Here is a 40,656-nt window from a genome sequence, read left to right as displayed (position 1 = left end):
CCGTTTCCCCCGTGACCCCCGTTTCCGAGGGAACTCCCGTGTCTCAGGGAGCCCCCTCGGTCCATGGAGCCCCCGTACTCCATGGAGTCTGCGAGCGCTGTGCGGCCCCCATGGCCGCCGCACCTCCCGCGGTCGTCACCGAATCCCCCGTGGGCCTCCCGGTGTGCCGCGGCACGGCGTACCACCGACACATCGGGCGGCTGATCGCTGGGGTCCCGTACAGCACAGACCAGCCGGGCCGACCAGCGCATCAGATGCAGCCGGACCGGTGGGTCGCCCTCGTCCCCCGACGCCGCCCCGTGATCGGCGCCGGGGGTGAGGCCGTGCCGCATGGCGTTGGTCACCAGTTCGGAGACCACCAGCGCCACGTCGTCGAACTCTTCGGTCAGGCCCCAGTGCCTGAGCGTCCTGCGGGTGAAGTCCCGGGCGCTGGAGACCGCTTCGTAGCGCGGCGGCAGTGCGCAGGAAGCGGAGCCGGAGACCGATGCGGCATCCGGCGTGGGGAGCCCCTGCCATAAGGGCTCCAGCACCGTCGATCCTTCGGTCCCCAACAAGGGCCCTCCTGGCGTCAGCGGCAGTTGATGATCCTGCGCGGATCTCCTGTCGGCCGTGCTACCCCGCCTGGTGCGGGCGCCACAACGCAACCCGCGCAGCCAACTTCCGTGCCAGCGGGTCCACTTGTGCCATCCCCATGGTTCCCAATGCCCACAGCAGATGCAAGGGCAGATGCACGTGCACGAGAGACTTTCGATCGTGTGTAATCGGGCGGGCACGCAACGGAGCGCGGGGATGGCACACTTCCCTTCAAGCAGGGGTGGAGGGCTGATCGACATGGCAGCAGAATCGGCACAGAGCGGCACCGGAGGGATGAAGGGGGCGAACAGCTCCAGCGGCTCGATGGTCCGGCGCATCCTGCTCGGATCCCAGCTCAGAAGGTTGCGCGAGGCCCGCGGAGTCACCCGGGAGGCCGCCGGCTACTCGATCCGGGCCTCCGAGTCCAAGATCAGCCGGATGGAGCTCGGCCGGGTCAGTTTCAAGGCCCGGGACGTGGAGGATCTGCTGACGCTCTACGGCGTCACCGACGACGCCGAGCGCGAGCCTCTACTGGGACTGGCCCGGGACTCCAGCGTCGCCGGATGGTGGCACAACTACAGCGATGTGCTGCCCGGCTGGTTCCAGACGTACGTCGGGCTGGAGGGCGCCGCCTCACACATCAGTACGTACGAGGTGCAGTTCGTGCACGGCCTCCTGCAGACCGGCGAGTACGCACACGCCGTCGTCACCGCCGGGCACCGCACCCCGCTCGCCGACGAGGAGATCGAACGCCGCGTCGCACTCCGCCTGGAGCGGCAGAAGCTGCTGCTCGGTGAGAGCGCCCCCGACCTGCTCTGCGTGCTCGACGAGGCCGCGCTGCGCCGCCCCTACGGCAGCAAGGCCATCATGGACGCCCAGCTCGGCCACCTCGCCGAGGTCTCCGAACAGCCCAATGTGCACCTGCACATCGTCCCCTTCGAGCTGGGCGGCCACCCTGCCGAGGCCGGCGCCTTCACCCTGCTGCGCTTCCCCGAGTCCGACCTCAACGACATCGTCTACCTCGAACAGCTCACCAGCGCCCTGTATCTGGACAAGCGGGACGAGGTGGCCCAGTACGACCAGGTGCTCCGGCGGCTGGTGGATATCAGCCTTTCTCCCCGGGACACGCGGGATCACCTTCACCGAATCCGCCAACTCCTTTGACCCGCCGGTACGATGACCAAGAAGCAGCGTCTCCTTCAACCCCCAGAAGGAATGGCATGTCCTACTTCACGGATCTGGCACTCCAGTGCATAGACGGCGAGTGGCGTCCCGGCACCGGCTCCTGGGACATCATCGACTTCAACCCCTACGACGGGGAGAAGCTCGCCTCCATCACCGTCGCCACCCGCGACGAGGTCGACGAGGCGTATCGCGCCGCCGAACGTGCGCAGCGTGAGTGGGCTGCCACCAATCCGTACACCCGCAGACGCGTCTTCGAGCAGGCGATCCGCGTCATCGAGGAGAGCGAGCAGCGGATCACCGAGGCCATCGTCGCCGAGCTGGGCGGCACCCGGCACAAGGCGGCCTTCGAGATCCACATGGTCAAGGAGTTCTTCCGGGAGGCCCTTCAGCTCTCGCTGAACCCGCTCGGCGAGATCCTGCCCTCCTCGGTGCCCGGCAAGGAGAACCGCGTCTACCGGGACCCGGTGGGGGTGGTGGGGATCATCTCCCCGTTCAACTACCCCTTCCTGCTTGCCGTGAAGTCCGCCGCGCCCGCGCTCGCGCTGGGCAACGCCGTGGTGCTCAAGCCGCACCAGTCGACGCCGGTGTGCGGGGGCACCCTGGTCGCCAAGGTGCTGGAGGAGGCCGGACTGCCGCCGGGGCTGGTGAACGTCGTCATCACCGACAGCGCGGAGATCGGCGACACGTTGATCGAGCACCCGGTGCCCAAGGTCATCTCCTTCACGGGCTCCGACCGCGTCGGCCGCCATGTCGCCACCGTCGCCGGCCGCAACTTCAAGCGCGTCATCCTGCAACTCGGCTCCAACAGCGGCCTGATCGTGCTGGACGACGCCGATGTGGACTACGCGGTGGATGCCGCGGTCTACAGCCGCTTCGTCAACCAGGGCCAGCTGTGCATGGCGGCCAACCGGATCATCGTGGACCGCCGGCTGGAGCCGGAGTTCACCGAGAAGTTCGTGGCGCGGGTCAGCAGGCTTGTGGTGGGCGATCCGGCGGACCCGGAGACCCACATCGGCCCTCTCATCAACTCCCGCCAGGCGGAGCGCGTCACCGCCATCGTCGAACAGGCCCTCGCCGAGGGCGCCACGGCGCTGCTGCACGGCGCGGTGGACGGCAACCTCGTCTCGCCCAGCGTGCTGACGGGCCTGCCCAAGGACTCCCCGCTGCTGCACGAGGAGATCTTCGGCCCGGTGGCACTGATCATTCCGGTGGACGGCGAGGAAGAGGCCGTGCGGGTCGCCAACGACACCCCCTACGGGCTCGCGGGCGCGGTGCACAGCGGTGACATCGAGCGCGGCGTCGCGGTCGCCCGCCGGATCGAGGCCGGCATGGTCCATGTGAACGACTCGACCGTGGCGGACGAACCCATCGTCCCCTACGGCGGCGAAAAGGACTCCGGCCTCGGCCGCCTCAACGGTCCCCAAGTGGTCGAAGCCTTCACCACCACCCGCTGGATCTCCATCCAACGAGACCGCAGCGAATTCCCGTTCTGACCCCAGTTCCCCGCGCCCCGTGAGGCAGCGCCCCGAAGGGGCGCGGGGAACTGCGCGAGTAACCACAACGAACCGGCACCCGGCTACCGGCCGCAAACCGCAACGGCGCGCAGCCGCCCATCGAGGACAGAACCTGACCGCAGGCCCTCATACCTTGAAGTCATCAGCCGGGGAGAAAAGAGCCCCGGACGACCCGAGAGGTGGCGGTCAGAAATGCCGGTAGTCGTCAAGGCGGAGCAGCACGGTGACGAGCGCGGAGCCCTCCTGGCCTACCTGGAAGCCCAGCGCGGCGGAATCCGCCGCGCCCTCCACGGCCTCACCGAGGAACAGGCCCGCAGCACCCCCGCGGCCAGCGAGCTGTCGCTGTCCGGCCTGCTCAAGCACGTCACCCAGGGGGAGGAGGGCTGGCTCCGCAAGTTCAAGGGCGAGGACGACCGGCTGTTCGAAGAGCAGGCCAAGGAGTGGGAGGGCTCCTTCACCCCCACCCCGGAGGAGACGATCGACGTCCTCATCGCCAGGAACGAGCACGTCGCCGCAGAGATCGAGACGGCCGTACGCGCCCTGCCCTCGCTCGACGAGACGTTCCTCTCGCCCAAGTACCCGTGGGACGAGGGCGGCGAGCGCTCCTGGCGCTGGGGCCTGCTGCACCTGGTGGAGGAGCTGGCCCGGCACGCAGGGCACGCCGACATCATCCGGGAGACGATCGACGGCAAGGGCGCCTTCGACCTCGTCTTCGAGACCGGCGCGATGCCCGAGCCCGACTGGTCCGCGTTCGGCGACGCGGGTCGGAGTGACGCCGGCCAGGGCGACCCCGGCCAGGGCTGACCCCACACAACTGCTCCCCCTGCCCCGGACCCGCATAGGGTGTGACTTGACAAGAGCAACCGCGGTGTGACGGGGCAGGGAGCAGGGAAGCGATGTCGGCGATCCGGCTGCTGGTGCTGGGAGACGTGCGGCTGCGCGGGCGGGCGCACGGCTACCAGGTCCGCAACGACCTGGAGTTCTGGGGCGCGCACCAGTGGTCGGCCGCGAAGCCGGGGTCGATCTATCACGCCCTCAAACAGCTGGCCAAGCAGGGAATGCTGCTGGCCCACGACATCGCGCCCAGCACGGTGGGCGGTCCGCCGCGTACCGAGTACGAGATCACCGAGGCCGGTGAGGCGGAGTTCTTCCGGCTGCTGCGCCATGCGCTGACCGCCACCCAGGAGAAGCAGGAACTGCTGACCTCCGCCGTCGGCTTCCTGGTCGACCTGCCCCGTGACGAGGCCATCGCGCTGCTCAAGGAGCGGGTGGCCGCGCTGGAGTCCTGGCGTGACGAGGTCACCCGGAACTGGACGCCCGAGGGCGGGACCCCGGACGAGTGGGGGTACATCGGCGAGATCATGAAGCTGTGGGTGCACACCGCCGACAGCGACGCCGCCTGGGCCCGCGCCCTGATCTCCCGGCTGGAGGGCGGCGCCTTCGTGATGGCGGGCGAGGGCGAGCGCGATCTGAGCGTCCTCACCGACCGGCAGCCCCGCTGAAACCGGGCAGCTCTCTCCGCTGATCAAGTTTGACTGCCTCACCCGGAAATTGCGGCTTGCACCTCACGTGACGTGAGGGAGCACCGTGGATGCCCGTAAGCGACCGCAGAACAAGGAGGCGGAAGTGAGCCACTCCGTCGGGCAGGTCGCCGGTTTCGCCGGTGTCACGGTGCGCACGCTGCACCACTACGACGAGATCGGGCTGCTCGTTCCCGGGGAGCGCACGGCAGCAGGGCACCGGCGCTACACCGATGCCGACCTGGACCGGCTGCAGCAGATCCTCTTCTACCGGGAACTGGGCTTCCCGCTCGAGGAGATCGCCGTCCTGCTGGACGACCCCGCGGCCGACCCGGTCGGCCAGCTGCGCCGGCAGCACCATCTGCTGACGGCGCGGATCGACCGGCTCACGGAGATGGCCGCCGCCGTCGAACGCGCCATGGAGGCACGCAAAATGGGCATCAACCTCACACCTGAGGAGAAGTTCGAAGTGTTCGGGGACTTCGACCCCGACATCCACGCCGAGGAGGCCGAACGCCGCTGGGGCGACACCGCGGAGTACCGCGAGGCCCAGCGCCGGGCCGCCTCGTACACCAAGGAGGACTGGAAGGCGCTGATGCGCGAGATGGACGAGATCCACCGCGCCATCGCCGACAGGATGGCGGCGGGCGACCCGCCCGACGCGCCCGCGGTGACCGAGCTCGCCGAGCGGCACCGGCTGTTCATCTCCCGCAGCAGCTACGAGTGCGGCCATGAGATGCACACCCGGCTGGGCGAGATGTACGTCCAGGACGAGCGCTTCACCGCCACCTACGAGGCGATCAGGCCGGGCCTGGCCCAGTACATGCGGGACGCGATCGCGGCCAACGCCGCGGGCGCAGCGGACTCCGCCTGACGACAGCTTCTCTTTGAAGGCCCCCTGTACAGCTCCGGTACAGGGGGCCTTTGGGGGAAGGTTTTCTCTGCGTGCTCCACTGTGAGGTAGCACGCTTCCGTTCCGTGGAATCGTCCTCGTTGGACACAGCGTTGCTCGTGTGACACTGCTGGAGAACGAGGGAAGGAGCGGACGAAGAGTGGTCGGGCAATCCAAGGGGAACGGCGACGCCGCGGAGCAGAGTGGTGAGCCGGAGGACGCCAAGCCGGTGTCCGACGAGTCGCACAGCGCCTTCACGGCGCCCTTGGGCGTGCCGCTTCCCCCCGTTCCGGAGGAGGAGCACCCGACCTCCGAGTTCACCATTCCGGAAGGGCTCGTTCCGCCGGCGCCGCCCGAGCCGGGCAGTGCCTTCACCCCGCCCGAGGGCATCCCCGTCGTCGGCCCGCTGGCCAAGCCGGGCTCACCCTGGCAGGACCGGATGCGCTCGCTGGTCCGGATGCCCCTGGCCGAGCGCCCCGTTCCCGAGCGCCCTGTACGCGGCGACGAGGGTGCCGAGAGCGGGCCGCCCGTACCCCGCGTCCTCGACCTGACGCTCCGTATCGGCGAGCTGCTGCTGGCCGGCGGGGAGGGCGCCGAGGACGTGGAGGCCGCCATGTTCGGCGTCGCCCACGCCTACGGGCTCGACCGCACCGAGCCGGAGGTCACCTTCACCCTGCTGTCCATCACCCACCAGCCCTCGCTGGTCGACGACCCGGTGACGCTCAGCAGGACCGTCCGCAGGCGCGGCACCGACTACACCCGGCTGTCCGCCGTCTTCGCCCTCGTCGCCGACATCACCCAGGGCGAGGTGTCGCTGGAGGAGGCCTACCGGCGGCTCGCGGAGATCCGCCGAAACCGGCACCCGTACTCCAAGTGGGCACTGACCATCGCCAGCGGCGCGCTGTCCGGGGCCGCTTCGCTGCTGGTGGGCGGTGACGCGCTGGTGTTCTTCCTCGCCGCGCTCGGCGCGATGCTCGGCGACCGGCTCGCCTGGCTGTGCGCCGGACGCGGGCTGCCGGAGTTCTACCAGTTCGCCGCCGCCGCGATGCCGCCCGCCGCGATAGGGGTCGGCGTCGCGCTGCTGTCCCAGCACACCGACACCCGTATCCAGGCGTCCGCCGTCATCACCGGTGGACTCTTCGCGCTGATCCCGGGACGGGCCCTGGTCGCCGCCGTGCACGACGGACTCACCGGGTTCTACATCACCGCCGCCGCGCGACTGCTGGAGGTCATCTACCTCATCGTCGGCATCGTCTGCGGGGTGCTGCTGGTGCTGTACGTGGGCGACAGGCTGAACGCCCAGCTGACGCCCGACATCGTCAGCCACGTCGAACGCCCGGTCACTCAGCTGCTGGCCGGCATGCTGCTGGCGCTGGCCTTCTGCGTACTGCTCCAGCAGGAACGGCACACGGTGCTGCCTGCCACCCTCAACGGGGGCGTGGCCTGGCTGATCTTCGGCGCGCTGACCAAGGCGAACATGACGCCGGTGCCCGCCACCGTGGTGGCCGCCGGGCTGGTCGGCCTCTTCGGCCAGTTGCTCTCCCGCTATCAGTTCGCCTCGTCGCTGCCCTACATCACGGCGGCGATCGGACCGCTGCTGCCGGGTAGCAACACCTACTTCGGGCTGCTGAACATCGCCCAGGGCGATGTGAACAAGGGCTTCGAGCACCTGGCAACGGCCGGTGCGCTGGCGCTGGCCATCGCGATCGGGGTCAACCTCGGCGGCGAACTGGCCCGCCTGTTCATCAAGACCCCGGGCCAGGAGACCCCGCTACCGGGCCGCCGCGCCGCCAAGCGGACCCGCGGGTTCTAGCCGGCCGGCTCATGCTGACGGAGGGGCCGAGACTCTCAGCCCCTCCGGCGGGTGGACGGTCTCAGTGACCGCCCTCGGCGGCGAGCCGCTTGATGGACGCCTCGACCTCGGCCTCGGCCTCGGCACGGCCCACCCAGTTGGCACCCTCGACCGACTTGCCGGGCTCCAGGTCCTTGTAGACCTCGAAGAAGTGCTGGATCTCCAGCCGGTCGAACTCGCTGACGTGGTGGATGTCGCGCAGGTGCTCCATCCGCGGGTCGGAAGCGGGCACGCACAGCAGCTTGTCGTCGCCGCCGGCCTCATCCGTCATCCGGAACATCCCGATGGCGCGGCACTTGATGATGCACCCGGGGAAGGTGGGCTCCTCCAGCAGCACGAGCGCGTCGAGCGGGTCGCCGTCCTCGCCCAGGGTGCCGTCGACGAAGCCGTAGTCCGCCGGGTACACGGTCGAGGTGAACAGGTGCCGGTCCAGGCGGATACGGCCCGTCTCGTGGTCCACCTCGTACTTGTTCCGCGAGCCCTTCGGGATCTCGATGGTGACGTCGAACTCCAAGGGAGGCTCCTCCGTATAGATCAATGATGAGATCAGCACTCATCAGCACTCGTGTGCCCTGGGGGCCGTCCCCCAGAAGAACTCCAGTCTGGTGATTAAGTGTCCCCCACGCACATGTGTGCTCGCGAAAGGGGCTGGTCGAGGTGCATGACACCGGAGCGAAGGTGCGTGACACCGCGAACCGGGCATACCGCTTCGCCGCCCGGGTGGCCCGCAGCGCGGCGGCCCACACCCGCAGCGCGGCGGCACGCGCCCGCACGGCAGTGGCACACCCCCGCACGGCAGCGGCACGCGCCCGTACGGCAGCCCTGCGCACGACCGCTCGGGCCCGCGGCGCGGCACGTGGGGCCCGGCGTCGTTGGCGGGCGGCCTCGCCGCAGCAGCGGCAGACGGTACGGCTCACCGCCGCCTCCTCCGCACTGGGACTCGTGGTCGCGCTGGTGACGGTGGCCTCGGCGGGGCCGTGGGACTCGGGTCAGCGTACGGCCGAGCGGGTCCGGGCAGCCCGCCAGGAGCACGGAAGTGGCAGGGACCACACGCCGGGCCGCCCGGACGGCTACCCCATGGCCCCACAGGTGCTCGCCGCGGCCGGACCCGTACCGAACCAGGGGCAGGGCGGCCCGCAGAGCGGCTCCGGCAACCGCGGCACCCGCCCCGAGGTGCCGCCGCCCACCGCCTCGGCCCTCGCCGACACGCTCGAACCCCTGATCGAGGACGGCTCGCTCGGCGCCGTACGGCACGCCTCCGTGGTGGACGCCGTCACCGGGCGGCAGCTCTTCTCGCGGGACGCCAAGGCCGTCTCGGCGCCCGCCTCCACGGTCAAGCTGGCCACCGCCGTAGCCGCGCTGACCGCACGCGGCGAGACGTACCGGATCGCCACCCGCGCCGTCGGCGAGGGCGACCGCGTCACACTCGTCGGCGGCGGCGACCCCACCCTCACCGAGCGGGACCTGACCGCCATGGCGGCCCGCACCGCCCGCGCCCTCGACAAGCGCGGCGTCCACAAGATCCGCCTCGGCTACGACACCTCCCGCTACACCGGCACCGACCAGCACGTCATCGGCCCCAACGAGAACCTGGCCCGGGTCACCCCGCTGATGGTCGAGGAGGGCCGCACTGGGGGCACCCCCGGGGCCGGAGGCTCTGGGGGAAACAGCGACCACGGGCCCGCACCCCGCGTCGCCGACCCCGCGCTGGAGGCGGCCAAGGCGTTCGCCCGGGAACTCGGCGAGAAGGGCGTCAGCGTCGAGGGCGCCCCCAAGGAGCGCAAGGCGGCCAAGGGAGCCGCGGAACTCGCCATCCACCACTCGGCCACGCTCGGCGCGCTGGTCGAGCGGATGCTCACCAACAGCGACAACGACATCGCCGAGGCCCTCGCCCGGCAGACCGCACTCGCCGGGGAAAAGTCCGCCGGCTTCAAGAGCGCGGGCCGCGCCGTCCACCGCACCCTGAAAAAGCTCGGCCTGCCCCTCAAGGGCGCCCGCTTCGCGGACGGCAGCGGCCTCGACCGCGCGGACCGGGTCTCGCCCGCGCTGCTCACCCGGCTGCTCACTCTTGCGGCCGATCCGGACCGGCCCACTCTGCGCCCGGTCCTCACCGGGCTGCCCGTCGCCGGATTCACCGGCACCCTCGATTCCCGCTACGGCGGGGAGCGCGGCGAGCCCGGCGCAGGTCTCGTCCGCGCCAAAACGGGCACCCTGACGGGGGTGAACACACTGGCCGGCACCGTGGTGGACGCGGACGGCCGGATGCTGGCCTTCGCCTTCATGACGACGGGGGCCTCCGGCCGTGAGGTGGCCCAGCAATCCCTGGACCGCCTCGCCTCGGCCCTGGCCAACTGCGGCTGCCGCGAGGGCTGACGCCGCTCTGGAGAGGGGGTGCCCCTGCCCCGCCGCCGCGGTCTCCTCCCACCGCGCCCCCGCTGCACGTACGGTGAAAGAATGACGAGCCTCGGTGGAGTGCAGATGGTCGACTGGAATCTCGCGGTCGCGACCGCGACCCGGCTCGGGCGGCCGGGGCCGGATGTCAGCAGGGACGAAGCGCGCGACATCGTCGCGGAGCTGCGGCGGTACGCCAAGGCGTCCGAGGAGCACGTACGCGACTTCACCCGGCTGACCCCCGCCAGTTCCGAGGCGGCGGACACGCCCGTGCTGGTGGTGGACCGGCCCGGCTGGGTACGGGCCAACGTCGCCGGCTTCCGCGAACTGCTCTCACCGCTGCTGACCAAGGTCGAGGAGCGCCGCGCAGGGCTGCCCGGCGGTGCCGTACTCGGCGCGGTCGGCGGCAAGGTCACCGGCGTCGAGGTCGGGATGCTGCTGTCGTTCCTCTCCTCGCGGGTGCTGGGCCAGTACGAGACGTTCGCGCCGGCCGGCCGGGACCTGCCGGGCGGCCCCGACGGCGGCGGGCGGCTGCTGCTGGTGGCCCCGAACATCGTGCACGTGGAGCGCGAGCTGGAGGTCGACCCGCACGACTTCCGGCTGTGGGTGTGCCTGCACGAGGAGACGCACCGCACCCAGTTCACCGCCGTGCCCTGGCTCCGCGACCACCTGCGGATGGAGATCCAGTCCTTCCTGGAGCAGACCGACATCGACCCCTCCACGCTGCTGGAGCGGCTGCGCGAGGCCGTCCAGTCGCTGTCCGGCAACAAGCCTGGCGAGGGCGGCGAGGGTGCCGAGGAGCAGCTGGAGGGCGAGGAGGAGCGGCCCAGCCTGGTCGAGCTGGTGCAGACCCCGGCCCAGCGCGAGGTGCTGGGCAGGCTGACGGCCGTCATGTCGCTGCTGGAGGGACACGCCGACTATGTGATGGACGGCGTGGGCCCGCAGGTCGTCCCGACGGTCACGGAGATCCGCGAGAAGTTCCAGAAGCGCCGCGCCACCGGAGCGGGGCGGCTCGACATGGCGCTGCGCAAGCTGCTCGGCCTGGACGCGAAGCTGCGGCAGTACCGGGACGGTGAACGGTTCGTGCGCACCGTGGTGGACGAGGTGGGCATGGAGGGGTTCAACCGTGTGTGGACATCCCCGAACACCCTTCCGACCAAGGCGGAGATCGCCACGCCCGCCGAGTGGATCGCGAGGGTGCATCGGAAGGCGGATTGAGGCGAGTGGAAGCCTCCCCAATCACCCTTCCGAGGGACCGTGCGGGGCTGGCACGCGTGCGATGCTCGGGGAACGCAGTCCGTCTCTGTCACCATCTACATACACAGCGTGACAGTAATCGACTTCGACACCCCCGGATCCGCGGAGCCTCCGCCCGCGATCGTCGCAGTCCCTGACGAGGAAGTGAATCGGACATGGGTCCCCATCCCGCGGTTGCCGCAATACGCCTGGCGGTCCGCCGCACACTCCACGACGTGCTCAGCGCGCACGACATCAGCGCACCGGACGTCAGCACACGCGGCGTCGGCGCACAGGGCGGCAGCACGCACGGCGTGCGCAGCGCACAGCTGACAGCAGCCCCCCGCCCGGCAGGCCCCCAGCCGGCCGCACCCCGATCCGCAGCATCCCCATCCGCAGCGCCCCGGCCCACAGCATCCCGACTCGCAGCGCCCCAGCCCGCGGCCCCGCTCCCCGCCGAGCCGCCGCCACCGCTCGTCCTGGTGGCCTGCTCAGGCGGCGCCGACTCCATGGCGCTCGCCTCCGCGCTCGCCTTCGAAGCCCCCCGCCTCGGCCTGCGCGCCGGCGGAGTCACGGTCGACCACGGCCTCCAGCCCGGCTCCGCCGAGCGGGCCCAGGACGTCGCCGACCGCCTCACCGACCTCGGGCTGGCGCCCGTCGAGTCCGTCGCCATCCAGGTGGGACGGACCAACACAGGGCCCGAAGCGGCAGCACGCGAGGCCCGCTACGCCGCGCTGGACGCGATCGCCGAGCGGCACGGCGCCGCCGCCGTGCTGCTCGGCCACACCCGCGACGATCAGGCGGAAACGGTGCTGCTCGGCCTCGCCCGCGGCTCCGGCACCCGCTCGCTGTCCGGGATGGCGGCCGTCTCCGGGCCCGGCGGCCGCTACCGCCGCCCGTTCCTGGCCATCGACCGGCAGACCACCCGCAAGGCGTGCATGGTCCAGTCGCTCCCCGTCTGGGACGACCCGCACAACACCGACCCCGCCTACACCCGCTCCCGGGTCCGCCACGAGGCCCTGCCCGCGCTGGAGAAGGCGCTCGGCAAGGGCGTCATCGAGGCGCTGGCCCGTACCGCACAGCTGTCCAGGGACGACGCGGACGCGCTCGACGCCTGGACCGACGAAGCCGAACGCGCGGTGGTGCGCACCCCCGGCACCGCGCCGCCGGACGAGGCCGGGGTGCCGGACCAGGCGGACGGAACCGGACAGCCCGGCCGCGCCACCGGCCGCCCCGACGGTGCGAGAGGCGCCGAAGGGAACGCCGACGGGAAGGTGGAACTGGACGTTGTCCGGCTGTACGCGCTGCCGCCCGCGGTGCGGCGCCGGGTGCTGCGCCGGGCCGCGATCGAGGCCGGCTCCCCGGCCGGTTCGCTCTTCGCCCGGCACATCGAGGAGATGGACCGCCTCATCACCGCCTGGCGGGGCCAGCGGGCCCTCAACCTGCCCGGGCGTGTGGAGGTCGCCCGGCAGGGTGGCAGACTGGTCATCCGGCACGGCTCACCGAACGCACCGGACTGACCGGCGCCCCGGCACCGTCCGGGGCAGGCCGGAGCAGCCCGGAGTGGCCATACGACGGCCCTGCCGACCGGACCGCGACGAGCGAGAGCAGCACGGGTGGACGAGAAAGACATGGGCGCCGACCTTCAGTCGGTGCTGGTCAGCAAGGAAGAAATCGACGCGAAGCTGGCCGAGCTGGCCGCGAAGATCGACGCGGAGTACGCGGGCAAGGATCTGCTGCTGGTCGGGGTGCTCAAGGGAGCCGTCATGGTGATGGCCGATCTGGCACGGGCCCTGTCCACTCCGGCGACGATGGACTGGATGGCGGTGTCCTCCTACGGCGCCGGAACGCAGTCCTCCGGCGTCGTACGCATCCTCAAGGACCTGGACACCGACATCAAGGGCAAGCACGTCCTGATCGTCGAGGACATCATCGACTCGGGTCTGACGCTGTCCTGGCTGCTGTCCAACCTGGGCTCCCGCGAGCCGGCCTCGCTCAACGTGTGCACGCTGCTGCGCAAGCCGGACGCCGCCAAGGTGGCGATCGACGTGAAGTGGGTCGGCTTCGACATCCCCAACGAATTCGTCGTCGGCTACGGACTCGACTACGCCGAGGGGTACCGGAACCTGCCGTTCGTCGGCACGCTGGCTCCGCACGTGTACGGCGGCTGAATCCCCGGGCGGCCGAATGCCCGGGCGGCCGCCGGGGCGCCCGGATCCGCGCGCGTACGTCCGTGCGGGCCGGGAACACAGGGCCGGTGCCCCTCGTTGCAGCTTTGAAGGACGGTTGTGGTTGACCGTCCTCGGCGGCGCCGGGTGACAATGCTGGGGTACCGTCCGAAGGTCAGGCTTTTCAACTCACTGTGGCAGGAGGGACGGGGCCCACGCGCTCCGTATGGATGGACGTGAAGCGATACTTCCGCGGGCCGGTCATGTGGATCGTGCTGGCCGTCCTTGCCGTGGTCGTGTTGATGCAGGTCGTCGGCTCGTCCGGCGGCTTCAAGACGGTGGACACCGGCCAGGTCGTACAGGCGATCCGACAGAACAAGGTGAAGTCCGCTGAGCTCACCACGGGCGACGAACAGATCGTCAAGCTCGAGCTCAAGGACGGCGCCAAGGTCGAGGACAGCGACAAGATCAAGGCGAGCTACATCGACAACCAGGGTGTCGATATCGCCAAGGAGCTCCAGAGCAAGTACGACCAAAAGGAGATCCCCAAGGGGTACACGGTCGCGCCGCAGAAGCAGAACCCGTTCGTCGGGATGCTGATCTCTCTGCTGCCGTTCGTGCTGATCATCGTCATCTTCCTGTTCCTGATGAACCAGATGCAGGGCGGCGGCTCCCGGGTGATGAACTTCGGGAAGTCCAAGGCCAAGCTCATCACCAAGGACACCCCGAAGACGACCTTCTCCGACGTGGCCGGCTCCGACGAGGCCGTCGAGGAACTGCAGGAGATCAAGGAGTTCCTCCAGGAGCCCGCGAAGTTCCAGGCCGTCGGCGCCAAGATCCCCAAGGGTGTGCTGCTCTACGGCCCGCCCGGCACCGGTAAGACGCTGCTCGCCCGAGCCGTCGCCGGTGAGGCGGGGGTGCCCTTCTACTCGATCTCCGGCTCCGACTTCGTGGAGATGTTCGTCGGCGTCGGCGCCTCCCGGGTGCGCGACCTGTTCGAACAGGCGAAGGCGAACGCCCCGGCCATCGTCTTCGTGGACGAGATCGACGCCGTCGGCCGGCACCGCGGAGCCGGCATGGGCGGCGGTCACGACGAGCGGGAGCAGACGCTCAACCAGCTGCTGGTCGAGATGGACGGCTTCGACGTCAAGGGCGGCGTCATCCTGATCGCCGCCACCAACCGGCCGGACATCCTGGACCCGGCGCTGCTGCGCCCGGGCCGCTTCGACCGGCAGATCGCCGTCGACCGCCCCGACATGCAGGGCCGGCTGGAGATCCTTCAGGTCCACCAGAAGGGCAAGCCGATGGCCCAGGATGTGGACCTGAGCGCGGTCGCCCGCCGTACGCCGGGCTTCACCGGCGCCGACCTGAGCAATGTGCTCAACGAGGCGGCGCTGCTGTCCGCGCGCAGCGACCAGAAGCTGATCGACAACAAGTCGCTGGACGAGGCGATCGACCGCGTCGTGGCCGGACCGCAGAAGCGGACCCGGATCATGAGCGACAAGGAGAAGAAGATCACCGCGTACCACGAGGGCGGACACGCCCTGGTCGCGGCGGCCTCACCCAACTCCGACCCGGTCCACAAGATCACCATCCTCTCCAGAGGCCGCGCCCTGGGGTACACGATGGTCCTCCCCGACGAGGACAAGTACTCCACCACGCGCAACGAGATGCTCGACCAGCTCGCCTACATGATGGGCGGCCGGGCGGCCGAGGAACTGGTCTTCCACGACCCGACCACGGGCGCGGCCAACGACATCGAGAAGGCGACGGCCACGGCCCGCGCGATGGTCACCCAGTACGGCATGACCGAGCGGCTGGGCGCCATCAAGTTCGGCTCCGACCAGTCCGAGCCCTTCCTGGGCAAGGAGATGGCCCACCAGCGGGACTACTCCGAGGAGGTCGCCGGGCTGGTGGACGAGGAGGTCAAGAAGCTGATCGAGACGGCGCACAACGAAGCCTGGGAAATCCTGGTGGAGAACCGCGACGTCCTCGACAACCTCGTCCTGGCCCTGCTGGAGAAGGAGACGCTGAACAAGGAGGAGATCGCCGAGATCTTCGCCCCCGTCGTCAAGCGTCCGGCCCGCCCCGCCTGGACGGGCTCCTCGCGGCGCACCCCCTCCACCAGGCCCCCGGTCTCGGCCCCGCCCGCCGCGCTGACCAACGGCAACAACTCCAACCCCAACCTGGGCAAGGAGATCGGCCCCCGCGAGTCGGATGCCATCGTCGAGCCCGCGGACCCCGACAACGGATAACCGCAGGTCGGCGGGGTAGGGTCCACGCCACGGAATGTCAGCCGCGCCCCTCGGGTTACCTTCGAGGGGCGCGGCTTTCCGCTGTGTACACGACAGCGCCGAGCCGGTCACGCACCGTGCCGGCCCGCGGAGCTGTGCAAGTCAAGGAACGAGGGACCACATGACCGACCCGGTGACCCTGGACGGGGAGAACTCGATAGGCACCTTCGACGAGAAGCGCGCCGAGAACGCGGTACGCGAACTGCTGATCGCCGTGGGCGAGGACCCCGACCGCGAGGGCCTGCTGGAGACGCCGGCACGGGTGGCGCGTGCCTATCGGGAAATGTTCGCGGGCTTGCACCAGCGCCCGGAGGATGTGCTCACGACGACTTTCGACCTTGGCCATGACGAGATGGTCCTGGTGAAGGACATCGAGGTGGTCAGCCAGTGCGAGCACCACCTGTTGCCGTTCCACGGAGTGGCGCACGTCGGCTACATCCCGTCGGCGAGTGGCAAGATCACAGGGCTCTCCAAGCTGGCTCGCCTGGTCGAGGTCTTTGCCCGCCGCCCCCAGGTGCAGGAGCGGCTGACCACGCAGATCGCCGACTCGCTGATGCGCATCCTGGAGCCGCGTGGGGTCATCGTGGTCATTGAGTGCGAGCACATGTGCATGTCCGTACGGGGTGTCCGCAAGCCCGGAGCGAAGACGACGACCTCCGCCGTCCGCGGCCAGCTCCGCGACGCGACCACCCGGGCCGAGGCGATGAGCCTGATATTGGCCAAGTGACCTGGAGCTGCGGGGCGGTGTCAGTCCTGCCCTCTACGGTCAGGGGACAGGACTGAGATCGCACGCACGCGGGGGCGTTATGGGGGGCGGATTTCCAAGCAGGCAGACCGTCGACGCGGAGCACGGGCGGGTGCGAGCCCGGGATGTCACCGTCGGAGATCGGTTATGGACGTTGGACGGCAGTCGATCGGTCCGGTCGGCGGTGCGGGCGGTGGCCGTCCGCAAGGTGGGCGATCTCGTCGCGGTCACCACGGGGGCAGGGCAGTTCGTCGCTGCGCCTGATCAGTTGTTGGGCACCCCGGGCGGCTGGGTACGAGCAGCCGACTCCGCCGGCGCCTCCCCGCCCGGTTGGAGGCGGTGACCCGGCCCTCCGGCTTTCTGGAACGCGACGTGCCCGGTTTCCGTGTCCGGGTGGTTTCGTCTTATCTGGCCGACCTCGTTTGCCAGTACGTCGGAGGCGACGCGCACCGTCTCCGTCAGCGTTTTCCGCGGGTCGTGCTGCGGGACCGCGAGACATTCGACGGCTTCCTGGACGGCTATGCGGACGGCGACGGCTGCCGCATGCCGCGCTGGCGCGGAAGGACGCTGGTCAGCGCAAACGTGCCCTTCCTCAGAGAGTTGGCCGCCGTAATCGGGGCACGGTTCACGCCTGCGTCCGCAGGTAGGGCGTCACACCTGTGCGTCATCGACAAATGGGCTGCTCGGGGCACGTTCGTCCCCGAACGGCATCCGATTGCGCTGGACGAGAGGGAGTGGGTACGGGTGCGGACAGCAGAGCCCCGGCGCGCGTCCGGCGCGAAACCCTTCACGCTTTACACCTTCACCCTTGAACGTCAGCACTTCTTGGTGAACGGCCACCTGTGCCGGGCGGGCTGAGCCGGTCGTGGGTTACGCCGCCGCGGTCGGGGGGTTGTTGTCCTCGTCGTCGTCTTCCGGGAGGCGGCAGATGCGTTCGAGGAGGATGGCGGCTGCTATGACGGCGATGCCTGCGACTACGGAGAGGCCCGCGTAGAGGGCTTGGGTGGCGCGGGCCGGGACGTCGGCGCGTTCGGTGATGAGGAAGAGCCCGGTGCCGCCGTAGATGCCCGAGACCAGGGCGGCGACCAGGGCGCTGGCCTGGCCGAAGAGGACGGCGCGGGCCGCCAGCATCGGGTCGACGCCCTCGGCGCCCGGCTCGCGCTCCCGCTGGGCCTTCAGCCGGGCGCGCAGCGACAGCGCGGTGGCCAGCAGGATGGCGGCGATCGCGCCGAGCACGATGGGCGCGGCGAGGGGGACCCCCGGCAGCGTGCCCAGTGTGTCCCACAGCCGTGCTCCGCCCCACGAGAGCACCCCGGCGAGGACGAAGAGCGCCGCCAGGGTGCGGATACGGAGTTGGTTCATGGGGCTTCCACCTTGTCGGCGCCGGAGGGAGGGGGCGTACGAGGGCCAACGGTCAGGCGTGCAGGCTGAGTTCCAGGTCCGGGCGGGCGGTGATGCCCTCGGTGCCGAGGGCGTCCAGCAGTTCCGCCACCCGGCCGTGGCCGGGGACCTCGGCGCCGGGGTCCACGTCGTGCCAGGGCACCAGGACGAAGGCCCGCTCGTGCGCCCGCGGGTGGGGGAGGGTGAGCTGCGGGTCCTCGGAGACGACGCCCTGATAGGCGACGATGTCCACGTCGATGGGCCGCGGCCCCCAGCGCTCCTCGCGCACCCGCTCCAGCGCCTCCTCGATGGCGTGGCCGCGTTCCAGCAGCGAGCCGGGCGGCAGAGTGGTCCGTACGACGACGACCGCGTTGAAGTACGAGGGCTGGCTGCCGGGATCGACGCCCCACGGCTCGGTCTCGTAGACGGGCGAGACGGCGGTGACCTTCAGCCCGGGGGTTTCCGCCAGGGCGTCGACGGCGCTCTGCAGGGACTCCAGCCGGTTGCCGAGGTTGCTGCCGAGCGAGAGGACGGCGGTCTTCGGGTTGTGCAGAGTGGTGTCCGCGGCGTCCACCTGCTGTACGACGGAGGCGGGCACCGGCTGTACGGTCGGGTCACTGTTCGGCGTCATGCGCGACTCCGCTTGATAGTGATGGTCACGTCTTCGAAGGGGACGGCGATCGGCGCCTCCGGCTTGTGGACGACCACCTCGACCTCCCGTACGGCCTCGTGCCGCAGGCAGGTGTCGGCGATCCGCTGGGCGAGCGTCTCGATCAGGTCGACCGGTTCGCCCTCGACGACCGCGACGACCTCCTCCGCGACGACGCCGTAATGGACCGTACGGGACAGGTCGTCGCCTTCGGCGGCCGGGCGCGTGTCGAGGCCCATGTCGAGGTCCACGACGAAGGTCTGCCCCTCCTCGCGTTCCCTCGCGAACACGCCGTGATGCCCCCGCGCTGCGAGGCCGCGCAGTGCGACGCGATCCACGCCATCACTCCCGTCGGTCGTACGAACATGAGCACGGTGCTGCTGATGGCGGCACCGTGGCGAATCTACCCGCGTGCTCAGTGGCTCGCGGCGCCGCCTACCCCACAGCACCGGGCGGCACTCGCGCATTCCCGGGACTGTGCCGGATCGGATGGCCGGGGGTGCGGGTCGGAGGGTCGGGGGACGTTCGGGGCCTGTAGAAGGCGAGGGGCGGAACGGCGAATTTTGCGGTGGTCCGGGAGGGTTGGCTACAGCTCGATGTCGCCCTGACCGAGCTCGCCCTCGCCGTCGCCTGGTCCGTCCTCGTCCTCGTCCTCCCGCTCGACCAGGATCGGGGAGCCGTGGTGCGACCACAGCTTCCACTCGCCCTCCTCGGCGCGGCGGAACACATTGGTGGCCACCACCATCCCGCCGACCAGCGGCCCGGCGGAGCCGTCCTCCTCGGCGGGGCCGCCGCTGAGGATGTTCTCGGTGCAGCTGACCAGCGCCGTGTTGCCCAGTACGGAGACCTCGACGTCGGTCAGGAAGAACTGCACGTACTCGGTGTTGGCCATGATCAGCGCATACGAGCGGAGCACTTCGCCGCGGCCGGTGAGCACCGGCCAGCCGGGGTGGACGACGCGGACGCCGTGCTCGCCCTCGCCGCCCTCGGGGTCGTCCGGGTCGTCGGCGTCCTCTCCCAGCCACAGCCGGGAGAGGGCTTCGATGTCGCCCCGCTCCACCGCGTCGTAGAGGGCGGTGTTGGCGGCCTCGACCGCCTCGATGTCCGTACGGGCGCCGCTCACGTCGCTGCCTCGGTCTCTGTGGTCTTCGTCTCGGGCTCGGTCTGGCTGTGGGGGAGCGCTTCGGCGGCCGACTGGACGGCCCGTACGACGCGGACCGCGTCCGCGCTGGCCCGCACCTCGTGGACCCGTACCGCCCAGGCGCCCTCGCGCGCCGCCAGGGTGGTGACGGCGGCTGTCGCGGCGTCGCGCTCCCGGGCCGGCGGCGGGGGCGCGCCCTTGTCGTCGGCCAGCACCCGGCCCAGGAATCGCTTGCGGGAGGCGGCGACCAGCATCGGGTGGTCCAGCTCGGCGCGCAGCCGGGAGAGCGCCGCGACGAGGGCGAGATCGTGCTCGGCACGCTTGGCGAAGCCCAGGCCGGGATCCACGACGATGCGGGCCGGGTCGATGCCGCCCGCGATGGCGCGCCGCACCGACTCGGTCAGCTCGGCCAGCACCTCGCCGACGACGTCGGTGTAGACGGCGCGGTTGTTCATGTCGATGCTCTGGCCGCGCCAGTGCATCACCACGAACGGGACGCCCGCCTCGGCGACGGCCGGCACCATCTCCGGATCGGCCTTTCCGCCGCTGACGTCGTTGACCAGTACGGCCCCGGCGGCCACGGCCTGCGCCGCCACGGAGGCACGCATGGTGTCGACACTCACGACGACGCCCTCGCCCGCCAGCCCGCGGACCACCGGCAGCACGCGGCGCAGCTCCTCGGCCTCGCTGACCCGCGCGGCGCCGGGGCGGGTGGACTCGCCGCCCACGTCCACCAGGTCGGCGCCCTGGGCCACCAGGTCGATGCCGTGCTTGATCGCGGCCTCGGTGTCGAACCATCGCCCCCCGTCCGAGAACGAGTCGGGGGTCACATTGACCACACCCATCACAGCGCAGCGGTCCCACTCGGGGAGGCCGTCCACGCGGCCACGCGTTCTCGCACCCATGGGCCCAGGGTAGGCGCCCACCCTTCGCCTCCGGCGCACCCCTGCCCCCGGGGGCGCTCGAGTGCCCCCGGGGAGCCCGCACGGTTCCCGCGCCCCTTCGGGGCACGGCGGAGGAGGAAGCTGACAGGATGGCGGCATGACGCAGACGGAGACGACCGTCGGTATCGGCGGCGCCGCGGAGAGCACCGACATGGTGCTCAACATCGGCCCGCAGCACCCGTCCACGCACGGGGTGCTGCGGCTGCGGCTGGTCCTGGACGGCGAGCGGATCGAGCGGGCCGAGCCGGTGGTCGGCTATATGCACCGGGGTGCGGAGAAGCTCTTCGAGGCGCGTGACTACCGCCAGATCATCGTGCTCGCCAACCGCCACGACTGGCTCTCGGCGTTCTCCAACGAGCTGGGCGTGGTCATCGGCGTGGAGCGGATGCTCGGCATGGAGGTGCCCGAACGCGCGGTGTGGACCCGCACCCTGCTGGCGGAGCTGAACCGGGTGCTCAACCATCTGATGTTCCTGGGCTCCTACCCGCTGGAGCTGGGCGGGATCACACCGGTCTTCCACTCGTTCCGGGAGCGCGAAGAGCTCCAGAACGTGATGGAGGAGGTCTCCGGCGGCCGGATGCACTACATGTTCAACCGGGTCGGCGGCCTCAAGGACGACCTCCCGGCGGGCTGGCGGGACCGGGCACGGCAGGCGGTGGCCGCCGTACGCAGCCGGATGGACACCTTCGACAAGCTGGTGCTCGGCAACGAGATCTTCCGGGGCCGCACCCGGGGCGTCGGCGTCCTGAGCCCCGAGCTGGTGCACGCCTACGGAGTCAGCGGGCCGATCGCCCGCGCCTCCGGGGTCGACTTCGACCTGCGCCGCGACGAGCCGTATCTCGGCTACGCGGAGCTGGCCGACGTGCTGAAGGTGGTCACCCGGCAGGAGGGCGACTGTCTGGCCCGGTTCGAGGTGCTGCTCGACCAGACGCACAACTCCCTGGAGCTGGCCGACGCCTGTCTGGACCGGCTCGCCGAACTGCCGGCAGGCCCGGTCAACCAGCGGCTGCCGAAGGTGCTCAAGGCCCCCGAGGGCGCCAGCTACACCTGGACGGAGAACCCGCTCGGCCTCAACGGCTACTACCTGGTCTCCAAGGGCGAGAAGACCCCCTACCGGCTCAAGCTCCGCTCGGCCTCGTTCAACAACATCCAGGCGCTGACCGAGCTGCTGCCCGGCACGCTGGTCGCCGACATGGTGGCGATCCTGGGGTCGTTCTTCTTCGTGGTCGGCGACATCGACAAGTAGCCGGCCGGCCCGGGCGGCTCCTTTGTCCTGAGGACGACCCGGCCGTCAGGACGAGGAGCGTGCCTTGCGCTTGTTGCGTCCGAAGAAGTCGAAGCCACCGCTGTCGCTGCCGCCGCTGCCGCCGCTGCCGCCGCTGCCGCCGTTCGGCTCCGAGCCGGCGGGTTTGGGAGCGGCGTCGGGTTTGTCGGAGGCCGGCTTTCCGGCGGCGGGCCGGTCGGTCTCGCGTTCGGGTGCGTCCGGCTTGCGGGGGCCGCTGGTCTCCTTCGCGTCGTCCCGCCGGGCTTCCTGGCTGCCCTGCGGTGGCACGACGGCGGCTGCCCGGCTGTCCCGCAGCCGTTCCTCCGTGCGCTGCCGTACCGCGCTGCGGGCGAGCGCGTCGAGGGCCTCGTTGGCCTGCCGGTAGGTCAGCGCGGTCGGCGCCCCGGAGCTGTGCCGGTGGTCGGTGGCCGTGGTGGTGAGGGCCTTGGCCGAGGCGCTGCTCCCCGCCTCCAGCTCCAGCAGTCTGCGGCCCTCCAGCGCGCTGGCCCGCTCGGTCTCGGCGTTGGCGTAGCGGCGCAGCAGGTCGGCGTGTTCGGAGCGGAGCCTGGCCAGCTCGGCGCGCTTCTCGCGGAGCTTGCCGTCCAGCTTGCCGCGGATCTCCCGCAGCTCCTCGGCCTCGCCCTCCAGCTCCGCCTGCTTCTCCTCGGCCCGCCATGCCGCGCTGGCCAGCTGCGCCTTGAGATCGCCGACCTTTTTCCCCGCAGCACGGTCCCAGCGGCGCAGCAGTACGGCGCCGGTGACGGCGGCGGCCGCCGCTGCCGCGGTGAGCGCGCGCAGCGTGACCGTCTCCCAGTCGGCGGCGCCCGGCTCACCGATCAGCCAGGCGCCACCGGCGCAGGCCAGTGCGGCCACCGCCACCGACACCGGGGGGAGACGTCGGTGCAGCGGCGGGGAATGGCGATGACGTCCACGTGGCATGGCTGGGAATTTACCGTGCCTCGCTGTGCGGATGACACCGGACGAACCGTGTCACGCGAGGCCCTTGCTCTTCAGGTACTCCTCGGCCACATCCGCAGGCTTCTCACGGTCCTGGTCCACCTTGCGGTTGAGCTCGGTCAGGTCCTTGGTGGTGAGGGTGCGATTGAGTTTGTCGAGCGCCTCCGCGACCTTCTTGCCGCCCGCGTCCTTCGCGTTGACGACCGGCACGACGTTGTCCGCGTTCTGCAGCTTCTTGTCGTCCTGGAGCAGTACCAGGCCGAACTGCTCCAGGGTGGCGTCCGTGGTGGTCGTCAGCACCAGCTGGTCCTTGCCGTCCTTGACGGCCTGCTTGGACTGGCTGGAGCCGACGCCCTTGGGGTCGATGCCCTTGATGTCGATCCCGTACGTCTTCTCCAGGCCCGGGCGGCAGAACGGGCGGGTCTCGCACTCGTCACCCGCTGCGATGGTGACGCGCTCCTTCGACCTGCCCAGGTCGCTGAGGGTCTTGAGCTTGTGCTTCTTGGCGTAGTCCTTGGAGACGGCGAACGCGTTCTGGTCCGCCGCCTTGCCCGCCTCCAGGACCTTCAGCCCACGCGGGCCGGCGAGCTTGCGCAGCGCCTCGACGGTCTCGTCGGCGTCGTTGGAGGCGACCGGCTCGGCCTTGGGGCCGTTCTTCTTGGCGTTGAGGAACTCGGCCATCGTCGCGGCGTACTCCGGCACGACGTCGATGCGGCCCTTCTCCAGCTCGGGGGCGTACAGCTCGCGGTTCTTGACCGTCTTGACGGACGCCTTGTACCCCGCCTTCTTCAGCACTCCGGCGTAGAGCTGGGAGAGGACCTTCGACTCGGTGAACTGCGCCGAGCCCACGACCAGGCTGCCCTTGCCGCCCCCGCCGCCGTCCTTCTCCTCCAGATCGCTGCCCCCGCAGGCGGCCAGCGAGAGGGCCAGTGCGGTGACGGTGCCGCCCGCGGCGAGGGCGCGCAGGCCGGTGGTTCTGCGCCGGGTGGGGGCGGTGCGGTGCGGGGTGGCGCCGGTGTGGTGGGTGGTGTGCGAGGGGGCCATCATGCGTCCATTCGTCCAGGTGTCGTTCGGGTGTCGTTCGGGCCGGGGCCGTCAGACGGACGTCGGGCGGCGCGCCGGGCGGCGCCGCATCGGGTCCAGGAGCCGCTCGGCGAGGGTGAGGGTGCGCTCGACCAGCAGCGCCAGGACGGCGACGAGCAGGGCGCCCGCGACCACCTGAGCCGTGTCGTAGTTGCCGAACCCGGCGGTGATCAGCCGGCCGAGGCCGCCGCCGCCCGGCAGCGCGGCGAGCGTCGCCGTGGCGACGAGCTGCACGGCGGCGGTCTGCACCCCGGTCATGATCAGCGGGAGCGCGAGCGGCAGTTCGACCTGGCGCAGCAGCTGCCGGCCCGTCATCCCCATGCCGCGGGCCGCCTCGACGACCTCCCGGTCGGCTTCGCGCACTCCGGTGTAGGCGTTGGTCAGCAGTGGCGGCAGGGCGAACAGCACCAGCGCCACGATCGTCGCCCAGTCGCCGTACTTGCCCAGCGGGCCCATCGACAGCAGCACCAGCACCGCGAAGGTGGGCACCGCGCGCCCCGCGTTCGACAGGTTCACCGCCAGCGCGCCGCCCCGCCCCACGTGGCCCAGCCACAGTGCGAGCGGCAGCGCGATCGCGCACGAGAGCAGCAGGCACACGCCCGTCAGATAGATGTGCTCGCCCAGGCGTTGGAGGACACCGCCGTCGCCCGTCCAGTGGGAGCCGGTCGCGAGCCAGACCCATACGTCGCCGAAGATGCCCATGCCGCTAGCCCGCCTTCCCCACGAGATCCTGCGCCGAGGCGGCCGACGGGGCGGACGGAGCCGACGGAGCCGAGGGCCCGGAAGGGCCCGAAGGGGCGCGTGCGGCGCGCTTCCGCGTGCGTACGCGGGTCCACGGCGTCAGCGCCCGCTGGAGCCACAGCAGGAGCAGGTCGGCGACGATCGCCAGGACGACACAGATGGCCGAGGCGGTCAGCACCTGCGCCTTGAAATAGCTCTCCATGCCGTCGTAGATGAGGTTGCCCAGCCCGCCGTAGCCGACGATCGCGCCGATCGTGGTCAGCGACACCGCCGTGACCGTCGCGATCCGCACCCCCGCCAGCAGCGCGGGCAGCGCCAGCGGCAGCTCGACTTCGAGCAGCAGTCTGCCCGGCCCGTACCCCATGCCCTGCGCGGCCTCCCGGGCCTCGGCCGGTACCGCGTCCAGGCCCGCCAGGATGTTGCGCACCAGCACCGTGAGGGAGTACAGCACCAGACCCGTCACCACAACGGCGGCCGACAGCCCGAAGACCGGCAGCAGCAGCGCGAACATCGCCAGCGAAGGGATGGTGTAGAGCACCGTCGTCACGCCCAGGGCCGGGGCGCGGGCCGCACGCCAGCGCCGGGCCGCCACCGCCAGCGGCAGGGCGATCAACAGGGCGATGGTGACGGAGAGCGCGGTGATCCAGATGTGCTCCACCGTCGCGTCGAGCAACTCGCTCTGCCGGGTGCGCAGATACGTCCCGCACAGCCACTCGTTCTGCGCGAGACAGCCCTGGGGGCCGCCTGCCGCCACGCTGCTCATACCGGTCACCTCCCCGCGCTGTGCGGTTCTCGGACGAAGTTCGGGCGGAGTTCGGACGAAGCCGTGAAGTCTCATGCCACGATGACGGCCGACCCTATCCCGGCGGACTGACAATCGGTCCGCAGTGCCGTACCCCGGAAACAGACTGTTCATCCTCTGCGCCGAGGATTGCGCTGGGCCGAGGATTTCCGGTGGCCCGGGTTCCGGTCTCCGAGCGGCTCGGATTCCGGTGTCCGGTACGGTCGGCGGTCTTCGGGACGGGCGGACGAAGACGAGGATGGGCAGATGATTCGCTTCGAGAACGTGGCCAAGCGCTACCCCGACGGGACCGTCGCGGTCGAAGGGCTCTCCTTCGAGGTGGCCGAGGGGGAACTGGTCACCCTCGTCGGCCCCTCGGGCTGCGGCAAGACCACCACCATGAAGATGGTCAACCGGCTCATCGAGCCCACCGAGGGGCGCATCCTGGTCGACGGCGAGGACATCGCCGAGGCCGAACCGGTGGAACTGCGCCGCCGGATGGGCTACGTCATCCAGCAGACCGGGCTCTTCCCGCACCGCACCGTGCTGGACAACACCGCCACCGTCCCGCACCTGCTGGGCTGGCCCAAGGCGCGCAGACGCGAACGCGCCCGGGAACTGCTGGATCTGGTGGGCCTGGACCCGGACGTCTTCGGCGACCGCTACCCCGAGCAGCTCAGCGGCGGCCAGCGGCAGCGCGTCGGGGTCGCCAGGGCGCTGGCGGCCGACCCGCCGGTGCTGCTGATGGACGAACCCTTCGGCGCCGTCGACCCCGTGGTGCGCGAGCACCTGCAGAACGAGTTCCTGCGGCTCCAGTCGCGGCTGCACAAGACGGTGCTGTTCGTCACACACGACATCGAGGAGGCGGTCCGCCTCGGCGACCGCATCGCCGTCTACGGAGAGGGCCGCATCGAGCAGTTCGACTCGCCCGCCACGGTGCTGGGCGCCCCCGCCTCCGGGTACGTGGCCGACTTCGTCGGCGCCGACCGCGGCCTCAAGCGGCTGTCCGTCACCCCGATAGAGACCGGTGACCTGGAGCAGCCGCCCACCCTCCACCTGACCGACCGGCTGGACGAGGCCGCGGCGCGGATGGCGACCGACGGCGCCCGCTGGGCCGTAGTGCTGGACGGCGCGGACGTACTGCACGGCTGGGTCTCCGCCGCCACCCTCGCCGAGGCGGCGGTACGCGACGCGGACGGCTCGGGCACGGTCGGCGACCACGCGCGGCGCATGGAGGCGTGGCTGCCGCTGGGTTCCTCCCTCAAGCAGGCGTTCAGCACGATGCTCCAGCACGACGCCGGGTGGATCGCCGTGGAGGACGAGGCGGACCGGTTCGTCGGCGTCCTCACCCCGGCCAAGCTGCACGAGGCGCTGCGCCGCTCGGTCGACGCCGACGCCCGCGCCGTGGCCCGCCAGGACGTCGAGCTGGAGACGATCGAGAGCTCGTGAGGCGGGGGGGGGAGGGGAAGCCGTGCGGGTGCGCCGTTGACAGTGTGCGTACGGCTGTGCTGCACTCCCCGCATGATCAGCACACGCGGCCACTTCTGGCGGAGGGTCCATCTGGACCTGCTCCGCTACGCGGGCCGCGTGTGTCTGCCGTCCTGCTGAGCGCTCGTCCGAGCGCTGTCTGATCGCTCGTCTTCCACCCCGCCGCCGGCCCGACGCGGCCGGCGTGCGTCCACGATCATTCACTCCCAGGACGGTTCCCGTGTCACTCGCGCCTGTTTCCGCGCGCCCCGTGCGCCCTGCCGCGCCCGGCCCCGACGAGGCCGAACTCCTCGCCTTCGTACGGCGGATCGCCGCCGACGACGCACTTGTCGCCTCCCTCCCGCTCGACCCCGAAGGGCGCACCTGGCTGCGCCTGGAGGGACCCGGCGGCAGCGAGGCATGGCTCATCGGCTGGCCGCCCGGCACCGGTACCGGCTGGCACGACCACGGCGGCTCACACGGCGCCTTCGCCACCGCGCGCGGCGCCCTCACCGAGCACGCGCTCGCGGCCCGCATCCCCACCGAGGGGTGGAAGACGCTCGAGCTGTCCGACGGCTTGGACCGCCGGCGGCAACTGGCGGCGGGCGAAGGACGGGCGTTCGGCCCGCACCATGTGCACGAAGTGCTCAACGACTGCGGCAGCGCCCACGCCGTCTCGGTGCACGCCTACTACCCTCCCCTGCCACTGATGCGCCGGTACAGCCGTGTCGGCGCCGTACTGCACCTCGAACAGGTCGAGCGCCCAGGGGAGTGGGAGTGAGCACCGTGCCGGAGCCGCTGGAGCCGTCGGAGCCGCCGGAGCCGCTGGAGACAGCGGAGCCGTCACAGCCGCCGGAGAGCCGCGTCGACGCCCTGCTGGCCGAAGCCCGCGCCGGACTCGCCCGGCTGACGCCCCGGCAGGCCGCCGAGGCGCAGCGGGACGGGGCGCTGCTGGTGGACATCCGGTACGCGGCGCTGCGGGAGCGGGACGGCACCATTCCGGGGGCCCTGGTGGTCGAGCGCAACGAGCTGGAGTGGCGGCTGGACCCCACCTGCCCGCACCGCGCGCCCGAAGCCACCGGCGCCGGCCTGCGGGTGGTGGTCGTCTGCAACGAGGGCTACGCCTCCAGCCTGGCGGCGCGGTCTCTGCACGCGGTCGGGCTGCCGTACGCCACGGATCTGGCCGGCGGCTTCCAGGCGTGGCGCGCCGCGGGGCTTCCGGTCCGGCCCGCTGCCGCCGTCCGTGAGGGGGTCAGCCCGCCGCGAGATCCTTGAGGGCTTCCAGGACGCTGCGGTGGAACGTCGGATAGGCGTACATCATGTCGCGCAGCGTCGTGGTGGGCACGGCGGCGCGGACCGCGACAGTGAGCCCGTAGAGGACTTCGCCGCCCATCGGCCCCGCGGAGGTGGCGCCCACCAGGACGCCGCGTTCCGCGTCCTCGACCAGCTTGATCAGGCCCTCGTTGCCCGCCTTGTGGATCCAGCCGCGGGATCCGGCGGGCACCTGGGCCAGTCCGGTGCGTACGGTCAGCCCGCGCTCGCGTGCCTTCTTCTCGGTCAGCCCGACGGAGCCGATCTCCGGGTCGGTGAAGGTCACATGGGGCAGCGCGCGGTAGTCGGCGCCGGGCCCCGGCTCGCCCAGTCCCGCCTCGGCGAGGATGGCGCGTACCGCCACGTCCGCCTGGTAGATCGCCGCATGGGTGAAGGCGCCCTCGCCCACCAGGTCACCGACTGCCCACACGCCGGGTGCGGCCCGCATGTGCGCGTCCACCTCCAGGCGGCGGGCGCCCGGTTCGAGGCCCAGCGCCTCGGGGTCGAGCGCGTCCAGCCGGGGCCGGCGGCCGGTGGCCACCAGCAGCCGCTCGGCGGACAGCTCCGCGCCGTCCTCCAGGGTGAGGGTGAACGTGCCGTCCGCGTAGCGCGCGGACGCGGCCCGTGCGTTGGTCCGTACGGTCAGCCCCTCGTCCCTGAAGACCCGCAGCAGCAGTTCCCCGGCTTCCGGTTCCTCGGCCGAGACCACCCGCTCGGACGCCTCGATCAGGGTGACCCGGGTGCCGAACCGTGCGTACGCCTGGGCGAGTTCGACGCCGACAGCGCCACCGCCGAGCACCAGCATGGAGGCCGGGGCCTCGGCCGCTGAGACGGCTTCCCGGTTCGTCCAGTACGGCACCTGGCCGAGACCGGAGACGGGGGGTGCCGAGGGGGCGCTGCCGGTCGCCAGGAGGACACCGCGCCGTGCGGTGAACGTCTCCCGTCCGCTCCCGCTCTCGACCTCCACCCGGCCCTGCCCGGTGAACCTGCCCCGGCCGCGTACGAAGCGCCCGCCCTGCCGGGTGAACCGCTCGACGGCTGCCGCGTCGTCCCAGTCGGCCGTCGCCTCGTCACGGATCCGCGCGTGGACGAGGGGGAAGTCCGGCTCCACCCTGGCGCTGCCCGCCATTCCGGGCACCCGCCGGGCCTCGGCCAGCAGATTGCCTGCCCTGACCATCATCTTGCTGGGCACGCACGCCCAGTAGGGGCACTCGCCGCCCAGCAGCTCCGCCTCGACGCCCACCACGTCCAGCCCCGCCTCCGCGAGCTGCCCCGCGGCCGCCTCGCCGCCCGGCCCCATCCCCAGTACGACCACATCGCACTCGCTCACCACAGGCCGCCCTCCTCCACCTCGTCCCGGCGAGCATACGAGCCCCGAACCTCAAGGGCATCCCACAACGTGCCCCCAAGGGGGCGCGCGAGCCAAGTCGCACCCCGGAGGGGCGCGGGGAACTGCGCGCTCAGCCGAATCTCACCGGCAGCTTGCAATCGACGTTCAGGGGCAGTTCCTGGCCAGATTGACCGGGGGCCGGCGCAGGCCCTGCGGGGCAGGTGGCGTCCCGAAGGGGCGCGGGGAACTGCGCGCTCAGCCGAATCTCACCGGCAGCCTGCAACCAACATCCAGGGGCAGCCCGTACCCAGAACAGCCGAGAGACCCGCACAAAACCCGCGGGGCAACCACTAGCCCGCCCGCCAACCACCCGCGCAGTCCACCTCGCACACCAGCCACCCGAATCCCCCCAACCCACACCCATCCAGCAACTCCGCCGCCTCACCGGCCGCACTCAACTCCCGTACGTACGCCGCGGGATCGCTGCCGGCCAGCGAGAGGGCGGGCCGTCGTCCGGTCACCCCCAGCGAGCGCAGGGCCGCTCGCTGGGCCAGCAGGGTGGTGCCGCCCGGCGCGGCGGCGGCCACGGCGTCCAGGGCGACGTGCGAGGTCAGGTCGCACGAGCCGTCCGGTACGGGCCGGCACTCGTGGCCCGCACGGAAGCCGGTGAGGGTGCCGAAGGGCGGCCGGGCCGCGCGCTCGTGCGCGTAGTCGACGGCGACGGCCACGCCCCGCCGCAGGGCGCCGGCGGCCCGCGCCCAGGCGGCGTCGCGCGGGTGCCCGAGCTCGGCCCGCGCGCCCTCGCCGGCGCCCGTCAGCGGCCACCAGCGCGCCAGCCACGCGGCGTCCTCCCCCGCCACCTCAGGGCCGAGCCGCTCGGTGCCGTCCGGCTCCACCAGGACCAGCCGCGGGGTGCCGGACGCGTCGTTCTCGGCGATGTCCACGGGGACGTTGTCCAGCCACTCGTTGGCGAACAGCAGCCCCGTCAGCGTTCGGGGAGCGGGCAGCTCGTGCTGCCAGCCGATCGTCTCGTCCAGCCGCGCGGGCCGCTCCCGCCGCTCGACGGCGACCGGACGCAGCCTGGCCAGCACCTGGGCACCGGCCGCCTCCCGCTCCCACAGCGCGGCCAGCACCCCGGTCAGCAGCTCGCCGTCGCCGGCCCCGACGTCCACCAGGTCCAGCGGATCAGGGCGCCCCAGTGCCTCGTCCACCCGCAGCAGGAGGCGTGCCACCGCTTCGGCGAACAGCGTCGAGGCGTGCACGGAGGTGCGGAAATGCGCTGCGGGGGCGTGCTGCGCGTAGAAGCCGCGCGGCCCGTACAGCGCGCGTTCGGTGGCCGTTCGCCACCCGGGCGGCTCGGAGTTCATGGGCCTCACCGTAGGGCGGGTCCCGCCGCTGGTGCGGATCGCCACCCTCCACCTTCCGGAGTACGTACGGCAGCCAGGGATCGGCCGTCCGGTTGACCCCTGCACGTATCCGCCCTGCATACGCTTGGTTACGTGAACCGGCTTTACGACTTCATCCGCAGGCACCCCACCTGGGTGGACAGCCTCTGGGCCGGTTTCCTGCTCATGTTGTCGTCGCTGTGGATCGTCGCCAGTGTGTCGGCTCCGCCCACCCCTGACGGTTCCGACCCGCTGCCCCGGGAGACCGGCCAGCAGATAGCGCTGATACCGATAGCGCTCGCGCTGTGCCTGGTGGTGGCGCTGCGGCGGCGGGCCCCGGAGAAGATGCTGCTGCTGGCGACCGGCACGGGGCTCGCCCAGGTGATCGCCGACGTCAGCCCGTTCCCCGGCGACTTCGCCTTCCTGGTCATCATCTTCACCGTCGCCTCCCGGCACACCCGCTGGGCCTCCCGCTTCGCACTGGTGGGCGCGCTGCTGGCGCCCGCCATCGACGCGCTGCGCTGGCCCAGTCCGCGGGGCGACCTGTCGGGGCAGATCTTCGGCACCCTGTTCATGACGCTCGCCTTCGTGATGGCCTGGGTGCTCGGCGACTCCCTGCGCACCCGCCGCGCCTACTACCTCCAGCTGGAGGAGCGCGCCAGACGGCTGGAGAAGGAACGCGAGGCACAGGCCAAGGTGGCCGTCGCGGCCGAGCGGGCCCGGATCGCCCGCGAGCTGCACGACGTGGTGGCGCACAACGTCTCCGTGATGGTCGTCCAGGCCGACGGCGCCGCCTATGTGCTGGACACCTCGCCCGAGCAGACGCGGATGGCGCTGGAGACCATCTCCGGCACCGGCCGTCAGGCCCTCGCCGAGATGCGCCGGCTGCTGGGCGTGCTGCGCAGCGGTGACCCCGGTAAGCGGGACGGCGACGAGTACGTTCCGCAGCCAGGTGTGGAGCAGATCGCCGACCTGGTCGAGCAGGTGCGCGGCACCGGGCTGACGGTGAACTTCAAGGTGGAGGGCACCCCGCATCCGCTGCCCAGCAGTGTGGAGCTGACGGCGTACCGGATCGTGCAGGAGGCACTGACCAATACGCGCAAGCACGGCGGCCCGGACGTCGGCGCCACGGTGCGGCTGCGCTACGGGGACGGCGAACTGTCCGTACTGGCCGAGGACGACGGCCGCGGCGCCCAGCGCGAGCTGTACGAGGAAGGCGGCACCGACGGCCTCGGGCACGGCCTGATCGGGATGCGCGAGCGGGTCGGCATGGTGGGCGGGGCGCTGGAGGCCGGGCCCCGCTCGGGCGGCGGTTTCCGTATCCGTGCGGCCCTCCCGCTCAAGGGCGCAGACTGACGCCCCGATCCCCGCTTTTCCGCCCCACCGAGAAGAACTCAAGGACCCGAGGACCCGAAATGACCATCCGTGTGATGCTCGTCGACGACCAGGCGCTGCTGCGCACCGGTTTCCGTATGGTGCTGACCGCCCAGCAGGACATGGAGGTCGCGGCGGAGGCGAGCGACGGCGCCGAGGCGCTGGCCGTACTGCGTGAGACCCCGGTGGATGTCGTGCTGATGGACGTACGGATGCCGAACGTCGACGGCGTGGAGGCCACCCGCCGCATCTGCGAGGGCGGCGAGGGGGGTCCTGGCAAGCCGAAGGTGCTGATACTGACCACCTTCGACCTGGACGAGTACGCCTTCTCCGCGCTCAAGGCCGGGGCGAGCGGCTTCATGCTCAAGGACGTGCCGCCCGGCGATCTGCTGGCCGCCATCCGCGCGGTGCACAGCGGTGACGCGGTCGTGGCCCCCAGCACCACCCGGCGGCTGATCGACCGCTTCTCCTCGGTGCTGCCCGCCACCGCATCGGAACCGGTCGCCAAGGAACTGCGCCGCCTCACCGAGCGCGAGCGCGAAGTCCTCACCCTGATCGCCCAGGGTCTCTCCAACGGCGAGATCGCAGCTCAGCTGGTGCTGTCAGAGGCTACGGTCAAGACGCACGTGGGCCGCATCCTGGCCAAGCTGGAGCTGCGCGACCGGGTGCAGGCAGTGGTCCTGGCATACGAGACGGGGCTGGTCCGGGCGGGGGGCTAGCCCCGACCAGCCCTCAGCGCAGCACCGTTTCCAGAAAGTCGCTGCCCAGCCGCCCCACCACTTTCACGTCGAGCTGGTACTGCACATACCGCCCATGCCGCCGTGCAGTGATCAGCCCGGCCTTCTTCAGCACGGCCAGGTGCCGGGACACCTCCGGGGAGCTGACCGAGTAGAGGTCGGCCAGCTCCGAAGTGGTGTACGGAGCCCGCGCCAGGCTCCGGCAGAGCCGCATCCGCAGGGGGTGCGCCACCGCCTCCATGCGCAGCGTGACCTGCTCGACGGACAGCGGCGTCGACAGCAGCTCGCGGCCTGTCAGCGGGTAGTACACCACGGGCCGCCACCCGTACCGGTGCAGCACCATCAGATGCGGCCAGGTGTGAACGGACGGGATGAACGTCACTCCTGGGCCGACCGCCGGGTCCACCGCTGTGGTGCGGGCACTGGCGAGCTTGTCGGCGCTGATGACCGAGCCTTTCTTGTCGGTCGAGAGGGCCGGTGAGACCGCCTCCAGCGTCGCGGCCAGCCCGCGGCGGCGCAGCAGTTCGGTCTTCTCCCTGGCGTCGGCGGCCAGCTGATGGCGCACCCGGTTCCAGGTGTCGGCGAAGAACGCCTGCTCGCAGTCCTCGAAAAGGCGCCGCACCCAGCTCCGTACCGCAGGCGGGTCCGCCAGCAGCCGCTCGGTGAACCGGCGCTGCTGCGGCCCGCGCGCGGACGCCAGTTCGATGGAGCGCTCCCGCTGCGTGGCGTCGGTCAGCGGGGAGCGCAGCGATTCACTGCCGTACAGCGCGCTACAGGTGAACTCCAGCGCCGCCGTGACGAACTCCTCGTCGTCCAGCTTGTCGAGCAGGTCCAGGTCCTCGGCGAGCGTCGCACCTGGCTGTACGGAGGCGTCCCGCAGTCCGGCGAAGCCCATCAGGATGTCGGAGAACGTCGTACGCCACAGGAAGTCCGCCTCGCACAGCCGGTCGGCGAGGTCCGGTTTGAGGGAGGCATTGGTGGCGGTCGCCCAGGCGTGCGCCCCTGGGTGGTGCCCCGGCTCGGCCAGGGTGTGCAGCGCGGTGCCCAGCTCCGCCAGTGGGGAGGGCGCGAAGACGATGCGCTCCGGCGGCAGCCCCGCGATGTCGATGGTGACGCTCATGCCCCCATACTGCCCTGCTGGTCAACGCCTTTTCCGGTCCCGTTTCCGGTCCCAGCGGGGCGCTGCTTTCTTCCCCGATTGACGTGCTCCGTCAATCGGCGGGAGCCGGATTGACGGCCCCCGTCAACTCGCGTGCTCCGGCCGGAAACGCGCAGCAATGTCGTCGTCATGACCATCAGTGAGCAGTACGCATTGGACGTCTGGCGGCTCCGCTCCCAGGAGCAGCCGCCGCCCCCGGCACCCGGCACCCACGAGGCGAAGCTCTTCCGGGCATGGTGGGTGGCCCGTAAGGAGGCGCGCGAGGAACTGGGCCGGCCCGTACGGAGCACCGCACCCCGGACCCTCCGGCGCCGTGCGCGGAGGGCTTAGCATGGCGTGGTCTCGTCCGGTACCGGCGACTGAGCGGACCGGAACGCATACGGAAGGCCACTTTCGTGAACGCACACCATGCCCACCCCCCGGGCGGCGCAGGGGGACCCGATCCCTCGACCCCGGCCAGGGCCGAGGACCGCCCTGCGCGGCTGTCCGTCGGCGTCGTCGGCGCCGGCCGGGTCGGCCCCGCGCTGGCGGCGGCGCTACAGCTGGCGGGGCACCGCCCCGTTGCCGCCTCCGGGGTCTCGGACGCCTCCCGGCGCCGCGCGGCCGAGCTGCTGCCCGGCGTACCGCTGGTGGACCCGGCCGAGGTGCTGGCCCGCTCCGAACTCGTCCTGCTGACCGTGCCCGACGACGCGCTGCCCGGCCTGGTGTCGGGGCTGGCGCAGACCGGTGCCGTCCGCCCGGGGCAGCTGCTGGCGCACACCTCGGGCCGGTTCGGCACCTCGGTGCTGGAGCCCGCGCTGCGCGCCGGAGCGCTGCCGATCGCGCTGCACCCGGTGATGACGTTCACCGGCACCTCGGTGGACGTGCAGCGGCTGGCCGGGTGCGCTTTCGGGGTGACGGCGCCGGAGGAGCTGCGGCTGGCGGCCGAGGCCCTCGTCATCGAGATGGGCGGCGAGCCCGAGTGGGTGGCCGAGGAGTCCCGCCCGCTCTACCACGCGGCTCTCGCCATCGGCGCCAACCACCTGGTCACCCTCGTCAACCAGTCGATGGACCTGTTGCGCGCCACCGGTGTGCAGGCCCCCGACCGGATGCTCGGCCCGCTGCTGGGCGCGGCCCTGGACAACGCCCTGCGCTCCGCCGACGCCGCGCTGACCGGCCCCGTGGCCAGGGGCGACGCGGGCACGGTCGCCGCACACATCGCCGAGCTGCGCCGCAGCGCACCGGAGACGGTGGCCGGCTATCTGGCGATGGCCCGCGCCACCGCCGACCGGGCGCTGGCACACGGCCTGCTCAAGCCGGAGCCCGCCGAGGCGCTGCTGGACGTACTGGCAGCTTCCGGCAGTGAGGGCGAGCGTCCCGGCAGTGAGGGGCCCGGCGGTGACGGCGACGGGGAGGCCGACGCATGAGGCCGCACCTCGTCGATACGGCGGCCGAACTGCGCTCCCTCGCCCGCGGACCGGAACGCGCCGTCGTCATGACCATGGGCGCCTTGCACGAGGGCCATGCCGCGCTGGTGCGTGCCGCGCGCGAGCGGGTGGGTCCCGAGGGCCAGGTCGTGGTCACCGTCTTCGTCAACCCGCTCCAGTTCGGCGCGGGCGAGGACCTGGACCGCTATCCGCGCACCCTGGAAGCGGATCTGGAGGTCGCGGGCAAGGAGGGCGCGGATGTGGTCTTCGCACCGTCCCTGGCCGAGGTCTACCCGGGCGGCGAGCCGCAGGTGCGGATCTCGGCGGGACCGATGGGCGCCGTGCTGGAGGGCGCGTTCCGCCCCGGGCACTTCGACGGGGTGCTCACCGTCGTCGCCAAGCTGCTCCACCTCACGGCGCCCGATGTGGCGTTCTTCGGTCAGAAGGACGCCCAGCAGCTCGCCCTCGTCCGCCGAATGGTGCGGGACCTGAACTTCCCCGTGGAGATCGTCGCCGTCCCCACCGTCCGGGAGCCGGACGGACTCGCCCTCTCCAGCCGCAACCGCTATCTCGGCGACGCCGAGCGCACCAGCTCCCTCGCCCTCTCCCGGGCCCTGCGCGCGGGCGAGCAGGCCGTGCCGCGCGGTCCCGCTGCGGTTCTGGGCGCCGCCCGGCAGGTGCTGGAGGCCGCCGCTGGGCAGGGTCTGGACGTGGACTATGCGGCACTGGTCGACGCGGAGGGTTTCACCGAGATCGCCGACGACGCGTGGCAGGGAGAGGCCGTCCTGGCCGTCGCGGCCCGCGCGGGCACGACCCGGCTGATCGACAACGTCGCCCTGCACTTCGGCCCCCGGCAATCCGGAGGCCGGCACCTCGCCCCGCACCCCGGAGAAGCACGATGACCGCCCTGAGCCGGACACCCGGACCCGTCAACCCCGGCATAGCCGGCAGCGCGCTGCCCGCGCCCCCGCCGGGCTGGAACCTGGACGCCGACGTGGTCGTCGTCGGCTCCGGCGTCGCCGGGCTGACGGCCGCACTGCGCTGCGCCGCGGGCGGGGCCCGTACGGTCGTGGTCACCAAGGCCCGGCTGAACGCGGGTTCCACCCGCTGGGCGCAGGGCGGCATCGCGGCGGCACTGGGCGAGGGGGACAGCCCCGAACAGCACCTGGACGACACCCTGGTGGCCGGAGCCGGGCTGTGCGACGAGAACGCGGTGCGCACCCTGGTCACCGAGGGTCCCGCGGCTGTACAGCGGCTCATCGAGGCGGGCGCCGCATTCGATCTCTCCGCCGACACCGGCCAGATCGCGCTGACCCGCGAAGGCGGCCACCACCGCAACCGCATCGCCCACGCGGGCGGCGACGCGACCGGCGCCGAGGTCTCCCGGGCCCTGGTCGGCGCCGTACGCGCACAGGGCATCCGCACCATCGAGAACGCCCTCGTCCTCGACCTGCTCAAGGACGCCGAGGGCCGCACGGCAGGCGTCACCCTGCACGTCATGGGCGAGGGCCAGCACGACGGCGTAGGGGCGGTCCGCGCACCCGCCGTCGTACTGGCGACCGGCGGCATGGGCCAGGTCTTCGCTGCGACGACCAACCCGGCCGTCTCCACCGGCGACGGCGTCGCCCTCGCGCTGCGGGCCGGCGCCGAGGTCTCCGACCTGGAGTTCGTCCAGTTCCATCCGACGGTGCTCTACCTGGGCCCCGAGGCCGAGGGCCAGCAGCCGCTGATCTCCGAGGCGGTACGCGGTGAGGGCGCCCATCTGGTGGACGCCGAAGGGGTCCGCTTCATGCAGGGCGCCCACCCGCTGGCCGAGCTGGCGCCGCGGGACATCGTCGCCAAGGGCATCATGCAGCACGCCGCGCAGCAGGGCACGGATCACATGTATCTGGACGCCCGGCACTTCGGCGCCGCCATGTGGGAGAGCCGCTTCCCCACCATCCTGGCCGCCTGCAGGGCGCACGGCATCGACCCGGTGACGCAGCCCGTCCCCGTCGCCCCCGCCGCGCACTACGCCAGCGGCGGCATCCGCACCGACCTGACCGGCCGCACCACGGTCCCCGGCCTCTACGCCTGCGGCGAGGCGGCGTGCACCGGGGTGCACGGCGCCAACCGGCTGGCCTCCAACAGCCTGCTGGAGGGCCTGGTCTTCGCCGAGCGGATCGCCGAGTCGGTCCTGGCCGCCGACCGGTCGCTGCCCGGGCCCCCGGCCGCAGACCGCGGCCCGGCGGCGACGCTCCTGCCGGCCACCGCCCGCACCCGCATCCAGCACACGATGACCGCCGGAGCCGGAGTCCTGCGCAGCGCCCGCTCCCTCTCCTCGGCAGCCGGTCAACTGGCTGCCCTCACCACGGCGGCGGACGGGAAGCACCCCGAGCCGGGCGTGGACACCTGGGAGACGACCAACCTCCATCTGGTCGCACAGGTCCTGGTGGCAGCCGCTCTCCGACGCGAGGAGACACGAGGCTGCCACTGGCGCGAGGATTTCCCGGACCGCGACGACGAGCGCTGGCGCCGCCACATCGTCGTCACCGTCGGCGACGCGGCAGGCCCCGACGCCCCGTTCACCCTTCGTACGACCCAGACGACCGCCTTCCCCGCGGTCGTCGCCCCGCCCAAGGAGCAACAGTGACCGACGACCTCCCCCTCCTCCAGATCGGCAGGGGCCCTGCGGCACCGTCCGAGCCGGGCGGCTGCGGCGACGGCTGCGGCTGCGCGTCCGGACCCGGGCCCGACGATCTCGACCCGCTGGAGTGCGGCCTGGACCCCGACCTGGCCCAGCTGCTGAGCGACGCGGGACTCGACCCGGTGCAGGTCGAGGACATCGCCCACCTGGCGGTCGAGGAGGACCTGGACCGCGGGGTGGACGTCACCAGCGTCGCCACCATCCCGGAGGACGCCGTCGCCACGGGCGACTTCACGGCGCGCGAGGCCGGAACGGTCGCGGGCCTCCGGGTCGCCGAGGCCGTGCTCTCCGTGGTGTGCACGGACGAGTTCGAGGTGGAGCGGCACGCGCTGGACGGCGACCGGGTGGAGGCGGGCCAGCGGCTGCTGACCGTCCGCACCCGCACCCGCGACCTGCTCACGGCCGAGCGCAGCGCCCTCAACCTGCTGTGCCGCCTCTCCGGCATCGCGACCGCGACCCGCGCCTGGGCGGACGCGCTGGAGGGCACGAAGACCCAGGTGCGCGACACCCGCAAGACGACGCCGGGGCTGCGCGCGCTGGAGAAGTTCGCGGTGCGCTGCGGCGGCGGGGTCAACCACCGGATGTCGCTGTCCGACGCGGCGCTCATCAAGGACAACCACGTCGTCGCGGCGGGCGGGGTCGCCGAGGCGTTCGCGCGGGTGCGTGCCGAGTTCCCCGACATCCCCGTCGAGGTGGAGGTCGACAGCCTGGACCAGATCCCGCCGGTCCTCGACCAGGGCGCCGATCTGCTGCTGCTGGACAACTTCACGCCGGGTATGACCGCCGAGGCGGTCACCCTGGTCGCCGGCCGGGCCCGGCTGGAGTCCTCAGGGCGCCTCACCCTGGCCAACGCCGCCGAGTACGCGGCAACCGGCGTCGACTACCTCGCCGTCGGCTCGCTGACCCACTCGGCGCCGGTCCTCGACATCGGCCTGGACCTGCGAGAGGACGCCGACGCACGAGAGGAGCAGCCCTGATGCTGCTCACCATCGACGTGGGCAACACCCACACCGTGCTGGGGCTGTTCGACGGCGAGGAGATCGTCGAGCACTGGCGCATCGCGACCGAGGCCCGCCGCACCGCGGACGAACTGGCCGTACTGCTGCACGGCCTGATGGGCATGCACCCGCTGCTCGGCGAGGAACTGGGCGACAACATCGAGGGCATCGCCATCTGTTCGACCGTCCCCTCCGTGCTGCACGAGCTGCGCGAGGTGACCCGGCGCTATTACGGCGACATTCCGGCGGTGCTGGTCGAGCCGGGCGTCAAGACGGGCGTGCCGATCCTGATGGACAACCCGAAGGAGGTCGGCGCCGACCGGATCATCAACGCGCTGGCCGCGGTCGAGCTGTACGGCGGCCCGTGCGTGGTCGTCGACTTCGGTACGGCCACCACCTTCGACGCGGTCTCGGCGCGCGGCGAGTACGTCGGCGGCGTCATCGCCCCCGGTATCGAGATCTCCGTGGACGCGCTGGGCATGCGCGGCGCCCAGCTCCGCAAGATCGAGATCGCCCGGCCGCGCAGCGTCATCGGCAAGAACACCGTCGAGGCGATGCAGGCGGGCATCGTCTACGGCTTCGCGGGCCAGGTGGACGGCGTCGTCCACCGGATGGCCGCCGAGCTGACGGACGACCCCGAGGACGTCACCGTCATCGCGACCGGCGGCCTCGCCCCCATGGTGCTCGGCGAGTCCACAGTGATCGACGAGCACGAGCCCTGGCTGACGCTGATCGGCCTGCGCCTGGTGTACGAACGCAACGTCGCCCGGAACTGACGTCCGGAACCGGGGTAACGGCGTCCGGAACCGAGGCAATGGCGTGACGCGCCCCGCCACGCCGCAAATCAGGCGATAAGCACATTTAGCTCTTACATCCTCTATCGTCGCCTCATGCCCACGCCATACGGTTCCCGAGGCGGCGTGGCGTTCGGCCCGCACGAGCTGCGAGTGCTCAGCGGTGCCCTCGCCATCGCCCTCCAGTCCGACCCCGCGCCCGAGCAGGCCCGGGAGTACCTGCGGCTCGCCCAGGCCGTGGACGAGACGGTCCGTGAGGGCGCCCGGCTGCGTTCCTTCGTACGGGCGGACCTCGCCCGCTACCGTGCGGCCCTGCCGGGCGCCGCTGCGGGTTACCTGGATCAGCTGGAGGCCGCCCTCGCCACCGGGTACCTCCCCGTCCCGGCCGACCTCTCCGCGCTCCGCCTCCTGTGCGCATGCGCGGCGAGCCCGGCCGAGACGGCCCGCCGCAGGGTGCTGCTCCGGCGCGCCCAGGCGGCCCGTATCCCGCAGGGCCACCACCCCCAGGACGACAGGACCGCCGCCCGGATCCCGGCCCCGGCCGGCCGCGCCTCCGCCGTCCGTATCCCGGCGGTCCGGGCGGCCGAGGAGGGCGAGCAGGGCGACGAGGGCCCCGAGCCGGGGCCGAAGCGGAAGGGGAAGCCGTCGCCGGGCCCCGCGAAGCCCGGTCCTGCCAAGCGGCCCGGCTCCCCTGAGCCC

General features: G+C 71.7%; 40 protein-coding genes. 26 read left to right on the top strand and 14 right to left on the bottom strand.

Features of this window, described 5'->3' with window-relative positions; all coding sequences use genetic code 11:
* The coding region (locus ITI46_RS11940; RefSeq protein ID WP_247745835.1) for an ATP-binding protein at positions 1-551 on the bottom strand (551 nt) is incomplete at its 3' end.
* A gap of 280 nt (positions 552-831) precedes the next feature.
* Between ITI46_RS11940 and ITI46_RS11935 the strand changes: the two genes are divergently transcribed.
* The 6 genes from ITI46_RS11935 to ITI46_RS11910 all read left to right on the top strand — a co-directional run bounded on the left by ITI46_RS11935 (position 832) and on the right by ITI46_RS11910 (position 7,497).
* The gene (locus ITI46_RS11935) at positions 832-1,737 is read left to right on the top strand and encodes a Sco1979 family transcriptional regulator (RefSeq protein WP_247745834.1); all 906 of its coding nucleotides are present in this window, start codon (positions 832-834) and stop codon (positions 1,735-1,737) included.
* Positions 1,738-1,793: 56 nt separating this feature from the next.
* The gene (locus ITI46_RS11930; RefSeq protein ID WP_209239461.1) at positions 1,794-3,251 is read left to right on the top strand and encodes an aldehyde dehydrogenase family protein; all 1,458 of its coding nucleotides are present in this window, start codon (positions 1,794-1,796) and stop codon (positions 3,249-3,251) included.
* A 213-nt stretch (positions 3,252-3,464) separates the two neighbouring features.
* Complete coding sequence (locus tag ITI46_RS11925) at positions 3,465-4,076, top strand: DinB family protein (protein WP_209239460.1); 612 nt, start codon at positions 3,465-3,467, stop codon at positions 4,074-4,076.
* Positions 4,077-4,168: 92 nt separating this feature from the next.
* Positions 4,169-4,774, top strand: a complete 606-nt coding sequence (locus ITI46_RS11920; RefSeq protein WP_209239459.1) for a PadR family transcriptional regulator — start codon at positions 4,169-4,171, stop codon at positions 4,772-4,774.
* A gap of 124 nt (positions 4,775-4,898) precedes the next feature.
* A complete protein-coding gene (locus tag ITI46_RS11915; RefSeq protein WP_209239458.1) occupies positions 4,899-5,666 on the top strand; it encodes a MerR family transcriptional regulator in 768 nt (255 codons plus the stop codon).
* Between the two features lie 178 nt (positions 5,667-5,844).
* Positions 5,845-7,497, top strand: coding sequence for a threonine/serine exporter family protein (locus ITI46_RS11910; protein ID WP_209239457.1), 1,653 nt, complete (start codon positions 5,845-5,847; stop codon positions 7,495-7,497).
* Between the two features lie 61 nt (positions 7,498-7,558).
* Here ITI46_RS11910 and ITI46_RS11905 read toward each other — a convergent pair whose 3' ends face one another.
* Complete coding sequence (locus ITI46_RS11905; RefSeq protein WP_209239456.1) at positions 7,559-8,050, bottom strand: inorganic diphosphatase; 492 nt, start codon at positions 8,048-8,050, stop codon at positions 7,559-7,561.
* Between the two features lie 164 nt (positions 8,051-8,214).
* Between ITI46_RS11905 and dacB the strand changes: the two genes are divergently transcribed.
* The 7 genes from dacB to ITI46_RS11870 all read left to right on the top strand — a co-directional run bounded on the left by dacB (position 8,215) and on the right by ITI46_RS11870 (position 17,228).
* Positions 8,215-9,909: a D-alanyl-D-alanine carboxypeptidase/D-alanyl-D-alanine endopeptidase gene (gene dacB, locus ITI46_RS11900; RefSeq protein ID WP_307808142.1), complete on the top strand. Its 1,695-nt coding sequence runs from the start codon at positions 8,215-8,217 to the stop codon at positions 9,907-9,909.
* 81 nt (positions 9,910-9,990) lie between these two features.
* Complete coding sequence (locus tag ITI46_RS11895; RefSeq protein WP_209239455.1) at positions 9,991-11,145, top strand: Rv3626c family coenzyme F420 biosynthesis-associated protein; 1,155 nt, start codon at positions 9,991-9,993, stop codon at positions 11,143-11,145.
* Positions 11,146-11,339: 194 nt separating this feature from the next.
* Positions 11,340-12,683, top strand: coding sequence for a tRNA lysidine(34) synthetase TilS (gene tilS / locus ITI46_RS11890; RefSeq protein ID WP_209239454.1), 1,344 nt, complete (start codon positions 11,340-11,342; stop codon positions 12,681-12,683).
* Positions 12,684-12,794: 111 nt separating this feature from the next.
* On the top strand, positions 12,795-13,334 hold the full coding sequence (gene hpt, locus ITI46_RS11885) for a hypoxanthine phosphoribosyltransferase (RefSeq protein ID WP_209239466.1): 540 nt from the start codon (positions 12,795-12,797) through the stop codon (positions 13,332-13,334).
* A gap of 227 nt (positions 13,335-13,561) precedes the next feature.
* Positions 13,562-15,586 (top strand): ATP-dependent zinc metalloprotease FtsH, encoded by a 2,025-nt coding sequence (ftsH, locus tag ITI46_RS11880; RefSeq protein WP_209239453.1) that lies wholly within the window; start codon positions 13,562-13,564, stop codon positions 15,584-15,586.
* A 160-nt stretch (positions 15,587-15,746) separates the two neighbouring features.
* The gene (folE, locus tag ITI46_RS11875; RefSeq protein WP_209239452.1) at positions 15,747-16,352 is read left to right on the top strand and encodes a GTP cyclohydrolase I FolE; all 606 of its coding nucleotides are present in this window, start codon (positions 15,747-15,749) and stop codon (positions 16,350-16,352) included.
* Between the two features lie 357 nt (positions 16,353-16,709).
* Positions 16,710-17,228, top strand: coding sequence for a hypothetical protein (locus ITI46_RS11870; protein ID WP_247745833.1), 519 nt, complete (start codon positions 16,710-16,712; stop codon positions 17,226-17,228).
* Between the two features lie 12 nt (positions 17,229-17,240).
* Here the strand turns inward: ITI46_RS11870 and ITI46_RS11865 are convergent, their stop codons facing one another.
* The 5 genes from ITI46_RS11865 to folP all read right to left on the bottom strand — a co-directional run bounded on the left by ITI46_RS11865 (position 17,241) and on the right by folP (position 20,445).
* On the bottom strand, positions 17,241-17,732 hold the full coding sequence (locus ITI46_RS11865; protein ID WP_209239451.1) for a DUF3180 domain-containing protein: 492 nt from the start codon (positions 17,730-17,732) through the stop codon (positions 17,241-17,243).
* Positions 17,733-17,784: 52 nt separating this feature from the next.
* A complete protein-coding gene (folK, locus tag ITI46_RS11860) occupies positions 17,785-18,381 on the bottom strand; it encodes a 2-amino-4-hydroxy-6-hydroxymethyldihydropteridine diphosphokinase (protein ID WP_209239450.1) in 597 nt (198 codons plus the stop codon).
* Positions 18,378-18,737 (bottom strand): dihydroneopterin aldolase, encoded by a 360-nt coding sequence (gene folB / locus ITI46_RS11855; RefSeq protein WP_209239449.1) that lies wholly within the window; start codon positions 18,735-18,737, stop codon positions 18,378-18,380. The genes folK and folB overlap by 4 nt, the downstream gene beginning before the upstream one ends.
* 248 nt (positions 18,738-18,985) lie before the next feature.
* The gene (locus ITI46_RS11850) at positions 18,986-19,522 is read right to left on the bottom strand and encodes a nuclear transport factor 2 family protein (RefSeq protein WP_209239448.1); all 537 of its coding nucleotides are present in this window, start codon (positions 19,520-19,522) and stop codon (positions 18,986-18,988) included.
* Positions 19,519-20,445, bottom strand: coding sequence for a dihydropteroate synthase (gene folP / locus ITI46_RS11845; protein WP_247745832.1), 927 nt, complete (start codon positions 20,443-20,445; stop codon positions 19,519-19,521). Before folP ends, ITI46_RS11850 begins: the two co-directional genes overlap by 4 nt.
* Positions 20,446-20,581: 136 nt before the next feature.
* On the opposite strand from folP, the gene ITI46_RS11840 reads away from it, so the two are divergent.
* The gene (locus ITI46_RS11840) at positions 20,582-21,730 is read left to right on the top strand and encodes an NADH-quinone oxidoreductase subunit D (protein ID WP_209239447.1); all 1,149 of its coding nucleotides are present in this window, start codon (positions 20,582-20,584) and stop codon (positions 21,728-21,730) included.
* Between the two features lie 45 nt (positions 21,731-21,775).
* Here the strand turns inward: ITI46_RS11840 and ITI46_RS11835 are convergent, their stop codons facing one another.
* From ITI46_RS11835 to ITI46_RS11820, 4 genes are read right to left on the bottom strand one after another with little or no spacing between them, the layout of a single operon-like run.
* Entirely contained in the window at positions 21,776-22,687 is a 912-nt protein-coding gene (locus tag ITI46_RS11835; protein ID WP_209239446.1) for a hypothetical protein, read from the bottom strand.
* Positions 22,688-22,738: 51 nt separating this feature from the next.
* Positions 22,739-23,752, bottom strand: a complete 1,014-nt coding sequence (locus ITI46_RS11830) for an ABC transporter substrate-binding protein (protein WP_247745831.1) — start codon at positions 23,750-23,752, stop codon at positions 22,739-22,741.
* A 48-nt stretch (positions 23,753-23,800) separates the two neighbouring features.
* Positions 23,801-24,490, bottom strand: coding sequence for an ABC transporter permease (locus ITI46_RS11825; RefSeq protein WP_209239445.1), 690 nt, complete (start codon positions 24,488-24,490; stop codon positions 23,801-23,803).
* Between the two features lie 4 nt (positions 24,491-24,494).
* Positions 24,495-25,292: an ABC transporter permease gene (locus tag ITI46_RS11820; RefSeq protein WP_209239444.1), complete on the bottom strand. Its 798-nt coding sequence runs from the start codon at positions 25,290-25,292 to the stop codon at positions 24,495-24,497.
* A 285-nt stretch (positions 25,293-25,577) separates the two neighbouring features.
* On the opposite strand from ITI46_RS11820, the gene ITI46_RS11815 reads away from it, so the two are divergent.
* The 3 genes from ITI46_RS11815 to ITI46_RS11805 all read left to right on the top strand — a co-directional run bounded on the left by ITI46_RS11815 (position 25,578) and on the right by ITI46_RS11805 (position 28,052).
* Entirely contained in the window at positions 25,578-26,759 is a 1,182-nt protein-coding gene (locus ITI46_RS11815; RefSeq protein WP_209239443.1) for an ABC transporter ATP-binding protein, read from the top strand.
* 259 nt (positions 26,760-27,018) lie between these two features.
* Positions 27,019-27,558 (top strand): cupin domain-containing protein, encoded by a 540-nt coding sequence (locus ITI46_RS11810; RefSeq protein WP_209239442.1) that lies wholly within the window; start codon positions 27,019-27,021, stop codon positions 27,556-27,558.
* A gap of 44 nt (positions 27,559-27,602) precedes the next feature.
* The gene (locus tag ITI46_RS11805) at positions 27,603-28,052 is read left to right on the top strand and encodes a rhodanese-like domain-containing protein (RefSeq protein WP_209239463.1); all 450 of its coding nucleotides are present in this window, start codon (positions 27,603-27,605) and stop codon (positions 28,050-28,052) included.
* Here the strand turns inward: ITI46_RS11805 and ITI46_RS11800 are convergent.
* Together ITI46_RS11800 and ITI46_RS11795 are read right to left on the bottom strand one after the other, a co-directional pair.
* Positions 28,030-29,418: a dihydrolipoyl dehydrogenase family protein gene (locus ITI46_RS11800; protein ID WP_307808141.1), complete on the bottom strand. Its 1,389-nt coding sequence runs from the start codon at positions 29,416-29,418 to the stop codon at positions 28,030-28,032. The two genes, ITI46_RS11805 and ITI46_RS11800, sit on opposite strands and share 23 nt — an antisense overlap.
* A 350-nt stretch (positions 29,419-29,768) precedes the next feature.
* On the bottom strand, positions 29,769-30,785 hold the full coding sequence (locus tag ITI46_RS11795; protein ID WP_209239440.1) for an SAM-dependent methyltransferase: 1,017 nt from the start codon (positions 30,783-30,785) through the stop codon (positions 29,769-29,771).
* Positions 30,786-30,917: 132 nt separating this feature from the next.
* Between ITI46_RS11795 and ITI46_RS11790 the strand changes: the two genes are divergently transcribed.
* Both ITI46_RS11790 and ITI46_RS11785 read left to right on the top strand, forming a co-directional pair.
* Complete coding sequence (locus ITI46_RS11790) at positions 30,918-32,159, top strand: sensor histidine kinase (RefSeq protein WP_209239439.1); 1,242 nt, start codon at positions 30,918-30,920, stop codon at positions 32,157-32,159.
* A 59-nt stretch (positions 32,160-32,218) separates the two neighbouring features.
* Positions 32,219-32,896: a response regulator gene (locus ITI46_RS11785; RefSeq protein WP_209239438.1), complete on the top strand. Its 678-nt coding sequence runs from the start codon at positions 32,219-32,221 to the stop codon at positions 32,894-32,896.
* A 13-nt stretch (positions 32,897-32,909) separates the two neighbouring features.
* Here the strand turns inward: ITI46_RS11785 and ITI46_RS11780 are convergent, their stop codons facing one another.
* Entirely contained in the window at positions 32,910-34,034 is a 1,125-nt protein-coding gene (locus ITI46_RS11780) for a DUF5937 family protein (RefSeq protein ID WP_209239437.1), read from the bottom strand.
* A 168-nt stretch (positions 34,035-34,202) separates the two neighbouring features.
* Between ITI46_RS11780 and ITI46_RS11775 the strand changes: the two genes are divergently transcribed.
* The 7 genes from ITI46_RS11775 to ITI46_RS11745 form a co-directional block, all read left to right on the top strand.
* Positions 34,203-34,403, top strand: coding sequence for a hypothetical protein (locus ITI46_RS11775; protein WP_209239436.1), 201 nt, complete (start codon positions 34,203-34,205; stop codon positions 34,401-34,403).
* A gap of 65 nt (positions 34,404-34,468) precedes the next feature.
* Positions 34,469-35,479 carry a Rossmann-like and DUF2520 domain-containing protein gene (locus tag ITI46_RS11770; RefSeq protein WP_209239435.1) on the top strand — a complete coding sequence of 337 codons (1,011 nt, stop codon included), beginning with the start codon at positions 34,469-34,471 and terminating at the stop codon, positions 35,477-35,479.
* Positions 35,476-36,381, top strand: a complete 906-nt coding sequence (gene panC, locus ITI46_RS11765; RefSeq protein ID WP_209239434.1) for a pantoate--beta-alanine ligase — start codon at positions 35,476-35,478, stop codon at positions 36,379-36,381. The genes ITI46_RS11770 and panC overlap by 4 nt, the downstream gene beginning before the upstream one ends.
* Entirely contained in the window at positions 36,378-38,111 is a 1,734-nt protein-coding gene (locus tag ITI46_RS11760; protein ID WP_209239433.1) for an L-aspartate oxidase, read from the top strand. The genes panC and ITI46_RS11760 overlap by 4 nt, the downstream gene beginning before the upstream one ends.
* Complete coding sequence (gene nadC, locus ITI46_RS11755) at positions 38,108-39,142, top strand: carboxylating nicotinate-nucleotide diphosphorylase (RefSeq protein WP_209239432.1); 1,035 nt, start codon at positions 38,108-38,110, stop codon at positions 39,140-39,142. The genes ITI46_RS11760 and nadC overlap by 4 nt, the downstream gene beginning before the upstream one ends.
* On the top strand, positions 39,142-39,939 hold the full coding sequence (locus ITI46_RS11750) for a type III pantothenate kinase (protein WP_209239431.1): 798 nt from the start codon (positions 39,142-39,144) through the stop codon (positions 39,937-39,939). The genes nadC and ITI46_RS11750 overlap by 1 nt, the downstream gene beginning before the upstream one ends.
* A gap of 114 nt (positions 39,940-40,053) precedes the next feature.
* The coding region (locus tag ITI46_RS11745) for a hypothetical protein (protein ID WP_209239430.1) at positions 40,054-40,656 on the top strand (603 nt) is incomplete at its 3' end.

The sequence above is a fragment of the Streptomyces oryzae genome (assembly GCF_017676365.1).
GTDB lineage: Bacteria > Actinomycetota > Actinomycetes > Streptomycetales > Streptomycetaceae > Streptomyces > Streptomyces oryzae.
This window is presented reverse-complemented; position numbering and strand designations above follow the sequence as displayed.

Coding starts and splice junctions, on each gene's coding strand:
- ITI46_RS11775 (WP_209239436.1), top strand. CDS start 34,203: ATGACCATCAGTGAGCAGTACGCATTGGACGTCTGGCGGCTCCGCTCC.
- folP (WP_247745832.1), bottom strand. CDS start 20,445: ATGGGTGCGAGAACGCGTGGCCGCGTGGACGGCCTCCCCGAGTGGGAC.
- ITI46_RS11920 (WP_209239459.1), top strand. CDS start 4,169: ATGTCGGCGATCCGGCTGCTGGTGCTGGGAGACGTGCGGCTGCGCGGG.
- ITI46_RS11895 (WP_209239455.1), top strand. CDS start 9,991: ATGACGAGCCTCGGTGGAGTGCAGATGGTCGACTGGAATCTCGCGGTC.
- ITI46_RS11795 (WP_209239440.1), bottom strand. CDS start 30,785: ATGAACTCCGAGCCGCCCGGGTGGCGAACGGCCACCGAACGCGCGCTG.
- ITI46_RS11835 (WP_209239446.1), bottom strand. CDS start 22,687: ATGCCACGTGGACGTCATCGCCATTCCCCGCCGCTGCACCGACGTCTC.
- ITI46_RS11930 (WP_209239461.1), top strand. CDS start 1,794: ATGTCCTACTTCACGGATCTGGCACTCCAGTGCATAGACGGCGAGTGG.
- tilS (WP_209239454.1), top strand. CDS start 11,340: ATGGGTCCCCATCCCGCGGTTGCCGCAATACGCCTGGCGGTCCGCCGC.
- hpt (WP_209239466.1), top strand. CDS start 12,795: ATGGGCGCCGACCTTCAGTCGGTGCTGGTCAGCAAGGAAGAAATCGAC.
- folK (WP_209239450.1), bottom strand. CDS start 18,381: ATGACGCCGAACAGTGACCCGACCGTACAGCCGGTGCCCGCCTCCGTC.
- ITI46_RS11820 (WP_209239444.1), bottom strand. CDS start 25,292: ATGAGCAGCGTGGCGGCAGGCGGCCCCCAGGGCTGTCTCGCGCAGAAC.
- ITI46_RS11815 (WP_209239443.1), top strand. CDS start 25,578: ATGATTCGCTTCGAGAACGTGGCCAAGCGCTACCCCGACGGGACCGTC.
- ITI46_RS11865 (WP_209239451.1), bottom strand. CDS start 17,732: ATGAACCAACTCCGTATCCGCACCCTGGCGGCGCTCTTCGTCCTCGCC.
- ITI46_RS11830 (WP_247745831.1), bottom strand. CDS start 23,752: ATGATGGCCCCCTCGCACACCACCCACCACACCGGCGCCACCCCGCAC.
- ITI46_RS11760 (WP_209239433.1), top strand. CDS start 36,378: ATGACCGCCCTGAGCCGGACACCCGGACCCGTCAACCCCGGCATAGCC.
- panC (WP_209239434.1), top strand. CDS start 35,476: ATGAGGCCGCACCTCGTCGATACGGCGGCCGAACTGCGCTCCCTCGCC.
- folE (WP_209239452.1), top strand. CDS start 15,747: ATGACCGACCCGGTGACCCTGGACGGGGAGAACTCGATAGGCACCTTC.
- ITI46_RS11750 (WP_209239431.1), top strand. CDS start 39,142: ATGCTGCTCACCATCGACGTGGGCAACACCCACACCGTGCTGGGGCTG.
- ITI46_RS11925 (WP_209239460.1), top strand. CDS start 3,465: ATGCCGGTAGTCGTCAAGGCGGAGCAGCACGGTGACGAGCGCGGAGCC.
- ITI46_RS11840 (WP_209239447.1), top strand. CDS start 20,582: ATGACGCAGACGGAGACGACCGTCGGTATCGGCGGCGCCGCGGAGAGC.
- ITI46_RS11935 (WP_247745834.1), top strand. CDS start 832: ATGGCAGCAGAATCGGCACAGAGCGGCACCGGAGGGATGAAGGGGGCG.
- ITI46_RS11785 (WP_209239438.1), top strand. CDS start 32,219: ATGACCATCCGTGTGATGCTCGTCGACGACCAGGCGCTGCTGCGCACC.
- ITI46_RS11780 (WP_209239437.1), bottom strand. CDS start 34,034: ATGAGCGTCACCATCGACATCGCGGGGCTGCCGCCGGAGCGCATCGTC.
- ITI46_RS11825 (WP_209239445.1), bottom strand. CDS start 24,490: ATGGGCATCTTCGGCGACGTATGGGTCTGGCTCGCGACCGGCTCCCAC.
- ftsH (WP_209239453.1), top strand. CDS start 13,562: ATGGACGTGAAGCGATACTTCCGCGGGCCGGTCATGTGGATCGTGCTG.